We start from the raw sequence: 48,919 nt of genomic DNA on the forward strand, positions 1-48,919 counted from the left end.
AGCTCCCACTTCGGCCACTCGGTGTTGCCCACCATCACCGCCACCGGACTGCCCATCGTCAGCCCGTGCCGGACACCACCGAGAAACGTGACCTCGTCCTGCTCGAACTTCATCCGGGCACCCCGGCCGTAACCGAGCCGCCGCCGGGCCAGCGCATCCGCCACCATGGCGGTGGTCACCGGCACCCCGGCCGGCAGACCCTCCAGCGTCGCGACCAGTGCGGGACCGTGCGACTCCCCCGCCGTCAGCCAGCGCAACGTACCCAACGGAGCTCCTTCGTCAGCGGCCCGGACCGCAGTTCGCGGCTACGGCCCGGCCAGGCGATCGTGCGGCGGGCCCTCCCTCCGTGCCCGCCCTCGGGCAGAAGGGGCCCATGGGCCCGCGTCCTGACCCGATCCTTTCATGCCGCAGGCCCGTACGGTGGCCACGGTCCGGGTGGCGGACACCGGCGTGGACCGCCGGGACCACCCCGTGGACCTGCCGCTTCGCTCAGCTCTCGGCGAGCGCGGCCTCGCCGGCGGCACGCATCGCGGCCAGCGGGCCGACGGCCTCGCCGGTGAACTGCTCGAACTGGAGCACCGCTTGGTGCACCAGCAGATCCAGCCCGCCCAGCACCGTCGAACCCCGCTCCGCACAGGCCGCGACCAGCTTCGTCGGCCACGGGTGGTACAGCACGTCGAACAGCGCGCCGGGCCGCTCGGGGAGCGCCGAGGCGAAGGAATCGGTCGCCCCGGCGGGGGTCGTGGAGATGGTCAGCGGCGCCGCCAGCGCCTCGGCGCCGCGCTCCCAGTCGGCGGCTCGGACCCTCAGCCCGAGCCGCTCGCCGAGCGCCTGCATCTCCGCGGCCCGCTCGGCACTTCGGACATACGTTGTCACCTCGCCGGTGCAGATCTGGGCCAGCGCCGCCAGTGCGGAGGACGCGGTGGCGCCCGCGCCGAGCACCGCGGCACTCTCCACCCGCTCGATCCCGCGCTCGCGCAGCGCGTTCACCAGACCCGGCACATCGGTGTTGTCCCCGGTGCGCCGCCCGTCCGGGTGGAACACCACGGTGTTCACCGCGTCCACGGACAGCGCCGTTCCGCTCACCTCGTCCAGCAGCGGGATGATCGCCCGCTTCAGCGGCATGGTCAGCGAGAGCCCGGCCCACTCCGGCCCCAGCTCAGCGACGAAGGCGGCCAGCCCGGCCTCGTCCACCTCGAAGCGGTCGTACCGCCACTGCTCCAGCCCGAGCGCCGCATACCCGGCCCGGTGCAGTACCGGCGAGAGCGAGTGCGCAATCGGCGAGCCGAGCACGGCAGCCCGGTGGTGCGTCGTCACGAGCGTGGTCACCTCTCCTGGGAGTCCCTTGTGATCAAGGCGCGCCCACGATACCGCCCCCGGGCCGACGGCTACTTGCACATACCTCGCACGGAGTCGAAGCCCTGGTTGTGCGCCGTGCAGTACTCCTGGACGTTCTTCTTGTGCTCGTCGAAGGTGGCCGCGAAGCGGGTCTCGGTCGGGGACATCGCGATCCAGTACGCCCAGTTGCCCGGCGTCGGGTTCAGCGCCGCCTTGATCGCGTCGTCGCCCGGGTTGCCGATCGGCCCCGGCGGCAGACCGGGGTTGACGTAGGTGTTGTACTTCAACGACTTGTCGTTGATCTCCTTGTCGACCAGCTTGGTACGGCCGAGCTGGTACTGGAGCGTGGTGTCCATCCCCAGGTTGACGTTGGTCTTCAGACGGTTGGCGATGACCCGGGCCATCTTGCCGAAATCCGCCGGGTTGTTGCCCTCCGCCTGCACGATGCTGGCCTCGATGAGCACCTGGTAGCCGTCCTTCACACCGGCCTGCTGGGCCCCGGCGTCCAGACCGAGCTGCTTGTAGTGGTCGGCGGCCGTCGAGACCATCTGCTTGAGCAGGTCCTCGGGCTTCATCCCGTCGGTGACCGAGTACTTCATCGGGTAGAGGAAGCCCTCGATGTTGCCGCCGGCGTAGTCGGGCAGACCGAGCTCGCCGGCCTTGTCCTTGGCGACGGCAGCCGTGGTGCCCGGCTGGAGCTTCAGCTTGGCGTCGATCTTGGCGTAGATGTCGACGGCCTTCTTGCCCTCCGGGATGGTCAGCGCGTTGCCGCCGTTGGCGTCGACCAGTTCCTTGACCGCGGCCTCGGCCGACATCTGGTGGTGCAGGGTGTAGGTGCCCGGCTGGATCGTGCCGCCCTTGGGGTTCTTGGTGACGGCGTCGACGAAGGCCCCGGCGCTCTTGACCACGTCCGCGTCCTTGAGCGCCTGGCCCATCGCCTCGCCGGAGGCACCGGACTTGATCTCGACGTTCACCGAGCCGCTGCCGTCGCCCGTGTAGTCCGGCGGCGGGCCGAAGTGCGCCTGGTAGAAGCCGTAACCGAACCAGCCGGCCCCGGCGGTGGCACCGAGCAGCGCGATGGCGACGATCAGGCAGGCACCCCGGTTGCGGCGCCCCTCCTTCTTGCCCTTCTCCTTGCGCTTGCGCTCGGACTCCCGGGTGGCCGGCTCCTCCTCGCTGCCGAAGAGGGACGGGCGGTCCTCGTCGAGGGCGTGCTCGGCGTCCTCGGAGTACCCGGTGTGCTGCTCCTCCTCGGCCCACTCCTCGACGGCCGGTTCGGCCGCCGCAGGGGCGTCGAGTGCGGCGGCCTCGGCCTCCCAGTCGAACCCGTCCCCTCCCGGAGACGCAGGCTGCGGGGCCTGCGGCTGCTGCCGGCGGACGGGCTGCGGCTGCTGCGGAATCTGCTGGGTCTGCGGCGCCTGCTGTGCCTGCTGCCCCGGCTGCCCCTGCGGCATGAACTGCTGCGGGATCGAGGGCTGTTGGGCCTGCTGCGGCATCTGCTGCCGCGGGTAGCCGTACTGGTCGTACTGGCCGCCGCCCTGCACGAACTGGCCCTGCTGCTGGGCCTGTTGCGGCGTCTGCTGCTGGACGTCGAACTGCTGACCGCCGTACGACTGTCCGTTGTACTGCTGGTCGTTGTACTGCTGGGCCTGCTGCCCCTGGTGGAACTGCTGGCCCTGCTGGCCCTGCGGGTCCGCCGCCCAGCCGGCGGCCGGGGGGGCTTCCTGCTGCCAGCCCTGCTGCTGCGGGAAGCCCTGCTGACCGTACTGGGCCTGGGCGAACTGCTGGTGCTGCTGGCCCTGCTGGTGTTGCTGCGGTACCTGCTGCCAGGCTCCGGTCTGCTGCTGTCCGGCCAGCTGCCGGAGCTGCTCGACCGTCGGCTGCTGCTGTCCCTGACCGCCGTGCCCGGGGTCGCCTGGGTGCCACGGCTGCGCGCCCTGGGGCTGGTAGCCCCCGCCCAGATCAGTCATCGAACCCCTTATACCAACCGACAGGACAGAGCCGACCGCGTCCACTGGCGGTCACCCGGGAGCTGGTCCCGGTGACTCCTCGAACCGGCGTGCTAGCGCGACGCCCGGGGAAGACGTTACCGTACCGCAGCAAAACGTCCGTCCGGGGCAATCCGGCTCAGTGACCACTCACGCTGGGTGAGGAACTTCTGGTGGCCCGGTTGGCGTTGAACTCGGCGACGTTCTTCTGCTGCTGTTCGAGACTGTCGGTGAAGCGGGTGTCCCCGGGCTTCACGGTCACGAAGTAGAGCCAGTCCCCGTCGGCGGGGTGGGCCGCCGCGCGCAGCGCGTCCTGGCCCGGGTTGGCGATCGGGGTGGGCGGCAGACCGGGGTGCAGATAGGTGTTGAACGGGGAGTCCAGCTTGGTGTCGGCACCGGTCGTGGTGAGCGTGGAGCGGCCGAGCGCGTAGTTGATGGTCGAGTCGAGCTGCAGCGGCATGTTCTTCGCCAGCCGGTTGTAGATGACCCGGGCGACCTTCGCCATGTCCTCGGGGTTGTCCGCCTCGCCCTCCAGCAGGCTGGCAACGGTCACCAGCCCGTACGGCGACTGCCGGTTGAGGGTGGCCGCGGCCTCGACGCCCTCCGTCTGGTGCACCCGAGCGGCCTGTTCGACCATCTGCTTGAGCAGGTCGACCGCGGTGGTCCCGTCGGTCACGGCGTAGGTGGAGGGGAAGAGGAAGCCCTCGATCCTCCCGCCCGTGATTCCCGGCAGTTCCAGGTCTCCGGCTTGCTGATCGGCGGTCTTCGCGGTGGTGCCGGGGGCCAGTTTCAGCTTCTGGTCGACCGCCGCGTAGATCTGCGCGGCCCGCCAGCCCTCCGGGATGGTGAGCGCGTTGGCGTTGGCCGGGTCGAGCAGTACACCAAGCGCGGCGGCGGCGGACATCTTCAGCTTCAGCGCGTACGTACCGGGCTGGATCCGGGTTCCGGCCGGGGTGTTGGCCGCCGCGTCTGTGAAGGCTTTGACGCTCGCCACCACATCAGCTTTCACAAGACTCTTACCGATCTGGGTCAGGCTGGCGCCTCTCGGCACCGAGACCTGGACCGTCCCTGTGCCGTTCCCCACATAGTCGGCCGCCTTCGGCTGCCCCTTCGGCCAGAGCAGCAGTCCGCCGAGCGCCACCGCCGCCGCCACCGCCAGCACCGCGAACACGCTCAGACAGCAGGCCGCTCCGGTGCGCAGCCGCCGGGGGTCCGGCGGCTCGTACCCGTACGGCTGCCCCGGTGGCAGCCCCTCCGGCTCGGTCACGGGTGCGCCGAGGTGTTCGGGGGTCAGGCCGGGGGTGGAGTACGGGTCGGTCAAGGCGGCCTCTTGGTCGATGGACGACACATCGAGGGGGCCCGTGCGGACGCGTCCGCACGGGCCCCCTCAGGGAAGCTAGACCAGACCGGTCAGTTCATCGGTTCGACGCACTCGCCGGGCGCACGGCCACTCACCCGTTCGGTCTCCAGGGCGCTCTGCAGGATGACCACCGCCGCCGCCTGGTCGATGACCGAGCGGCCCTTCTTGGCGCTCCGCCCGGAGGCCCGCAGGCCCTGGGCGGCGGTGACCGTGGTCATCCGCTCGTCCACCAGGCGGACCGTCACCGGTGCGACCAGCGCGGCCAGCCGCCCGGCGTACGCCCGGACCTTGGCCGCGGCCGGGCCCTCCTTGCCGCTCAGCGAGCGGGGCAGGCCGACCACGACCTCGATCGCGTCGTACTCCTCGACGATCTCCTTGAGCCGCGCCTGGGAACGGCCCCCGGCGGCAACCGTCTCCACGGGCGTGGCGAGCAGCCCGTCGGGGTCGCAGGACGCCACCCCGATCCGGGCGTCGCCCACGTCCACGGCGATCCGACGGCCCCGGCGGAAGACCTTCTCCTGCTGCTCCTCCATCAGTTGGCGCGCTCCGCCACCAGGGCGCGGACGGCGGCGATCGCCTCGTCCACGGCGGCCGGGTTGGTGCCGCCGCCCTGGGCGACGTCGTCCTTGCCGCCACCGCCGCCGCCGAGCGTCTTGGCGGCGGTGCGGACCAGCTCACCGGCCTTGACGCCGCGCGAGCGGGCGTCCTCGTTGGTGGCGATCACGGTCAGCGGGCGGTCGTTCGCCACGGTGAAGGCGGCGACCACGGCCGGGCGGGAGCCCAGGCGGGCCCGGACGTCCAGAACCAGCTTGCGCAGCTCGTCCGCGCCGGTGCCGTCGGCGATCCGGGCCGCGACCAGGGCGACGCCCCGGACGTCCTCGGCCCCGGCGGCCAGCCCGGCGGCGGCGGCCAGCACCTTCTCGGCGCGGAAGCGCTCGATCTCCTTCTCGGCGTCCTTGAGCTTGGCGAGCATGCCGGAGATCTTCTCCGGCAGCTCCTCCGGGCGGCCCTTGACCAGCTCGGTGAGCTGGGAGACCACGGTGTGCTCACGGGCCAGGAACTTGTACGCGTCCACGCCGACCAGCGCCTCGACGCGGCGCACGCCGGAGCCGATCGAGGACTCACCGAGCAGCTTCACCAGGCCCAGCTGGGCGGTGTTGCCGACGTGCGTGCCGCCGCACAGCTCCTTGGAGAAGTCGCCGATGGTGACCACGCGGACCGAGTCGCCGTACTTCTCGCCGAACATCGCGATGGCGCCGGCCTTGCGGGCCTGGTCCATCGTCATGACCTCGGCGGTGACGTCGAGTTCGCGGGTCAGCACCTCGTTGATCTTCTGCTCGACGTCGGTCAGCACGCTGCCGGGGACGGCGGCGGGCGAGCCGAAGTCGAAGCGGAAGCGGCCCGGGGCGTTCTCCGAACCGGCCTGGGCGGCCGTCGGGCCGAGCGCGTCGCGCAGCGCCTGGTGGGTCAGGTGGGTGGCGGAGTGCGCGCGGGCGATGGCCCGGCGGCGGTCCACGTCGATGCTGGCGTACGCGGAGGCACCGAGCACGACCTCGCCGAAGAGCACCGAACCGCTGTGCACGATCACCCCGGGGACCGGCTGCTGCACGTCGCGGATCTCCACCACCGCGCCGGAGTCGAGCCGGATCCGGCCCTGGTCGGCGAGCTGGCCACCGCCCTCGGCGTAGAACGGGGTCCGGTCGAGCACGATCTCGACCTCGTCGCCCTCGGTCGCGGCCGGCGCCGGAACGCCGTCCACCACCAGGCCGACCACGGTGGCCTCGCCCTCGATCCGGGTGTAGCCGGTGAAGACGCTGGCACCGGACTTGTCGGCCACCTCGCGGTAGGCGGACACGTCGGCGTGGCCCATCTTCTTGGCCTTGGCGTCGGCCTTGGCCCGCTCCCGCTGCTCCTTCATCAGACGGCGGAACCCGGCCTCGTCCACCTGGAGGCCCTGCTCGTCGGCCATCTCCAGGGTGAGGTCGATCGGGAAGCCGAAGGTGTCGTGCAGCTGGAACGCCTTCTCGCCCGAGAGCACGGCGCTGCCGGCCTGCTTGGCCTCGGTGACGGCGGTGTCCAGGATGAGGGTGCCGGTGCGCAGCGTCTGGAGGAAGGAAGCCTCCTCGGCGGCGGCGACCGTCTCGATGCGCTTGCGCTCCTCCAGCAGCTCCGAGTACTGCGGGCCCATCGCCTTGATGGTGATGTCCGTCAGCTCGCGGGCGACCGGGTCGGTGGCACCGAGCAGGCGCATGTTGCGGATGGCGCGGCGCAGGATGCGGCGCAGCACGTAGCCGCGGCCCTCGTTGCCGGGGGTGACGCCGTCGCTGATCAGCATCACGGCGGTGCGGATGTGGTCGGCGACCACGCGCAGCGAGACGTCCGACTTGTGGTCCACGCCGTAGGTGTGGCCGGTGAGCTCGGCGGCCCGGTCCAGGATGGAGCGGGTGGTGTCGATCTCGAAGAGGTTGTCGACGCCCTGCAGGATCGCGGCGAGGCGCTCCAGGCCGAGACCGGTGTCGATGTTCTTGCTCGGCAGGTCGCCGACGACCTCGAAGCCGTCCTTGCCGTCACCGTGACCGCGCTCGTACTGCATGAAGACCAGGTTCCAGATCTCCATGTAGCGCTCGTCGTTGGCGGCCGGGCCGCCCTCCTCGCCGTAGGCGGGGCCGCGGTCGTAGTAGATCTCCGAGCACGGGCCGCACGGGCCGGGGACGCCCATCGACCAGAAGTTGTCCTTCATGCCCAGGCGCTGGATGCGCGTCGACGGGACGCCGACCACCTCGCGCCAGATCTGCTCGGCCTCGTCGTCGTCCTGGTAGACGGTGATCCAGAGCTTCTCCTTCTCCAGGCCGTAGCCGCCGTCCGCGACGGGAGTGGTGAGCAGCTCCCAGGCGAACGTGATGGCTCCTTCCTTGAAGTAGTCACCGAAGGAGAAGTTGCCGCACATCTGGAAGAAGGACCCGTGCCGGGTGGTCTTGCCGACCTCCTCGATGTCCAGCGTGCGGACGCACTTCTGCACGCTGGTGGCACGGGTGTAACTGGGCTTCACCTCGCCCAGGAAGTACGGCTTGAAGGGCACCATGCCTGCGTTGACCAGCAGCAGGGTGGGGTCGTCGGCGACCAGGGACGCCGACGGAACGACAGTGTGCCCGCGCTCCTCGAAGAATCGCAGCCAGCGGCGGCGGATCTCTGCCGACTCCATCAGTGGTCCTTCCGGTTGGGTTTGCCGCCCGGCAGCTCGTCGAGCCGACGGGGCGTTGCAGCTATGGCTTGGGGGGTGGTGCGAAGACTGTGGGACGAGGGCAGGGCGGCGGCCGGGGAGCCCGGCGCCGCCGAGATAGCTCGGTACTGGGGCTCGGCGCGCAGCGCCCGGGTACGGCGGCGCGGCGGCTCGACCACGGCGGTGCCGTCCAGCCCGAGGTCGGCCTTGAGCTGCTCCTCGCGCTCGGTCATGGCGGTCCGGACGTCGCCGGCGAAGCGCTTGGCCAGGTCACCGAGGTGCAGCGCACCGCGGGCCGCGGTGCCCGACAGGCTGTCGGGGGTGAGCCGGTGGACGGCTTCGTCGGCCTTCTTCATGGCCCAGACGGTGGCGCCGGCGCCGACTGCCATCCAGAAGATTCGTCGAACCATGGTCAGCCCCTCACGGCTCGCCGGACGCGGGAGAGCAGACCGCTGCGCGGCGCGGTGGCCGCCCGGACCTCGGCCCGGACCAGCCGGGCCAGCTCCTCGCGCTCGCTCGCCTGCTGCGGGACCGTCGGACCGGCCTGCCGACGGTTGACCGCCTTGCGAACGCCGTAGCTGAACGCGGCGACCTTGACCAGCGGACCGCCGATGGTGGCGGCGACGGTGGAGGAGAGCGCGTTCGCGTTGGCGGCGGCGTCCTGGACGTTGGCGGTGATCTCGTCCACCCGGTCCAGCTGCTCGTTGGCGCTGCGGACGGCCGCGCCCGCGTCCACCAGCAGCGGTACGGCCTGCTCGGTCACCGCGGAGACCAGGACGGTGGCCTCCTTCAGCACCCGGGAGAGCCGGACCAGCACGACCGCGAGCAGAGTGACCAGGACCGCCCAGAACACGGCCACCAGCAGGCCGGCCAGCTCTCCCACGGACACCTTGCGCGCTCCCTCGCCTTGCAACTTCCTCAGAGGGGAACCCTACCGTGACCAGGTGCACTTTCCCGACCGGATTCCCCGTCCGGCAGATCTTGTCCACGGGAACCCCGCCGGGGCGGGGCGCGCGGTGCCCGCCGGGCGCGCGTGAGCGTGTCAGCCGCCGTCGCGCGCGGGTGGGCCGCGCCCCCGGCCATCGACTCCGTGCACGGCCCCCGTGACCTCCCCGTCGGCCGGGTCGTTGTCGCCTTCGATACACGTCCAGAACGGGGGCAGGCCATGGAGAACGAACCGAGGACACCGGACAGACCGACCCCGCACGGGCCGCCCGCCCGCCAGCTCCCGGCCGAGCTGACCAGCTTCATCGGCCGGGACACCGAACTCGCCGCAGTGGAGCGCCTGTTGGAGCTCGCCCGGCTGGTCACCGTCACCGGCCCCGGCGGCGTCGGCAAGAGCAGGCTAGCGCTGCGCGCCGCCACCCTGGCCGAGGCGGCGGGCGGCTTCGCGGACGGCATCCGGCTGGTCGAGGTCTCCGGGGTGCAGGCCCCGGAGCTGCTCGGGCACGCCGTCCTGGAGGCGCTGCGGCTGACCGACTCCACGGCCCGGCCGCCGGTCGACGTACTGACCGAGCAGCTGGCCGATCGCGAGCTGCTGCTGGTGCTGGACGGCTGCGAGCACCTGGTGGCGGCCTGCGCCGAGCTGGTGGACGCGCTGCTGCGGGCGGCCCCCCGGCTCCGGGTGCTGGCCACCAGCCGGGAGTCGCTGCGGAGCCCGGCCGAGCACCTGCTGCCGGTGACCCCGCTGCCGGTGACCGCCGTGCCCGGCGGCACCGCGGACGCCGTACGGCTGTTCGCGGACCGGGCGGCGGCCGTGCTGCCGGAGTTCGTCCTGGACGAGCACAACGCCGAGGAGATCGCGCTGCTCTGCCACCGCCTGGACGGCATCCCGCTGGCCGTCGAGCTGGCGGCCGGGCGGCTGCGGGCGCTCTCGGTGGAGCAGATCGTGCTGCGCCTGGACGACCGCTTCCGTCTGCTCACCGGGGGTGCGCGCGGTGCGCTGCTGCGCCACCAGACGCTCCGTACCACGATCGGCTGGAGTCATCAGCTCTGCAGGAACGTTTACTCTGGGCTCGCCTCTCGGTCTTCGCCGGTAGTTTCGAGCTCGAAGCGGCCGAGTACGTCTGCGCCGGCGACACCATCGAGGCCGACCAGGTCCTCGACCTGCTGGACCAGTTGGTCGCCAAGTCCGTCGTGCTGCGGGTGGCGGCCTCGCCCGGCCCGCCGGCCGGCCGGGAGCCCGGACCGGGGCGGGGCACCGGCGGCGTCCGGTTCCGGATGCTCGACACGCTCTGCGAGTACGGCGGCCAGTGGCTCCGCGCCACCGGGGACGAACCGCGGCTGCGCCGCCGCCACCGGGACTGGCACCTGGGCCTGGCCACCTGGGGCGAGGCCGAGTGGTTCGGCCCCCGGCAGGCCGAGACCGCCGAGCGGACCGGCCTGGCGCACCCCAACCTCCGCGCGGCGCTGGAGTTCTGCCTGACCGAGCCGGGTGAGGAGCAGCTGGCCCTGGTGCTGGCCGGGACGCTCTGGTTCTACTGGGTCGGCTCGGGCCACCTCGGCGAGGGCCGGCACTGGCTGGACCGTTCGCTGGCACTGGCCCCCGAGCCCACCGAGGCCCGCGCCAAGGCGCTCTGGGTGACCGGCTACATGGCCACCCTCCAGGGCGATCTCGCCAGTGCCGGACCGGCGTTGGAGGAGTGCCGCCGCCAGGCGGTGGCGACCGGGGACGACCGGGCACTGGCCTACGCGGTGCACCGGCAGGGCTGCGCGGCGCTGATCGGCGACGAACCCGCCCGCGCCGCCGTGCTGTTCGAGGAGGCGCTCTGGCACTACAACACGATCGGCGAGCTCAACTGCAATGTGCTGATGGCGATGTTCGAGCTCGGTATCGCCCACCTGTTCCAGGGTGAGACGGAGACCGGCAACCTCTGGCTGGACCGGGTCCGCGGGATCTGCGAGGCGCACGGCGAGAAGTGGGCGTACGCGTACGCGCTGTTCGCCCTCGCGTACTCCGACTGGGCCGCCGGGGAGCTGCGGACGGCCCGCGCCCGTGCCCGCGAGTGCGTGCGGCTGAACCATCTCTTCCGCGACCTGCTGGGGATCGTGCTGGCGCTGGACGTGCTGGCGGTGCTGGAGACCGAGGGTCCGGACTCGGACCTGTTCGAGGCACGGGTGCTGCAGGGTGCGGCGCACCGGATGTGGCAGGCGGTCGGTACGCCGTTCTTCGGCTCGCGGATCTTCAACGGGCCCTACCGGGAGTGCGAGGCTCGGGCCAGGGCGGGGCTGACCGAGCAGGAGTTCAGCGAGGCGTTCGAGCTGGGCGCCGCGCTGGACCTGGACGCGGCGGTCCGCCGGGCGCTGGGCGGCGAACTGCCGGGCCCGCCGGGCGAGGGCGGCCTGCCGGGGCCGCGTCCGGCGCAGCCCTCCCCGGTGTCCGCCAACTGAGGGTGGCCGACCGCCGGAAAAGGGCCGAGCCCCCACCGCCCGAAGGCGGTGGGGGCTCGGCGTGGTACCGCTCGCGGGTCAGCGCGAGTAGTACTCGACGACCAGCTGCTCGTCGCAGACCACGGGGACCTCACGACGCTGCGGGGCGCGGTCCAGGCGGAAGGCCAGGGCCTTGAGGTTGACCTCGAGGTACTTCGGGGTCTGACCCTCACCCGCGTTGCCACCCTCACGGGCGATCTCGAACGGGGTCTTCGCCTTGCTGCGCTCACGCACGGTGACGACGTAGCCCGGCTTCATCTGGAACGACGGCTTGTTGACCTTGCCGCCGTTGACCTCGATGTGGCCGTGCACGACCATCTGACGGGCCTGGTAGATGGTGCGGGCGATGCCCGAACGCAGGACCAGGGCGTCGAGACGGGTCTCCAGCTCGGCGATGAGCGCCTCACCGGTCTTGCCCTCGACCTTCTTGGCGCGGTCGAAGGCGCGGGCGAGCTGCTTCTCGCTGAGGTCGTACTGGGCGCGCAGACGCTGCTTCTCGGTCAGACGGACCTTGTAGTCAGAGTTCTGCTTGCGGCCACGGCCGTGCTGGCCGGGCGGGTACGGGCGGGCCTCGAAGTACTTGACGGACTTCGGGGTCAGCGGAATGCCCAGCGCACGGGCAATCTTGACCTTGGGGCGCTTCTGGTTCGCCATGAACCAAACCTCTCTTGCTTTACGAATACGGCTTCACCAGGTGTTGACGGAGGTTGCTCCTCGCGACCCGGAGAAAAACCGTCCGAGGACGGTCAGCCGCTCTCCGAAGCCGGGCACGAATGTGCTTGCACACGCACCGCCCACCGCCACCGGAGTGATGGATGGGCTGCCCGCGACACCGAAACCGGTGCGCAACGCTCCTGAAGCCCCCGAGGGGAGCTTCGGGCCAGTGCCCCGCTGGTGCGGCCGGTCAGACGGACTCGCATCCGCTGCCGTACCCGGGACATGGCACTCCGATCGAGTATACCGTCGATCACTCACCCGGCCGACCACGGCACCCGAGCACAGCGCCCGGCCCCGGCTCACTCCCCCTTGAGCCTGCCCCTGGTCCATTCGACGATGTCCGCGTAGCGGGCCTCCCCGCCGTGCCGGGTCGGGTGGTAGTACGCCCTGCCGTGCACCGAGTCCGGCGCGTACTGCTGGGCGGCGATGCCGCCGGGCAGGTCGTGCGGGTACTGGTAGCCCTGGCCGTGGCCGAGCCTGCCCGCACCGCCGTAGTGCGCGTCCCTCAGGTGCGGCGGGACGGCGCCCGCCAGCCCCTGCCGCACGTCGGCCAGGGCGGCATCGATCGCCAGGTACGCGGCGTTGGACTTGGGCGCCAGCGCCAGCGCGATGGCCGCCTGGGAGAGGATGATCCTCGCCTCGGGGAAGCCGATCAGCGCGACCGCCTGGGCGGCGGCGACGGCGGTGGGCAGCGCGGTCGGGTCGGCCAGGCCGATGTCCTCGCTGGCGGAGATCATCAGGCGGCGGGCGATGAAGCGCGGGTCCTCGCCGGCCTCGATCATCCGGGCCAGGTAGTGCAGGGTGGCGTCCACGTCGCTGCCCCGGATCGACTTGATCAGGGCGCTGGCGACGTCGTAGTGCTGGTCGCCGTCCTTGTCGTAGCGGACGGCGGCCTGGTTGACGGCCGTCTCGGTGGTGGCGAGGGTGAGCGTCTCCTCGTTCTTCTCCAGCGCGGCACCGGCCGCCGCCTCCAGGGTGGTGAGCGCCCGGCGGGCGTCTCCCCCGGCCAGGCGGACCAGGTGGTCCTCGGCCTCGGCGCTCAGCTCGACGCTGCCCGCGAGCCCGCGCTCGTCCGCCACCGCCCGGTGCAGCAGGGCACGGATGTCCTCGTCGGTGAGCGATTCGAGGGTGAGCAGCAGGGAGCGGGAGAGCAGCGGGGAGATCACCGAGAAGTAGGGGTTCTCGGTGGTGGCGGCGATCAGGGTGACCCAGCGGTTCTCCACCGCGGGCAGCAGGGAGTCCTGCTGGGCCTTGGAGAAGCGGTGGATCTCGTCCAGGAACAGCACCGTCTCCCGGCCGCTCATGCCGACGGCCCGGCGGGCGCCGTCGATGACCGCGCGGACCTCCTTGACCCCGGCGGTGATCGCGGAGAGTTCGACGAAGCGGCCCTCGACGGCCTGGCTGATGACGTGGGCCAGGGTGGTCTTGCCGGTGCCGGGCGGGCCCCAGAGGATCACCGAGCTGGTCGCGGCGGGACCCCGGGAGCCGGAGACCAGGCGGCGCAGCGGCGACCCGGGCTTGAGCAGCTGCCGCTGACCCGCCACCTCGTCGAGGGTGCGCGGGCGCATCCGTACCGCGAGCGGGGCCCGCCCCGGCTCCTTGGCCTGGCGTTCCTCGGCGGCGGCGGTGAAGAGGTCCGGTTCGTCCACGCGTGAAGCCTATGCGAGGGCGCCGACAGGACCGGCTGCAATCTTTAGTTCGAATTTGAACCTGATCGGCGTACGCTGGGGCCCGCCAGCCGCACGAACCACCCGGGAGCCCCACCATGCCTGTCCGCCGTCTCAACCACGCGGTGCTCTGGATCCGCGACCTCGACCGCTCGGTCGAGTTCTACACCGCCGTCTTCGGCTTCCGGCTCGACCACCTGGCAGCCGGCCGGGCCGCCTTCCTCAGCGCGCCCGACAGCCTCAACGACCACGACCTGGGCCTGTTCGCGATAGGCGCGGACGCCCCCGGCCCGGAACAGGGCAGAGTCGGGCTCTACCACCTGGCCTGGGAGGTCGGCACGCTCGGCGAACTGGCCGAGATCGGCGCCCGGCTGGACGAGCGCGGCGCCCTGGTCGGCGCGACCAACCACCTGGTGTCCAAGTCGTTCTACGCCAAGGACCCGGACGGCAACGAGTTCGAGCTGATGTGGCGCGTCCCCCGCGAGGACTGGCCGACCGAGAACTCCGGTCTCCGTCCCGGGCCGCTCGACCTGGCGGAGTCCCTGGAGCGCTGGGGCCCCGACCTGGCCACGGGCGCGGCGGCGGGCCAGCCCACCTGACGGCTACCGCCTACCGCGGTCCTTCGTCCGGCCCTTGTCGTCCGGCTGGTCCTTCCGGTCCTTCGCCGAGCCGTTCGCCGGGCCGGAGTGCTCCAGCCTCGCCGCGTGGTCCGGCACGTACTTCTGCAGATCACGCGGCGGCCGCTGGTACCCCTTGGACGGCGGCCTGGCGGGCAGCGCGACCTCCGGCCGGTCGACCTCCCGGTACGGGACGCTGGAGAGCAGGTGAGCGATCATGTTGATCCGGGCCCGCCGCTTGTCGTCGCTCTCCACCACGTTCCAGGGCGACTCGGGGATGTCGGTGTAGACGAACATCTCGTCCTTGGCCCGGGAGTACTCCTCCCACCGGGTGATCGACTCGGTGTCCATCGGCGAGAGCTTCCACTGCCGCATGGGGTCCTCCAGGCGCGAACGGAACCGCCGCTCCTGCTCCTCCAGGCTGACCGAGAACCAGTACTTGCGGAGCAGGACGCCCGCCTCGATCAGCATCCGCTCGAAGGTCGGGCACTGGTGCAGGAACTGCCGGTACTGCTCGTCGGTGCAGAAGCCCATCACCTTCTCCACCCCGGCCCGGTTGTACCAGCTGCGGTCGAAGAGCACGATCTCGCCCGCCGCCGGCAGCTGCTCCACGTACCGCTGGAAGTACCACTGGCCGCGCTGGCGCTCGGTCGGCACGGGGAGGGCCGCGATCCGGGCGACGCGCGGGTTCAGGTACTCCGCCACCCGCTTGATCGCCCCGCCCTTGCCCGCCGCGTCCCGCCCCTCGAAGACCACCACCAGCCGGACGCCCTCGGCCCGCACCCAGCCCTGGAGCTTCACCAACTCGCCCTGCAGCCGCAGGAGTTCCCTCTCGTACGGCTCCCTGGGAAGCCGCCCGGATGCCGCCGCCACTGTGCCCTCCGCTCACCGGATGCCGATAGGCACTCACGCTACGGGCGATCCGCCCCAGCCGCAGGTCATGGCGCCGGGGACCGTCCACGACGGCTGGAGAAGCTCCGGGAGCGATCGGCGACTCGTCCGGGCACGTCCGAGGCACACCGCGGACAGGCGACGGGACCGGCAGCCCCCTGCACTGCCGGTACCGACCCGCCTGGCGGGTGATCAACTCTGCCCTGCCCCGCCGCCGAGGTCCAATAGCCCCCTCCATAACCTTGGGGCATGGATATCGACACCCGGCTGCTGCGCTACTTCGCCACAGTCTGCGAAGAGGGTCAGCTCACCGCCGCGGCGGGCCGGTTGTTCGTCTCCCAACCCACCCTGACCAAGCAGATCCGCAGGCTGGAGAGCCAGCTCGGGGTCACCCTGTTCCGGCGCTCGCGGGACGGTGTGACGCCCACGGCGGCCGGGCACGCGCTGGCCGCCCACACGGCGACGCTGCTGGAGAGCTGGGAGGTGGCGCTGCGGGCCACCCGGCAGGCGGCGGAGGCGGCGGGCGGCACGCTGCGGGTCGGCTTCGAGGGCAGCACCATCAATCTGGTGGGGCTGCCCACCATCGCGGAGTTCGGCCGTCTGATGCCCGGCTGGCAGGTCCGGATGCGGCAGAACAACTGGTTCGACCCCACCTCGGGACTCGCCTCCGGCGAGATCGACCTGGCGCTCTGGCACGCCCCCGCCGGGCTCGCTCAGGAGTTCGCGACCGCCCGGCTGGGCACGGAGGAGCGCTGGGCCGCGCTCTCGGTCGAACACCCGCTGACCGCCCGCGAGACCCTGGACTTCGCCGATCTGCTGGACGAGCCCTTCGTGGCGATCCCGCAGGAGGCCGGAGCCTGGCGGGACTACTGGCTCGGCGCCGAGGAGCGCGGCGGCAGACCGGCCAGGATCGCCACCGTGGCGCACAACGCGGACGAGTGGATGGCGGCGGTGGCCTGCGGGCAGGGCATCGGCTTCGCCCCGAAGTCGATGCGGCGGCTGGCCCCGCGCCCGGACGTGGCGTTCCGCCCGGTCCGCGGACTGAGCCCGAGCCAGGTGGGCCTGTACTGGCTCCGCGACCAGCCGGTGACCCCCGCGATGGTGGCCTTCATCCGCAGCTGCCGGGAGACCGTCGACATCGGGTGAGCCCTGGGCAGGCCCCCGGGAGCCGGGGACCGGCCCGCCGGAGCAGCCCCGGGGGTCAGACCCCGTCGAACGGCGTCGGGTAGCGGCACAGGCCGCGCGGGCGGCCGTCGTAGGCGCTGAGCGGCAGCGCCTGGAAGTAGTCGTCGCGGACCGGGAACGGTCCGATGATCTCGTGCCGGGAGGCCGGGGTGAAGCCGAAGTGCCCGTAGTAGCCGGGGTCGCCGAGGACCACTACCAACTGCTCCCCCGCCGCCTCCGCCGCGTCCAGGGCGGCGCGGACCACGAGCCGGCCGATGCCCTTGCGCTGCCACTCCGGCGCGACCGCGACCGGGGCGAGCGCCAGGCCCTCGCCGTGGCCGATCCGCAGGCGCGTCAACAGGGCGTGCGCGACGACCAGTTCGCGGTTCTCCAGGTCCGTGACGGCGACCACGGAGAGCTCGTTCAGCCAGGACGGGTCGCGGCGCAGCGCGTCCACCAGGTCGGCTTCGTCCGGCCCCGGGAAGGCGGCCATGTGCACCCGTCTGGTCGCCGGGGCATCCGATGGCTGCTCAACTCTGGTACGTACGGTCATGGTTCGTCCTTCGCGAGTCGCACGCCGTTGTGGGCCACTGTGGACCGGCCCCGGCCCGGTGTCGTCACACCGGGCCGGGGCCGTGGAGGGTCATGCTACTGACGCCGGGTCAGCCTTGGCTGGGGGCCTCGTTCTTGGCCTCCTCGCGGACCTTCGCCTCGCCCGCAGCCTTGGGCTGAGCGTCCACGCCCGCCTCGCGGCGCTGGGCCGGGGTGATCGGGGTCGGGGCGCCGGTCAGCGGGTCGCCGCCGGTGGAGGTCTTCGGGAAGGCGATCACGTCACGGATGGTGTCGTACCCGCCGAGCAGGGTGACGATCCGGTCCAGGCCGAAGGCGACGCCACCGTGCGGCGGCGGGCCGTAGTTGAAGGCGTCCAGCAGGAAGCCGAACTGCGAGCTCGCCTCCTCCTCGGAGAGCCCGATCGCGTCGAAGGCGCGCTTCTGCACGTCCCGCTGGTGGATACGGATCGAACCGCCGCCCAGCTCCGAACCGTTGAGCACCAGGTCGTACGCGTTGGAGAGCGCGGCGCCCGGGTCGGTGTCGAAGGTGGCGAGCGACTCGGCGGTCGGCGCGGTGAACGGGTGGTGCACCGCGTGCCAGCCCTGGAACTCGCCCTTGTCGTCCTCGATCGGCTCGAACATCGGGAAGTCGACCACCCAGAGGAAGGCCCACTTCGACTCGTCGATCAGGTTGCAGCGGCGGCCGATCTCCAGACGGGCGGCACCGAGCAGCTCCTGCGACGGCACCTTCTTGCCGGCCGCGAAGAAGACCGCGTCGCCCGGCTTGGCACCCGCGGCGGCGGCGAGGCCGGCCAGGTGCTCCTCGGAGAGGTTCTTGGCGACCGGGCCGCGCAGCTCGCCGGTCTCGGCGTCCACCAGCACGTACGCCAGGCCGCGGGCGCCGCGCGCCTTGGCCCAGTCCTGCCAGGCGTCCAGCTGCTTGCGCGGCTGCGAGGCACCGCCGGGCATGACCACCGCACCGACGTACGGCGCCTGGAACACCCGGAACGCGGTGCCCTTGAAGTACTCGGTGAGGTCGGTCAGCTCCTGGCCGAAGCGGACGTCCGGCTTGTCGGAGCCGTAGCGGGACATGGCGTCCGCGTAGGTCATCCGGGGCAGCGGGTTGGGGACCTCGTAGCCGTGCACCTCGCGCCAGATGGCACCGATGATCTTCTCACCGAGGGCCAGGATGTCCTCCTGGTCCACGAAGGACGCCTCGATGTCCAGCTGGGTGAACTCCGGCTGCCGGTCGGCACGGAAGTCCTCGTCGCGGAAGCAGCGGGCGATCTGGTAGTAGCGCTCCATGCCGGCCACCATCAGCAGCTGCTTGAACAGCTGGGGCGACTGCGGCAGCGCGTACCAGTGGCCGGGCTGCAGGCGGACCGGGACGAGGAAGTCGCGGGCGCCCTCGGGGGTGGAGCGGGTGAGGTACGGCGTCTCGATGTCGAGGAAGTCGTTCTCCTCCATCACCCGGCGGATGATGTTGTTGACCTTGGAGCGCAGGCGCAGGCCCTTGGCCGGGCCCTCACGGCGGAGGTCCAGGTAGCGGTAGCGCAGGCGCACCTCCTCGTTCACCGTGCCGGGCTCGTACTCGGCGACCGGGAACGGCAGCGGGGCGGCCTCGGAGAGCACCTCGATCTCGCTGACCACGACCTCGACCCGGCCGGTCGGGATCTCCGGGTTCTCGTTGCCCTCGGGGCGGACCCGGACCTCACCGACCACCTTGACGCAGTACTCGGCGCGCAGGCCGTGCACCGAGTCGAGGTCGCGGACCACGATCTGCACGGTGCCGGAGGCGTCGCGCAGGTCGATGAACGCGACACCGCCGTGGTCACGGCGGCGGGCGACCCAGCCGGCCAGGGTGATGGTCGCTCCGGCGTGCTCCGCGCGGAGCGTGCCCGCGTCGTGCGTGCGGATCACAGCTGCTTCTCCTTCAGGGTGGATACGAGTGCTTCGAGGGCGACCGGGGTCTGCTCGCCGGTGGTCATGTCCTTGAGCTGGACGACACCCTCGGCGAGGTCGCGGTCCCCGGCCACCAGCGCGAAGCGGGCGCCGGAACGGTCGGCGGACTTCATGGCGTTCTTGATGCCCTTGACGCCGAAGGCGAGGTCGGTGGCGACGCCGGCCCGGCGCAGCTCGACCACCTTGGCGAAGAGCACGTTCTTGGCCTCCTCGCCGAGCGCCACGGCGTAGACCGAGGTGCTGGCGGGCAGGTCGAGGACGACGCCCTCGGCCTCCATGGCGAGGTAGGTGCGGTCCACTCCGAGCGCCCAGCCGACGGACGGCAGCGCGGGGCCGCCGATCATCTCGGACAGGCCGTCGTACCGGCCGCCGCCGCCGATCGCGGACTGGGCGCCGAGGCCGTTGTGCGCGAACTCGAAGGTGGTGCGGGTGTAGTAGTCCAGGCCGCGGACCAGCTTGGGGTCGTCCGTGAAGGCCACGCCGTTGGCGGTGAGCAGCGCGCGGACCTGCTCGTCGTACGCCTTGCACTCCTCGCACAGGTAGTCGCGCAGCAGCGGCGCGCCGCCGAGCTGGGCCTGCACGGACTCGCGCTTGTCGTCCAGGACGCGCAGCGGGTTGATCTCGGCGCGGCGGCGGGTGTCCTCGTCCAGGTCGAGACCGGTCAGGAACTCCTGCAGGGCGGCGCGGTAGACCGGGCGGCACTGCTTGTCCCCGAGGCTGTTGAGCAGCAGCGTGTAGTCGCTCAGGCCCAGCGAGCGGAAGGCGTCGTCGGCCAGGATGATCAGCTCGGCGTCCAGCGCCGGGTCCTCGGCACCGATCGCCTCGGCGCCGACCTGGGCGAACTGGCGGTAGCGGCCGGCCTGCGGGCGCTCGTAGCGGTAGTACGAGCCGGAGTACCAGAGCTTGACCGGCAGGTTGCCGAGCTTGTGCAGGTTGGCCTGGAGGGCGGCGCGGAGCACCGAGGCGGTGCCCTCGGGGCGCAGCGCGAGGTCCTCCCGGCCGCGCTTGGTGAGGGAGAACATCTCCTTGGTGACGATGTCGGTGGACTCGCCGACACCGCGCGAGAAGAGCTTGACGTCCTCGAAGACCGGCGTCTCGATGTAGCCGTACCCGGCCCGGCGCAGCGGCGCGGACAGGCGCTCGCGGATCGCCAGGAAGGTCGCGGAGCTGGGCGGCAGCAGGTCGTAGGTGCCCTTGGGGGCGGTGAAGGTGCTCAACTTCTCTTCCGTCACATTCCTCGTCGCGGAGCGACTGTGTTCTCGGCGGAGCCCGCGCTCTCAGCCGCCTGCCTGAGGTAGGGGTTGCTGGCGCGCTCACGGCCGATGGTGGTCTGGGAGCCGTGGCCGGAGAGGACCACGGTGGCGTCGTCGAGGGGCAGGCAGACCCGGGCCAGCGACCGCATGATCGCTGCGCTGTCACCACCGGGGAGGTCCGTGCGCCCGATGGAGCCGGCGAACAGCAGGTCGCCCGAGAACAGCACCGGAGGGATGTCATTCTGCGAGGGCGTCCTGAAGGTCACCGACCCCCCGGTATGGCCGGGCGCATGGTCGACGGTGAGCCGGAGGCCGGCCAGTTCCAGGACACTGCCGTCGGTCAACTCCCGTACGTCGTCCGGCTCGCCGACCGTGATCGAGCCCATCAGCTGCCGGCCGAGCGAGCGCCCGAGGGCGCGCTCCGGGTCGGCCATCATGTAGCGGTCCTCGGGGTGGATCCAGGCCGGTACGTTCTGCGCGCCGCAGACCGGCACCACCGAGGCGACGTGGTCGATGTGCCCGTGGGTGAGCAGCACGGCGACCGGCTTCAGCCGGTGCTCGCGGATCAAGTCCTCGACACCCTGCGCCGCTTCGTGGCCGGGATCGACGATCACGCACTCCTCACCGGCGGCCGGTGCGACCAGGTAGCAGTTGGTGCCCCAGGCTCCGGCTGGAAATCCGGCGACGAACACGCGTGATCCTCTTGTCTTCGGGTGGCGGTGCCTTCGCTGAGTCGTCACCGCTGGTCTCACCGCAGCCTACCGGCGGTACGGCACCGGTTGCGAACCAGATAGCGGTGAGTTGGTCCTCGGGCACCCGGGGAAATCGTGACCGCGGACTTTCCCGGTTGATCTCGTACTTACGGACGGGGTCCCTACACTTGGCCGCCGGTGGGTGCGATGATCCGTACCGGAATTCCCGGGACTCCCGCATCCGACATCAGCAGGAACGACATCAGGAGACACGGCCGGTGGTCAGCAGCGAACAGCGGCGGCGGCAGCTCGCCCGCGACAAGTACGAGCGGCAGATGGAGCGCCGGGTCGAGGCCCAGCGCAGGGCCAAGCGCCGCAACGCCGTCGTCAGCGCCGCCGTCGTGGCCGTCCTGGTGGTGGCCGGCGGCACCGCCTGGGCGGCCGGCGTGTTCGACAAGGACAAGCCCAAGGACGCGACCCCGCAGGCCGCGCCGAGCCCCACGGCCGTCACCCCGGTCAAGGGGTGCACCGACCCGGCGCCCGGCAAGCCGAACGGCAAGCAGTGGAAGACCGAGCCGGCCATGTCGATCGACACCGGCGGCAAGTACACCGCCACGCTGGACACCAGCTGCGGCAAGGTCACCGTCGACCTGGACGCCGCGAAGGCGCCGCACACGGTCAACTCCTTCGCCTTCCTCTCCGGCGAGCACTACTTCGACCATGTCAAGTGCCACCGCCTCACCACCCAGGGCATCTACGTGCTGCAGTGCGGCGACCCGACGGCCAGCGCCACCAACCCCGGCGGATCGGGCGGTCCCGGTTACCAGTTCGCGGACGAGAACCTGACCGGCGCGACCTACCCGGCGGGCACCGTGGCAATGGCCAACGCCGGTCCCGGCACCAACGGCAGCCAGTTCTTCCTGGTCTACAAGGACACCCAGCTGCCCCCCAGCTACACCCCGTTCGGCAAGATCACCGGCGGCCTCGACGTCCTGAACAACATCGCCGCCGGCGGCGTCCAGGGCGGCGGCGGCGACGGCGCCCCGAACGCCAACGTGGTGCTCAACTCGGTGGCCACGGTCAAGGGTTGAGCCCGTCCGGCGCTGCTTCCCGGCCCTGCGTGAGCGGTTCGGGAGGCGGCGCCGCAGGAAATCGCCCGGCCCGGATGCGGACAGCACCGGCGCTGGTCGCCTATGTTGCTGTTGTATAGGGTGCCCTGACCGTCGGCCGTCACCCTCGGCATCGACAACTCGACGGCTCGGACGGCGGACTCCATCGGTCCGCCGCACATCAACTGTGGACGACGTACGCGCACCACACACCCGTGGGTGCGACGTCATGTGGAGGAGGCGCTGTGAGCAGCGACCCGTGGGGCCGTGTCGACGAGCAGGGGACCGTCTACGTCAGGACGGCCGAGGGCGAACGCGTCGTCGGCTCCTGGCAGGCGGGCTCCCCTGAGGAGGCCCTCGCCTACTTCGAGCGCAAGTACCAGGGCCTGGAGGCCGAGATCGGCCTCCTGGAGCACCGCGTCCGCAAGACCGACCTGGCCGCCAAGGACGCCCAGGTCGCGTTGGACCACCTGCGCGAGCAGGTCACCGAGGCGCACGCGGTCGGTGACCTGGCCTCGCTCGCCCAGCGGCTCGAAACCCTGGCCGGCGAGATCGAGTCCCGGCAGGCGGAGCGCAAGGCGGCCCGGGCCAAGGCCCAGGACGACGCCCGTACCGCCAAGGAGAAGCTGGTCGCCGAGGCCGAGGCACTGGCCGAGTCCACCCAGTGGCGGGAGGCCGGCGACCGGCTGCGCGCCCTGGTGGACACCTGGAAGGGCCTGCCGCGCCTGGACCGCAAGAGCGACGACGAGCTGTGGCACCGCTTCTCGCACGCCCGCTCGGTGTTCTCCAAGCACCGCAAGGCGCACTTCGCGACCCTGGACGCGGAGCGCGAGACGGCCCGGGCGGCCAAGGAGAAGCTGGTCGCCGAGGCCGAGGCGCTGGCCGCCTCCACCGAGTGGGGCGACACCGCCGCCGCCTACCGCGACCTGATGGCGCAGTGGAAGGCCGCCGGGCGGGCCCAGCGGGACGCCGAGGAAGAGCTGTGGGCCCGGTTCCGGGGCGCACAGGACGTCTTCTTCCAGGCCCGCGCCGCCGCCTTCAGCGAGCGGGACGCCGAGCAGGGCGAGAACCAGAAGCTGAAGGAGGCCCTGCTGGTCGAGGCCGAGGCGATCCTGCCGATCACCGACCTCAAGACCGCCAAGGCCGCGCTGCGCGAGATCAGCGAGCGCTGGGAGGCGATCGGCCACGTGCCGCGCGACGCCCGGCCGAAGCTGGACGGCCGTCTCAACGCGGTCGAGCGGGCCGTCCGCGAGGCCGAGGACGCCGAGTGGCAGCGCTCCAACCCGGAGGCCAAGGCCCGTGCCGCCGGTATGACCGGCCTCCTCCAGGCCGCCGTGGACAGGCTCCAGGCCGACCTGGACAAGGCCCGCGCCACCGGCAACGCCAACAAGGTCGCCAAGCTGGAGTCCGAGCTGGCGGGCCGGCAGGCACTACTGGACCAGGCCCAGAAGAGCCTGCAGGAGTTCAGCGGCTGACACCGCGCCCGCCAGGGCACCGGTTCGGCTTCAGGGGCGCGGGGAACTGCGCGACCAGCCCTCTGTGGAGGCGCATGGTCGTTCGCGCGGTTCCCCGCGCCCCTGCCGTGCTACCTGCCGGGTGAACCGGGTCAGGTCTTGGCCGCCGGGGACCCGCTCGTCCCGAACACCTGGACGAGCCGGTTGAGATCGATGCTCTGGGAGGCTCCCGGGGTGGCGTTCTTCACCGGCACGGAGAAGTCCTTGAAGTTGAGCGTCTCGCTGCCGATCCCGCCGGTCCGCTGGAAGTGCAGCGGATAGGCCCGGCCCTGGGTGGCCACCCAGAGGGTGCCGTGCTCCTCACCCTTGACGCCCAGGACCGCCACGGCCGGCTTGCCGTTGCTCGTGCCCACGGAGCCGGTGGTCAGCGAGACCCCCGTGGGCGACATCGAGTCCGCCAGGGCGCCCAGGTCGCAGATCGAGGCGAGTTCGAGGAACTGCACGTTGTCACTGGTGGTCCTCAGGTAGCGGTCGCCCACCAGCTGGGCGACGGCCTGCCCGCCGTGGCCCTGCCAGAACGCCTGGTCGGGCTTGACCCAGAGGTCGTTGCCCGCCTTGACCACCTGGAAGTTGCCGAGGAAGCTCTCGCTCACGGAACCGGTGCAGTTGCCGGCCACGTCCATCGACAGGTTGAAGGTCACCAGGTTGACCCCGTCGTCTATCCGCCCGTCGACATGGGCGGAGTTACCGGCCTTGAGCGCCTTGATCGCCGCCAGGACGACGTTGGGGCCGGTCAGTTTCTCCACACCGTTGGGCCCGGAAGCAGTGGACGCCGAGGGCGCGGCGGCCGCCAGGGCCGTACCACCGCCTCCCACCACGCCCGCCGTCAGAGCGGCACAGGCCAGTGCGGCCACGGTCGTCAGCTTGAGGTTCATGGGGCCTCCTACCACTGGGTTCAACTCTTCCCAGCCTGTACCGACAGGAGGCCCCGCGCACATCAGGAGCGGATTCGCGCCCGGATCACTTCCGTCCGGAGGTGACCCGGTACACGTCGTACACACCCTCGACACCGCGGACCGCCTTCAGGACGTGCCCCAGGTGCTTCGGGTCGCCCATCTCGAAGGTGAAGCGGCTCATCGCCACCCGGTCCCGGGAGGTCTGGACCGCCGCCGACAGGATGTTGACGTGCTGGTCCGAGAGCACCCGGGTGACGTCCGAGAGCAGCCGGGACCGGTCCAGCGCCTCGACCTGGATGGCCACCAGGAAGACCGAGGACTGGGTCGCCGCCCACTCGACCTCGATCATCCGCTCCGGCTGCTGGGTCAGCGACTCCACGTTGACGCAGTCCGTACGGTGCACCGAGACGCCGTTGCCGCGGGTGACGAAGCCGACGACCGGGTCGCCCGGCACCGGGGTGCAGCAGCGGGAGAGCTTGACCCAGACGTCCTCGACGCCCTTGACGATCACCCCGGGGTCGCCCTTGGCCCGGCGCCGCACCGCGCGGCCCTGGCGGGTCGGCGTGGTGGTCTCGGCCAGGTCGTCGGTGGCCTCCTCCTCGCCGCCGAGCGCCTGCACCAGCTTCTGCACGATGTTCTGCGCCGCGACATGGCCCTCGCCGATCGCCGCGTAGAGCGAGGAGATGTCGGGGTAGCGCATCTCGTGCGCCAGCGTGACCAGCGAGTCGCCGGTGAGGATGCGCTGGATCGGCAGGCCCTGCTTGCGCATCGCCCGCGCGATGGCGTCCTTGCCCTGCTCGATCGCCTCCTCGCGGCGCTCCTTGGAGAACCACGCCTTGATCTTGTTCCGGGCGCGCGGCGACTTGACGAAGCTCAGCCAGTCCCGGGACGGTCCCGCGTTCTCCGCCTTGGAGGTGAACACCTCGACGGTGTCGCCGTTCTCCAGGGTGGACTCCAGCGGCACCAGCCGGCCGTTGACCCGCGCCCCTATGCAGCGGTAGCCGACCTCGGTGTGCACCGCGAAGGCGAAGTCCACCGGGGTGGCGCCCGCCGGGAGCGCTATGACGTCGCCCTTCGGCGTGAAGACGAAGACCTCGTTGTTGGAGAGGTCGAAGCGCAGCGACTCCAGGAACTCGCTCGGGTCCTCGGTCTCCTTCTGCCAGTCCAGCAGCTGCCGCAGCCAGGCCATCTCGTTGACGGCCCCGGCCTTGTCGTCCTTGCGGACCTGGGTCGGCGTGTCGGTACGGACCTTGGAGGCGCCGGCCACCGCGCGCTGCTTGTACTTCCAGTGCGCGGCGATGCCGTACTCGGCCCGGCGGTGCATGTCGAAGGTGCGGATCTGGAGTTCCACCGGCTTGCCGCCGGGACCGATCACCGTGGTGTGCAGCGACTGGTACATGTTGAACTTCGGCATCGCGATGTAGTCCTTGAACCGCCCCGGCACCGGGTTCCACCGCGCGTGGATGGTGCCCAGCGCCGCGTAGCAGTCGCGGACGGTGTCGACCAGGACCCGGATGCCGACCAGGTCGTAGATCTCGGCGAAGTCGCGGCCTCGCACGATCATCTTCTGGTAGACCGAGTAGTAGTGCTTCGGACGGCCCGTCACCTGCGCGGTGATCCGGGCCCCCTTCAGATCGCCCTGCACCTGGTCGATCACGGTGGCCAGGTACTCGTCCCGCTTGGGCGCGCGCTCCGCCACCAGACGCACGATCTCGTCGTACATCTTGGGGTAGAGGATCGCGAAGGCGAGGTCCTCCAGCTCCCACTTGATGGTGTTCATACCCAGCCGGTGCGCCAGCGGGGCGTAGATCTCCAGGGTCTCGCGGGCCTTCTTCTCCTGCTTCTCCCGCTTGAGGTACCGCATGGTGCGCATGTTGTGCAGGCGGTCGGCGAGCTTGATCACCAGGACCCGCGGGTCCTTGGCCATCGCCACGACCATCTTGCGCACCGTCTCGGCCTGCGCGGCCTCGCCGAACTTGACCCGGTCCAGCTTGGTGACGCCGTCCACCAGCAGCGCGACCGAGTCGCCGAAGTCGCGGCGCAGCGTCTCCAGGCCGTAGTCGGTGTCCTCGACGGTGTCGTGCAGCAGCCCGGCCATCAGCGTCGGGGCGTCCATGCCCAGCTCGGCCAGGATGGTCGCGACGGCGAGCGGGTGGGTGATGTACGGGTCGCCGCTCTTGCGCTTCTGCCCGCGGTGCCACTTCTCCGCCACCACGTACGCGCGCTCGATGTCGCGCAGCAGGTTGGGGTCGGCCTTCGGGTCGTTGGCCCTGATGGTGCGGAACAGCGGCTCCAGCACCGGATTGAGCACGGTGCTGCGCTGGCCGCCGAGGCGGGCCAGGCGGGCGCGCATACCACCGGAGGAGGAGAGCCTTGATGCCGCGGACGGCGCCGGCCGTACCGGGGTGGCCCCCGAAGGCGTGGGCCGGTTCTCGGGGGCGGCGGCCTCGGCCGTGGGCTGGGCCTCGTCGGGCAAGGACACTCCTCGGGGCGCGGTGCCTTCCCCTTCGCGCGACCGGGAAGGGGTGAATCTTCATGGTACCGAGCCCGGGAGCGCGACGTTCGACCACCCGGTCCCGATCGCGCCGCCACCCGGCCCGGGAGGTGCCGGCCACGCGGTGCGGGCGGAGGGGTCCGGTGCGGTGGAGCACCCCGGAAACGGTGTCCCGGCGCTGTCCGTCCGACCGGGTGGAGCGGCCCCGGCGACCCCGCCGGAACACCGCAGGGGCGGTGATCACCGAAGTGATCACCGCCCCTGCGAGGTGTTGCTCAGACCAGGACCAGCGTCTCCAGCGGCGCGCCGCCCAGGTGCTCCAGCAGCCGGTCGCGGCCGGGCAGGAAGCCCAGCTCCATCAGCACGACCACGCCGGCCAGTTCGGCACCGGCCTGCCGGACCAGGTCCAGCGAGGCACCCAGGGTGCCGCCGGTGGCCAGCACGTCGTCCACCACCAGGACCTTCTCGCCCGGGGCGAAGGCGTCGCACTGGACCTCCAGCGTCGCGGAGCCGTACTCCAGCTCGTACGACTGGCCGTACACCGCGCCGGGCAGCTTGCCCTTCTTGCGGATCGGCACGAAGCCGAGCCCGGCCGCGTACGCGGCCGGGGCCGCCAGGACGAACCCCCGCGCCTCCAGACCGACCACCTTGGTCGCACCGAGTGCCTTCGCCCGGCCGGCCAGCGCCTCGGTGAGGGCCGCGAAGGCCTCGGCGTCGGCCAGCAGCGGGGCGATGTCCTTGAACAGCACACCGGGCTTGGGGTAGTCGGGCACGTCCCGGATCCTGCTGTTCAGCAGCTCGGAAAGGACGGGATCGGCAACGGTCACGGGGGTTCCTCTAACAGCGTGGGGTCAGTGCTTGCCGGACGAGCGGCCCTTGGAGCGGGACCGGCCCGTCGGCTGGTTGCGCTGTCCGACCATACCCGCCGTGATCTCGTCCTCGACGGCCTGCCCGGCGGCGTCCGCAGGGGCCTCGGCAGCGGCCTTGGCGTCCGCCTCGCGCCGGGCGGCGACCTTCTTGGCCAGCGCCCGCATCTCCGGCGTCTGCTCCTTGAGCTGCGCGTACAGCGGGGTGGCCACGCAGATGGAGGAGTAGGCACCGGCCGCGAGACCGATGAACAGGGCGAGTGAGATGTCGTTCAGGGTGCCGGCGCCGAGCAGGCCGCCACCGATGAACAGCAGAGCGGCGACCGGCAGCAGGGCGACCACGGTGGTGTTGATGGACCGCACCAGGGTCTGGTTGAGGCCGTGGTTGGCGGCCTCGCTGAAGGTCTGCTTGTTCTGCTTGGCGATGTTCCTGGTGTTCTCCTTCACGGTGTCGAAGACGACGACCGTGTCGTAGAGCGAGTACCCGAGGATGGTCAGGAAGCCGATCACGGTGCCCGGGGTGACCTCGAAGCCGACCAGGGCGTAGACGCCGATGGTGATCAGGAGGTCGTGGATCAGGGCGACCAGCGCGGCGACGGCCATCCGCCACTCGAAGGCGATGGCCAGGTAGACCGTCACCAGCACCATGAAGATCACCAGGCCCAGCAGGGCCTTCTGGGAGATCTCGTGGCCCCAACTCGGGCCGATCACCTGGGCGTTGATGTCCTTGGTCTGAACGCCGAGGTCCTTGGAAAGGCCCTCGATGAAGGTGCTCGCGGGGATCTTCTCCTCGGAGCTGACCTGGATCCTGACCTCACCCTTGGCGGTCTTCTGCACCAGGGCGGTCGAGTCGTGGGTGATCTTGTTGGTGACGTCCTGCGCCTGCGAGACCGTCAGCCCGGGCTTGGTGACGGTGTAGACCGACCCGCCCTTGAACTCGATGCCCAGGTGCAGGCCCATCGCCAGACCGATCGCCGCGACCAGCACGATCACACCGGAGATGCTGTACCAGAGCTTGCGCCGGCCGACGAAGTCGAAGCTGACCTCGCCCTGGTAGAGACGGTGGCCGAGATTGCCGAAGCGCGACATGGCGTCAGGCCTCCTTCGCGGCTGCAGTGGCGGAGCGGCGGCGGCTGCCCCGGATCGGCGGGCGGGCGCCCAGGCGCTTCGGGTCCAGGCCGGACCACGGGTGGCCGTCCGCGAAGAACTTGCGGCGGGCCACCAGGGTGATCAGCGGCTTGGTGAAGAGGAAGATCACCACGATGTCGAGCAGGGTGGTCAGACCCAGGGTGAAGGCGAAGCCCTGCACCTTGCCGACCGACACCACGTACAGCACCGCGGCACAGAGGAAGGACACGAAGTCCGAGACCAGGATGGTGCGACGGGCGCGCGGCCAGGCCCGCTGGACGGCCGGGCGCAGCGGGGCGCCGTCGCGGACCTCGTCACGGATGCGTTCGAAGTACACGATGAACGAGTCCGCGGTGATACCGATGGCGACGATGGCACCGCAGACCGCGGGCAGGTTCAGCGCGAAGCCGATACCGGCGCCGAGCAGCGACATGATCGCGTAGGTCAGTGCCGCCGAGACGACCAGACCGGCGATCGAGATCAGGCCGAGGCCGCGGTAGTAGACCAGCGAGTAGAGGACCACCAGCAGCATGCCGATCGCACCGGCGATCAGGCCGGCCTGCAGCTGGTCGCCGCCGAGCTGGGCGGACACGGTGGTGACGTCGCTCTTGTCGAAGGTCAGCGGCAGGGCGCCGAAGCTCAGCACGTTGGCCAGGCTCTTGGCCTGGTCCTGGGTGAAGCTGCCGGAGATGACCGCGTTGCCGCCGGTGATCGAGGAGCTGACGTACGGGTGGGAGACGACCTTGCCGTCCAGCACGATGGCGAACTGGTTGGCCGGGGCGGGCTGGGTGGCCAGCTTGCCGGTGGTCGAGGCGAAGGCGTTGGAGCCCTTGTCGTTGAAGGACAGCTGGACCTGCCAGCCGGCGCCGCTCTGGGTGTCGAAGGTGGCCTGCGCCTTGGAGACGTCCTGGCCGTTCACCGCCACCGGGCCGAGCGCGAACTTGTTCCAGACGCCCTGCTCCTTGTCGAAGCTGCAGGCGACCGCGGACTTCGCCGGGTCGGTCTGGTAGTCCTTCTGCTGGGCCGGGTCCGAGCAGTCCATCGCGGTGAACTGCTGCTGCAGCTCCGGCGGGACGGTGCCCTGGGTGAGGGCGGCCGTCATGTCGGCCGGGGACGGGGCGCTCGGGGCGGCGGACGGGGTGCTGCCCGCGCCTGCGCTCGCGCTCGCGGGGCCGGAGGGGGTGGCGTTCGCCGAGGCCGACGGGTCGGCCTTCAGGGCGTCGGTGACGGCCCGGCCGGCCTTGCTGGCGCTCGCCGAGGGCGAGGCGGAGCCGCTCGGGGTCGACGACGGCTTGGCGGACGGCGAGGCGCTGCCGGTCGCACTCGGGGTGGCCGAGGGAGCCGGGGCCTTGACACCGGTGGGCGCGTAGGCCAGCACCGGACGGAAGTAGAGCTTGGCCGTGGTGCCTACCTGGTCGATCGCAGCCTGCCGGTCACCGCCATTGGGGATGTTGACGATGATCGTGTCACTGCCCTGGGTCTGCACCTCCGTCTCGGAGACGCCCATGGCGTTGACGCGCTTGTTGATGATCGTGACCGCGGTGTCCATGTTGGACTTGTTGATCGCGGCCTTGTCGTCGGACTTGGCGGTCAGCGTGATGCTGGTGCCACCGGCGAGATCGATCCCCAGACGCGGCGTCTTGTGACCCGTCCAGAACATGACGGCGACCAGTCCGACGGTGACCACCAGGATCAGGGCCAGGGCCCGTCCCGGGTAACCGTCGCGCGGGCGCGACTTTGGTGTTGCCACCTTGCTCGTTTCTCCCTGTCCATGCCACCGCCCCCATCGGCCCGGTCCGGCTTGTGGCGGGACCGGGACGGGGGCGCGGCGGCCCTGAGGTCCTCTGTGGGCTCGCGGCTCGTGCCGCTACGGCCGGGGGTGTCGCCCGGTCGTGTTACTTGCTCGCGGGAGCCTCGCCGTCGGCGCCGCCCTTGCCCGTGGCGCCTTCGGGGGCGTCCTTGTCGAGGCTGAGCGGCTTCGCGTCGCCGGCCTCCTCCTCGACCTGGTCGGCCTCGGCGGGAGCGTCGTCACCGAGCTCGTCCTCCTCGGGGCGACCGTTGATGATCCCGTCGTACTCCTGCGGGTCGAGGACGGCCGCAATGGCGCTCTTGGTGAAGTGGGTGACCACACCGGGAGCGATCTCCAGCTCGACGGTCTCGTCGTTGACCGCCTTCACCAGGGCGTACATACCACCGATGGTGCGGACTCCCGAGCCGGGCTCCATCGCCGAACGCATCTGCGCGGCCTGGTCCTGCCGCTTCTTGTTCGAGCGGAAGAGCATGAACAGCACGGCGATCATGACGATGGGAAGAAGGAGGTTAAACACAGCAGCCAGAGTCCTTTACGGGCCGCCCGCCTGGGCGGCCTGTGGTGGTCGTCGGCCCGTCAGGTGAGAGGGGCGGTCCGGCGGAGTCTAGGCGACCCGCTCTGATCGGACAACGCCAAGCATCGCATCCTGCCGCCAAAAGTGGCGACCCTCCGCCCGGCCGGTCTCATCCCGCGTCGTTCGCACTCCCGAACAGGTCGGGCTGGGCGGGTACGGCACCGCGGAGCGGCGTCGCCGGCGGGGTCAGGCCGAGGTGGGCCCAGGCGGCGGCGGTGGCGATCCGGCCGCGCGGCGTCCTGGCCAGCAGGCCCTCGCGGACCAGGAAGGGCTCGGCGACCTCCTCGACCGTCTCGGCCTCCTCCCCCACCGCGACCGCCAGGGTGGACAGGCCGACCGGGCCGCCGCCGAACAGGCGCAGCAGCGCGTCCAGCACCGCGCGGTCGAGGCGGTCCAGACCACGCGCGTCCACCTCGTAGACCTGCAGTGCCTGGGCGGCGATCTCCCGGGTGACCACGCCGTCGTGCTTGACCTGGGCGTAGTCGCGGACCCGGCGCAGCAGCCGGTTGGCGATCCGGGGCGTGCCCCGGGAGCGGCCGGCGATCTCGGCGGCACCGGCCGGGTCTATCTCCACGTCCAGCAGGGCGGCGGAGCGGTGCACCACGCGCTGGAGCTCGGCCGGGGCGTAGAACTCCATGTGGCCGGTGAAGCCGAAGCGGTCGCGCAGCGGCGGGGGCAGCAGGCCGGCCCTGGTGGTGGCGCCGACCAGGGTGAAGGGGGGCAGCTCCAGCGGGATGGCGGTGGCGCCGGGGCCCTTGCCGACGATGACGTCGACCCGGAAGTCCTCCATCGCCATGTAGAGCATCTCCTCGGCGGGCCGGGACATCCGGTGGATCTCGTCGAGGAAGAGCACCTCGCCCTCGGTGAGCGAGGAGAGGATGGCCGCCAGGTCGCCGGCGTGCTGGATGGCCGGCCCCGAGGTGATCCGGATCGGGGCGTTCAGCTCGGCCGCGATGATCATGGACAGGGTGGTCTTGCCGAGCCCGGGCGGGCCGCTGAGCAGGACGTGGTCCGGTGCGGCGCCGCGCTTGCGGGCGGCCTGGAGGACCAGCGAGAGCTGCTCGCGGACCCGCTCCTGCCCGATGAACTCGTCCAGCTGCTTGGGGCGCAGCGCCGCCTCGACCGCCTGGTCCTCGCCATCGGCGGCCGCCGTGACCAGGCGGTCCGTCGGGTCGAAGTCGTAGGGGCTCATCGCAGCGGGCTCCTGGTGGCTCATCGGGTGCGGTTGAGGGTGCGCAGGGCGGCCTTGAGCAGGGCGCCGACGTCGGCGGCCGACTGCGCCTCGGCCTCGGGGGTGACGGCGGTGACCGCGTCGTCCGCCTTGCGCGGGGCGTAGCCCAGGCCGACCAGGGCGGCGTGCAGCTGCTCGCTCCACGGCGCGGGCCCGGCGGCGATCGGCTTCTGGGCGGGGACGCTGCCGTGCGGGGCGCCCAGCTTGTCCTTGTACTCCAGCAGCAGCTTGGCGGCCTTGGCCTTGCCGATGCCGGGGACGGCGATCAGGGCCTTCTCGTCCCCGCCGGCGATCGCCAGGCGCAGCGCGTCCGGGCTGTGCACCCCGAGCATCGCCTGGGCCAGGCGCGGCCCGACGCCGGGGGCGGCCTGCAGGATCTCGAAGGTGGCGCGCTCGTCGTCGTCCGCGAAGCCGTAGAGGGTGAGCGAGTCCTCCCTGACCACCAGCGAGGTGGCCAGCCTGGCGGGCTCGCCGAGGCGGAGTGCGGCCAGGGTGTTCGGGGTGCACTGGACGGCCATGCCGACGCCGCCGACCTCGACGACGGCGGTGCCGCTCGCGATGGCGGCGACCGGGCCCTGGACGAAGGCGATCATCGGCGGCTCTCCTGGTGGAAGGTCGGGGCCTGGCGGACGGCCGGGGGCCGGCCGGGGGCCGTGCGGGCGAGCGCGGCGGCGATCCGGTCGGCGGCGCCGCCGCGCCAGATGTGGCAGATGGCGAGGGCCAGCGCGTCGGCGGCGTCGGCGGGCTTGGGCGGGGCGTCGAGCCGGAGCAGGCGGGTGACCATGGCGGTGACCTGGGCCTTGTCGGCCCGGCCCGAGCCGGTGACGGCGGCCTTGACCTCGCTGGGGGTGTGCAGGGTGACGGGTATGCCGCGCCGGGTGGCGCAGAGCATCGCGACCGCGCTGGCCTGGGCGGTGCCCATCACGGTGCGGACGTTGTGCTGGGCGAAGACCCGCTCGACGGCGACCAAGTCGGGGCGGTGCTCGTCCAGCCACTGCTCCAGGCCCTGCTCGATCAGCAGCAGCCGCTGCCCGATCTCCGCCTCGGCGGGGGTGCGCACCACACCGACCCCGAGCATCCGCAGCGGGCGGCCCGGCGCACCGTCCACCACGCCGACGCCGCACCTGGTCAGCCCAGGGTCCACACCCAGTACCTTCACCGCCGTGCCCCACCTCTCGTCCGACCTGCGAAGGCTACCGGTCGGCTCCGACAACCCCGACGACGACACCGGCCCGGCGGTCGCGGGGACCACCGGGCCGGACAGAGTCACCGAACTCACTCGGCGTCGAGCTGGGCACCCACCTCGTCGCTGATGTCGAAGTTGGCGAAGACGTTCTGGACGTCGTCGCTGTCCTCGAGGGCGTCGATCAGCTTGAGGATCTTGCGGGCGCCGTCGACGTCCAGCTCGACCTGCATGCTGGGGACGAAGTTGGCGTCGGCCGAGTCGTAGTCGATGCCCGCGTCGACCAGTGCGGTGCGGACCGCGACCATGCTGGACGCCTCGGAGACGATCTCGAAGGAGTCGCCGAGGTCGTTGATCTCCTCGGGGTCCTGGTCCAGGACGACCTCGAAGAGCTTGTCCTCGTCCACGCCGTCGGCCTTGGGCACGATGACGACGCCCTTGCGGGTGAACAGGTACGAGACCGAGCCGGGGTCGGCCATCGAACCGCCGTTGCGGGTCATGGCCACGCGCACGTCGGAGGCGGCGCGGTTGCGGTTGTCGGTGAGGCACTCGATGAGCACCGCGACACCGTTCGGGCCGTAGCCCTCGTACATGATCGTCGAGTAGTCGGCGCCGCCGGCGTCCTCGCCCGAGCCGCGCTTGACGGCGCGGTTGATGTTGTCGATCGGGACCGAGCTCTTCTTCGCCTTCTGGATGGCGTCGTAGAGCGTCGGGTTGCCCGCCGGGTCGCCGCCGCCGGTCCGCGCCGCCACCTCGATGTTCTTGATCATCTTGGCGAAGAGCTTGCCGCGCTTGGCGTCGATCACGGCCTTCTTGTGCTTGGTGGTAGCCCACTTAGAGTGGCCGGACATCGCCAGCTCCTTTACGTCGCCAAAGGGAAATGAACAGAGGAGATCTTACCGGTGTCCGAACCGACACCTGGCACTCGGTCAGCGCCAGTCGCAAGCCGGGGGGTGCATCGGCGCCGAAAGCGGCGGACCGCAGCCGGCGCGGACCTGCGGGCGCCCGCAGGCGGGCGGCGCGGTCAGACGCCCTCGACCATGCGGACGAAGTACTCGTGCACCCGGTGGTCGCCGGTCAGCTCGGGGTGGAAGGAGGTGGCGAGCAGGTTGCCCTGGCGGACCGCCACGATGCGGCTGTCGGGGCCGTCGGCGGCCGGCAGTTCGGCCAGCACCTCGACGCCCGCACCGACCGCCTCGACCCAGGGGGCGCGGATGAACACGCCGTGCACCGGGTCGCCGGCCAGGCCCTGGAAGTCCACCCCGGACTCGAAGGACTCGTTCTGCCGCCCGAAGGCGTTGCGGCGCACGGTCATGTCGATGCCGCCGACGGTCTCCTGGTCGTCCCGGCCGTCCAGGATCTTGTCCGCGAGCATGATCATGCCCGCGCAGGTGCCGTAGACCGGCATCCCGGCGGCCACCCGCTCGCGCAGCGGGCTCATGACGTCGAACAGCAGGGCCAGCTTGGACATGGTGGTGGACTCGCCGCCGGGGATCACCAGCGCGTCCACCTCGGCCAGTTCCTCGGCGCGGCGGACCGGGCGGGCGATCGCATCGGCGGCGGCCAGTGCCACCAGGTGCTCACGGACGTCGCCCTGCAGCGCGAGGACGCCGATGACGGGGTTGCTGCTGGACACGGTTGCTACCTCTTGCTTCGTCTTCGCTGAAGTCTGTACTGCGGGTACGCGCGGCGGCCCGCCGCGCCCCAACTGCTGCGCGGCGGGCCGTCGAGCGCGTACGGAACTACCAGCCGCGGTTGGCGTACCGCTCGCTCTCCGGCAGGGTGTCGCAGTTGATGCCGACCATGGCCTCGCCCAGGTTGCGGGAGGCGTCCGCGATGATCTTCGGGTCGTCGAAGAAGGTGGTGGCCTTGACGATCGCGGCGGCACGCTTGGCCGGGTCGCCCGACTTGAAGATGCCCGAGCCGACGAAGACGCCCTCGGCGCCCAGCTGGCGCATCAGCGCGGCGTCGGCCGGGGTGGCCACACCACCGGCGGAGAACAGCACCACCGGCAGCTTGCCGAGCTCGGCGACCTCCTTGACCAGCTCGTACGGGGCGCGCAGCTCCTTGGCGGCGGCGAACAGCTCGTTGTTGTCGAAGCCGCGCAGCCTGGCGATCTCGTTCTTGATCTGGCGCAGGTGGCGGACGGCCTCGACCACGTTGCCGGTGCCGGCCTCGCCCTTGGAGCGGATCATGGCCGCGCCCTCGGCGATCCGGCGCAGGGCCTCACCGAGGTTGGTGGCGCCGCAGACGAAGGGGGTGGTGAAGGCCCACTTGTCGGAGTGGTTGACCTCGTCGGCCGGGGTCAGCACCTCGGACTCGTCGATGTAGTCGACACCCAGCGACTGGAGGACCTGGGCCTCGACGAAGTGGCCGATCCGGGACTTGGCCATCACCGGGATGGAGACGGCGCCGATGATCTCCTCGATCATGTTCGGGTCGGACATCCGGGCCACGCCGCCGTCCTTGCGGATGTCCGCGGGGACGCGCTCCAGCGCCATGACGGCGACCGCACCGGCGTCCTCGGCGATCTTCGCCTGCTCGGCGTTGACCACGTCCATGATCACACCGCCCTTGAGCTGCTCGGCCATGCCGCGCTTGACGCGGGCGGTGCCGATCTGCGGCTGGTCTGCGGTGATGGGGGTGGTGGACACGTGAGACCTCACTCGAAGATGAACCAGTGCTATCGCCCTATCGTAGGCCCGAACCACCCGGTGCCCATGCGCCACCTAGTCCAGCCCGGTTGCCGGGATACGACAAACAGGCTCTAACGCGGCTATGCCGGTGCGCCCTGAGGCGTGAGCGCCGCGGGAGGTTCGTCGTCCATCTCGAAAGCGAGCGGGAAAGGCGCCCGTCCGGCCAGCCGGAAGTAGCGCACCAGCCGGTGCTCACGCACCGCGCGCGCCGCCCGGACCGCGTCGTTGTGGAACCGCCGCGCCATCGGCACCCGGCGCACCCCCGCTGTGAGGTCCCTCACAGCCTCCTCGCCGCCCGGCACCGCCAGCAGCGCCGCGACCTGCTCCGGATCGGCGAACACCGCGCGCAGCGCCAGGCTCAGCTCGCTCTCCGCCACCTCCCGGTGCTCGTCCTCGGCCTGCCGGGCGGCGTGCGAGGCCTCGTACAGCAGGATCGAGGCGGCCGGGTCGAGCAGCGAGGAGGTGGCGAGCTCCAGCGCGACGGAGGCCCGCCGGACGAGCTGCGCGTCCAGCGAGGCCCGCGCCGCGTCGATCCGGGCGTGCAGACGGTCGAGCCGGCCCGCCGTCCAGCTCAGGTAGACGGCGAACAGCACGACCGCTGCAGCGGCCCAGATCCAGGTAGTCACGGGGCAGAACGCTACAGGGAGGTCTTCCGGTAGAACTCCCGGTCGTGGTCGGCCACGTTGACGGCGACCTGGGCGCGCACGCCGGGCTCCACCTCGACGGAGCGCGCCAGCAGGTTCAGGATCTCCGCGGCCAGCTTCGCCTTGGTGGCGCGGTCCCGGCCCTCGATGATCCTGATCTCCAGATAGACCGTGGCGGCCTGCGGCCCGCCGTGCCCGACGTAGAGCTCCTCCACCCGGCGGAAGACCGTCTTGCAGTTGTCCACCGAGGTGCTGATCAACATGGCGACCTGCGAGTGCAGGTTGCGGACGAACTCCGGCCGGTCGAAGCCGACGCCCGCGGAGTAGTCGATGGAAATCTGCGGCATGCGAGCCCTCCCCAGTAGGTGACCGATCGTCAGGTCAACGCCACGGCGAGGGAGATCGATTCCCGGCCCCGGAGGTCAGTCCCGGGTCAGTTTCAGGCGTCCGCGCCAGCCCACCCGCTCGTCCTCGGCGACCGGCGGCATGCCGTCGGTGACCGTCTCGTACACCGAGAGGATGTCCGCGCCGACGGTCGACCAGTCGAAGCGCCGCACATGGTGCAGGGCCGCCCGGCGCAGCTCGGCGAGCCGGTCGGGGTCGCCGAGCAGGCGCAGCGCGGCGTCGGCCAGGGCCGCCGGGTCCTCAACCGGGAACAGCTCGCCCGCGCCGCCGCCGTCCAGGACCTGCCGGAACGCGTCCAGGTCGCTGGCCAGCACCGGGGCGCCGGCCGACATCGCCTCGACCAGGATGATGCCGAAGCTCTCGCCGCCGGTGTTCGGCGCCACGTACAGGTCGACGCTGCGCAGCAGCCGGGCCTTCTCCCGGTCGCTGACCATGCCGAGGAACTCCACCTGCCGCCGCACCTCGGGCGCGAGGCCGGCCACCGCCTCCTGCTCGTCGCCCTTGCCGGCCACCAGCAGCCGCACGCCCGGGCGCTCGGCGAGGATCTTGGGCAGTGCGGCGAGCAGGCTCGGCAGGCCCTTGCGGGGCTCGTTGATCCGGCCGATGAAGCCGATCGTGCCGGGACCGCCGTCCGCCGCCCCGCCCTGCCAGCGCTGATCGGGCTCGGCCTCGGAGAAGAACCGGACGTCCACGCCGTTGGGGATCACCACGGCGTCGCCGCCGAGGTGCTCGACCAGGGTGCGCCTGGCGTACTCGCTGACCGCGATCCGGGCGCTTATCTTCTCCAGGCCGGGCTGGAGGATCGGCGAGGCCGCGATCATCGCGCGCGAGCGCGGGTTGGAGGTGTGGAAGGTGCCGACCATGGGCCCGGAGGCGGACCAGGCGGCCAGCATCGACAGGCTGGGCGAGGCGGGCTCGTGGACGTGCAGGATGTCGAAGCGGCCCTCGTTCAGCCAGCGCCGCACCCGGGCGGCGGAGAGGATGCCGAAGCTGAGCCGGGCCACCGAGCCGTTGTAGGGCACCGCGACGGCCCGCCCGGCCGAGACCACGTACGGCGGCAGCGCCGACTCGTCCTCGGCCGGGGCCAGCACCGAGACCTGGTGACCGAGGCCGATCAGGTGCTCGGCCAGGTCGCGGATGTGGAACTGCACGCCGCCCGGGACGTCCCAGTCGTACGGGCAGACGATTCCGATTTTCATCCCGGCCCCCTCAGGCATCGTGGCGCCGACCGAGGTCGGACAGCCAGAACTTCTGCAGCATGTGCCAGTCCACCGAGTGCTCGCGGATGCCGTCCGCCCACACGTCGGCCAGTGCCTGGGTCATCGCCAGGGTCCTGGAGCGCTGGTCGCCCTCTTCGGGCACCGGCAGCTCGGGGTGGATCTCCACCCGCATCACCGGGCCGTCATACCAGAGCGTGACCGGCAGCAGCGCGGCGCCGGTCCGCAGGCAGAGCGCGGCCGGACCCGCCGGGACCTTGGTCGGCTCCCCGAAGAAGTCCACCGCGAGCCCGGCGTCCGACAGGTCGCGGTCGCCCACCAGGCAGACCATCCGGCCCGCCCGCAGCCGCCGCGCCAGCGTGCCTGTCACCGAGGCGCCGCCACCGGTCAGCGGCAGCACCTCCATGCCCAGGCCCTCGCGGTAGGCCACGAAACGGTCGAAGAGCGACTCCGGCTTGAGCCGCTCGGCGACCGTGGTGAACGGATACCCCACCGTGGTGATCCAGGCCCCGGCCAGGTCCCAGTTCGCCATGTGCGGCAGCGCCGCCACCACGCCCCGGCCGGCCTCCAGCGGACCGGTGATGTTCTCCAGCCCCTTGAGCTCCACCGACTCCGAGATCCGCGCCTTGCTCCAGGTCGGCAGCCGGAAGGACTCCATCCAGTACCGCAGATAGGAGCGCATCCCGGCCCGGGAGAGCTCGCGCAGCCGCTGCTCACCGGCCCCCGGGTGGACCCGGGCGAGGTTGCGCTCCAGCTGGCGCACGCCCTTGCCGCGCCGGCGCCAGACGAAGTCCGCGATCTGGTTGAACAGCCCGCGGGCGACCGGCTCCGGCAGGTGCTTCAGCGCCGCCCAGCCCAGCGCGTACGCGCCGTCGGCCACCCGCTCCTGGAGCGTCGGGGTACTCCGTACGGCGGTGTTCACTGCGCCTCCCGCGGCTCGGCCGCCTCCAGGGCCTCCCGGCGCACGGTGAGCATCCGCTGCACCACCGTCACCAGGCTCCCCACCGCCACCAGCCAGAGCGCCACCGGCAGCAGCGGCTCCACGTACGGCACCCCGAACGTGTGCATCCCCGCCACACCCGCCGCGACCAGGCTGATCACCAGCCGCTCGGCGCGCTCCACCAGCCCCGACACATTGCAGGGCAGCCCCAGGCTCTCGGCCCGCGCCTTGGTGTACGAGACCACCTGGCCGCTCGCCAGGCAGAACACCGCGACCGCGCAGAGCAGGTCGTTGTTCCCCTTGCCCGCGTACCAGAGCGCCATGCCGCCGAAGATCGCCGCATCGGCGACCCGGTCCAGCGTCGAGTCCAGGAAGGCGCCCCACTTGCTGGAACTGCCCGCCTGGCGGGCCATGTTGCCGTCCACCAGGTCCGAGAAGATGAAGAGGGTGATCGTGATGGTGCCCCAGAAGAACTCGCCCCGGGGGAAGAACACCAGTGCGCCGGCGACCGAGCCGGCCGTACCGATCAGCGTCACCGCGTCCGGGCTCACCCCCCAGCGCAGCAGCAGGGCGGCGAACGGTGTCAGGACACGTGTGAAGAAGGCACGTGCGTACTTGTTGAGCATGGCCTTCCGGACCGCCCCGATCTCACCGATGTCCGCCCTCGGCCCCAGTGGCCGACCGGCGACCGAGCGGAACGACCCGCCCGGCCCGACAATGGTATCCAGGCCGCTCGCACGCTCCGCCGCCCCACGCCCCCGCGAGCCGGTCATCGGCCCAACTGGCCACCACTCAGGGCACTTCCCCGCATACGGGACGTAACTGCCGCCCCCGCGAGTGAGTATCAGGAGGCACGCCATGCCGGACCGAGGTACCCCGCACGCACCCGCTCCCACGGTCGAGCGGTCGGCGCAACTGCGCAACGTGGCACTGATCGGCCCCAGCGGCGCCGGCAAGACCACCCTGGCCGAATCCCTCGCCCTCACCTCGGGCGCCCTCACCAGGGCAGGCACCGTCCCCGACGGCACCACCGCCTCGGACTACGAGGAGATCGAGCACCAGCAGCAGCGCTCCGTGCAGCTCGCACTGCTTCCGCTCACCTGGCGCGACACCAGGATCAACCTGCTGGACACCCCCGGCTACGCCGACTTCAGCGGCGAGCTCGGAGCCGGGCTGCGCGCCGCCGAGGCCGTCGTCCTCGTGCTCTCGGCCGCCGAACCCGTCGGCCCGCCCGCGCTCGCGCTCTGGCGCCAGTGCCGCGCCGCCGGGCTGCCCACCGTGATCGTTCTCACCCATCTGAACGCCGCCCGGGTCGGCTTCGAGGAGATCCTCGCCGCCTGCCAGGACGCCTTCGGCGAGGGCCACCCCGACACCGTCCTCCCGCTCCACCTGCCGATCCTGCGCGACGGCCACCCGCACGGCTCCCTCGAACTCCTCACCGGCCGGCGCTACGGCGAGAGCGGCGAGGCCCCCGGCGCCGACGAGGCCCGGGGCCGGCTCGTCGAAGCCATCGCCGGCGAGGACGACACCCTGCTCGAACGCTACGTCGCCGGCGAGGACCTCGACCCCGCCTCGCTGACCGAGGCACTGCGCCGCGAGGTCCTCCAGGGCACCGTGCACCCCGTCCTGGCCGCCGCTCCCCCGCTCGACCCCGCGGGCCCGGCCGTCGGCGCCGCCGAACTCCTCGACCTGATCACCGAGATCCTCCCCACCCCCGAGGAGCGCCAGGACGACCTCCCGCCGTGCGACCCGGACGCCCCCGTCACCGCCCAGGTCATCCACACCGGCGAGGATCCGTACGTCGGCCGCCTCAGCCTGGTCCGGCTCTTCTCCGGCACCCTGCGCCCCGACACCGTGCTGCACCTGGCCGACCATCCGGACGAGCGCGTCACCGCGCTCACCTCGCCGTTCGGCAAGCAGCAGCGGCCCGTCCCCTACGCGCTCCCCGGCGAGCTGGTCTGCCTTGCCAAGCTCGCCGCCGCCCGGACCGGCGACACCCTCTCCGCCGACGGGCACGTCCTCGACCGCTGGCCGCTGCCCGAGCCGCTGCTCCCCGCCGCCGTCCAGGCCCACAGCAAGGCCGACGAGGACCGGCTCGCCCAGAGCCTGGCCAGACTCGCCGCCCAGGACCCGGCCCTGCGGGTCGAGCAGAACCCCGACACCCACCAGCTCGTCCTCTGGTGCACCGGCGAGGCCCACCAGGCCGTCGTCCTCGACCGGCTGCGCACCCGCTACGGGGTCCACCTCGACACCGTCCCGTACCAGGTCGCCCTCCGCGAGACCGTCGCAACCTCGGCCAGCGGCCACGGGCGGCACGTGAAGCAGTCCGGCGGACACGGCCAGTTCGCGATCTGCGACCTGACGGTCGAACCGCTGCAGCCCGGCGGCGGCTTCGAGTTCGTCGACAAGGTGGTCGGCGGCGCCGTACCGCGCAACTTCATCCCCTCGGTCGAGAAGGGCGTCCGCGCCCAGCTCGCCCATGGCGTCCTGGCCGGTTACCCCATGGTGGACGTCCGGGTCACCCTCACCGACGGCAAGGCGCACTCGGTCGACTCCTCCGACGCCGCCTTCCAGACCGCCGGCGCCCTCGCCCTGCGCGAAGCCGCCGCCAACGCGACCGTCCGACTGCTCGAACCCGTGGACGAGATCCAGGTCCTGCTCCCCGACGAGTACCAGGGCACCATCCTCAACGACCTCTCCGCCCGACGCGGTCACGTCCTCGGCACCGAACCCGGCGGCCCCGGCCTGAGCCTGGTCCGCGCCGAAGTCCCCGAGCTCGAACTCACCCGCTACCCGGTCGAGTTGCGCTCCCTCTCGCACGGCACCGGCCAGTTCTCCCGCAGCTACGTACGCCACGCCCCGATGCCCGCCGCCCTCGCCGCCCAGTACGAGCGCACCTCCTGACCCCGGGCGCGCGGGCCACCCCTGGGGGGGCATGGCTCCCCGCCCTCGGGGGCTACCCGCGGTGCGGGAGTGCGCAGGCCGGAGTCCCGCCCGGCAGCCGGTGCCGGTTCTTCGCGACCAGCCGGTACACCGCGGCCGCCAGCGGGCGGACCGGCGGCAGCGCCAGCAGCCCGCCCAGGTACGCCCAGGCCCCGCCCGAGCGCATCAGCAGCCGGGCCGCCGCCTGCGCCCCGCCGTACACCTGCCCGCCGGGCGTGACCCAGAGGATCTCCCGCTCGGCCCGCTCCCAGGTCACCAGGGACCGGCCACCGGCCCGCCTGTCCAGCGCCGGCAGGTCGGCGAACTGGAACGGCACCGCCTCCCACCCCCCGGAGGCCAGGCTCGCCCGCAGATAGCGCTCGGCCGCGTCCTTGCAGGTCGTGCAGAACGCACAGTCGCCGTCGAAGACGAGCACCGGGTCCACCGTCATCTCCTCAACCTCAGCCATACCCCGATCCTGCCCCACCGGGCCGCCGAACCCCCCACCGGGCTCGCTGCCGAAGCAGGACCGGGAGCAGGCCCAGGAGCAGGCCCGGGAGCAGGCCCGGGACAGCAACCGTGAGCACCACCGGAACCAGTGGGGTCAAAGCGGCCCGGAAGTGGGCACCATAGTGAGAGGTGCCACGCCTGGCGAGATGTGACAGCTGTTCAGACGATCATCCACGCGGCGGGGCGGCAGCACGGTAACCTGCGGCTGACAAGGGGAGGAGGGGGCACCGCCGTGACCAAGCTGGACATGACCCCGGGCGCGCAGATACCCCGCACGGACGTCGGACCGCAGACCGCAGTGACCCAACTGCTCTCCTCGGCGGCCTACCGCGACAGCGACTTCCACGAGCTCGGGGACAAGCTCGGGGTGACGGTCAAGGAGGGCAAGTTCGCCCTTTTCCGGCCAAGTCTCGGCGAGGCGTTCAGCCGCGCCCTGATCGACCGGACGCTGGGCGCCAAGCGCAACCCGCTGGTCCCCTCCTTCGGCACCGACACCCGCATGGTGGTCGAACACTGCCTCGCCGCCGAGGAACTGCGCGCCGTCAGGGACCGCAAGCTCACCCTGGTCACCCTGCTCAGCGGGCTGCTCTTCCTGCCGGGGGCGCTGCTCTGGCTGCTCGCCTTCCAGAGCCGGGCCTGGCTGAAGAAGCAGAATCCGGCCCGGGAGGGCTTCTTCGGCACCGTCGTGCTGCTGGTCGCCGCCGTGCTGGCCGGACTGTTCGTGCTGCGGCCGCCGCTGAGCGGGCTGTGGGCGGTGTACTTCCGGGTGATGATGGTGGCGCCCGTGCTCGGCTGGTTCGTCGCCAAGCGGATCTGCCTGCGCAGCACCGAGGACCTGCGGGCCCGTTGGGGAGCCCTGGTCGAGGGCAGCGCCATAGCCGCGACCGTCCCCAAGGCGGTCCCGCGCGACGACCTGGACAAGAAGGCCAGCACGCTCCGCGCCCAACTGGACCGGCTGACCGCCGAACAGGACACCAACATCCAGCACTACGCCGGTTCCAAGGGCATCCTCGGCGCCGGCATGCGCTGGGGCGTCTGGGAGATGGTCGAGGACCTGCGCCCGGCCGAGGGCCACGTCGACTTCCGCACCTTCCACCCCTGGGACCTCACCCGCCGGATCGCCGACCGGCTCGGCGGCCTCGGCCGCAGCGAGATCTCGGACGGCGCCATGCAGCACGTCGCCATCCGGCAGTGGGTGGTGGTGGACATCCCGGAGGGCGCCGACGAGATCGGCCGCCCGGGCGGCGCCGACATGGACGGCTACCGGATGCGGGACTTCGGCATCCAGACCATCGCCAACCGGCAGACCCTCGGCACCGACACCCGGCACCGGCTGGCCACTCAGATCGTGCTGCACAAGGGCCAGTTGGTGGCCACCACGGTGATCGGCGTCACCGTGCTCAGCAACACCCTGCGGGTCTCGGTGGCCGGCTACGCGCTCGGCCCGCTCAACGGGCTCTTCGGCGCCAAGCCGAAGCCCAAGGAGATGACCATCGCCAAGACGGGCAAGTTCTGGGAGGAGAAGACGGTCGTCCTGCCCGTCGTGGACAACGACGAGGTGGTCCGTCAGGCCGTCCGGGCGCCGTTCATGCGGATGCCCACCCTGCTCACCTGGCTGGGCGGCAAGATCGCCCTGCCGGAGCCGTTCTCGCTCCGCGCCTCCTGGGCCGACCGGACCTGGACCAGCCGTTTCAAGTCCGACGACGTGATCTACGGCGCCACCCCCGTGGTCAACGCCGTCCTGGCCGCCACCATCGAGTTCCTGGAGGAGCACGACATCGCCGTCGACCGCTTCTCCGGCCGCACGGGCATCGTCAAGGCCGAGATGCAGGGCGCCCGCCCGTTCAAGGCCGACGCCTACGACGCCGGCTGACCACCGTACGCAGGGCGAAGGGCCCGGACCGGAACCTCTCCGGTACGAGCCCTTCTCCCTGCCCGAACCGGGCCGGCCGGACTCAGTCCTGCGGCCAGACGTCGGCGAGCATCTTGCGGGTGTCCGCCAGCAGCTGCGGCAGCACCTTGGTGTGCCCCACCACGGGCATGAAGTTGGTGTCCCCGCCCCAGCGCGGCACCACGTGCTGGTGCAGGTGTGCGGCGATGCCCGCGCCCGCCGCCGCGCCCTGGTTCATCCCGATGTTGAAGCCGTGCGCCCCCGAGGCGGCGCGCAGCGCGGTCATCGCCCGCTTGGTGAAGTCGGCGAGTTCGGCCGTCTCCGCCTCGTCCAGGTCGGTGTAGTCGGCCACGTGCCGGTACGGGACGACCATCAAGTGCCCACCGTTGTACGGGTAGAGGTTGAGCACCGCGAACACGGCACGGCCCCGGGCGATGATCAGCCCGTCCTCGTCGCTCAGCGACGGGATCGAGCAGAACGGGCAACCGTCATCGGGAGCCGGTCCGGTGGGCTTGTTCTCGCCCTGGATGTATGCCATCCGATGGGGGGTCCACAGGCGCCGGAAACCGTCCGGTTCGCCGACGCCCTGCTGCAGTTCCGGCTCACTCGTCATGCTGATCAGCATATTCGCCCGGGCAACCCCGCAGAGCAGTACGGGGCAGACTCGTTCGAGTCCGCCCCGTACGATCCCCGCGAACGCGGGGACTACGGCATCTTCTACTTGTGCGCGTTCCGGATCTTCGGATCACCCCCGCTCACGCGGGGACCACGGTCACACCTGGATGCGGCGCTCCACGGCGTCCACGATCTCGGCGACGGCCTCGGCGACCGGGATCCCGTTCTTCTGCTCACCGTTGCGGTAGCGGAAGGAGACGGCACCGGCCTCGACGTCGTCGTTGCCCGCGATCAGCATGAACGGAATCTTGGCGCGCTGAGCGTTGCGGATCTTCTTCTGCATACGGTCGTCGGAGGAGTCCACCTCGACCCGGATCCCGCGCTTCTTCAGCTCGGCGGCGACCTCGCGCAGGTACGGCACGTGCTCGTCGGTGATCGGGATGCCGACCACGGTGACCGGGGCCAGCCACGGCGGCATGGCACCGGCGTAGTGCTCCAGCAGCACCGCGAAGAACCGCTCGATCGAGCCGAACAGCGCACGGTGGATCATGACCGGACGCTGGCGGTTGCCGTCCTGGCCCTGGAACTCCAGCTCGAAGCGCTGCGGCAGCTGGAAGTCGACCTGGATGGTCGACATCTGCCAGGTGCGCCCGATCGCGTCCTTGGCCTGCACCGAGATCTTCGGGCCGTAGAACGCCGCACCGGCCGGGTCGAGCACCAGCTCGAGGCCCTGCTTCTCGGCGGCGGCCCGCAGGGTCTCGGTGGCCTCCTCCCAGTCCTCGTCCGAACCGATGAACTTCTCCGGGTCCTTGGTGGAGAGCTCCAGGTAGAAGTCGTTCAGCCCGTAGTCGCGCAGCAGGTCCAGCACGAAGGTGAGCAGCGAGTCGAGCTCGTCGGCCATCTGCTCGCGGGTGCAGTAGATGTGCGCGTCGTCCTGGGTGAAGCCGCGGGCGCGGGTCAGACCGTGCACCACACCGGACTTCTCGTACCGATACACCGTGCCGAACTCGAAGAGCCGCAGCGGCAGTTCACGGTACGAGCGACCGCGCGAGCGGTAGATCAGGTTGTGCATCGGGCAGTTCATCGGCTTCAGGTAGTAGTCGATGTCGCCGTCGAGCTTCATGGGCGGGTACATGCCGTCGGCGTACCAGTCCAGGTGGCCGGAGAGCTCGAACAGGGTGCCCTTGGTGGCGTGCGGGGAGTAGACGAACTCGTAGTCCGCCTCCTCGTGGCGCTTGCGCGAGTAGTCCTCCATGACCCGGCGCATGATGCCGCCCTTGGGGTGGAAGACCGCGAGGCCGGAGCCGATCTCCTCCGGGATGGAGAAGAGGTCGAGCTCGCTGCCCAGCTTGCGGTGGTCGCGCTTGGCGGCCTCTTCGAGGAAGTCGAGGTGGGCCTTCAGTGCGTCCTTGGTCGGCCAGGCGGTGCCGTAGAGGCGCTGCAGCTGCGGGTTCTTCTCGCTGCCGCGCCAGTACGCGGCGGCCGAGCGCATGATCTTGAACGCCGGGATGTGCCGGGTGCTCGGCAGGTGCGGGCCGCGGCAGAGGTCGCCCCAGCACTGGTCGCCGGTCTTGGCGTCCAGGTTGTCGTAGATGGTCAGCTCGCCGGAGCCGACCTCGACGCTGGCGCCCTCACCGGCGGTGGCGGCGGAGCCCTTGAGACCGATCAGCTCCAGCTTGAACGGCTCGGCGGCCAGCTCCTCGCGGGCGGCCTCGTCGGTGACCACGCGGCGGGAGAACTTCTGGCCCCGCTTGATGATCTCCTGCATCTTCTTCTCGATGACCTTGAGGTCATCGGGGTGGAACGGCTTCTCGACGTCGAAGTCGTAGTAGAAGCCGTCCTTGATCGGCGGGCCGATCCCCAGCTTGGCCTCGGGGAAGAGCTCCTGCACGGCCTGCGCCATCACGTGCGCGGTCGAATGCCGCAGGATGTCCAGGCCGTCCTTGCTGCCGATCGCGACCGGCTCGACCTCCTCGCCGTCCTGGACGACGTACGCGAGGTCCTTGAGCTGGCCCGCGACCCGGGCGGCGATGATCGAGCGGTCGTCGGCGAAGAGATCGGCGGCCGTAGTGCCCGTGGTCACCACGCGCTCTTCCCGATCGGGTTCGCGGTTGATGATTACCCGGACTTCCGTCACCGGTCTCTCCTGACATCCCTGTGCCACAGCACTCTGCTGCGCGTGTCGATGGTACCGAGCCCGGCCACCCAACCGTGTCACCTATCTCCCCGTAACCGATCGCCACGCTCCGTAGCCGTTCGGCCACGTTCGCGAAGGAACCTTCCCGCAGCACGGCCACGGGCGATTGAGGAAGCGTCAACTGCGGTATCACCAGGGCAGAAACGCCGCCTTGCCCGGCGCGCCACTGGTCCTCGGTGGCGCGCCGGGCCGCGCCCAGTGGCACCTGAGGGGCAGTCATGCAGCATTCTCAGCGCTGGTACGAGGGGCCGCTCGCCTCTTTCGACACCGAGACCACCGGCGTGGACGTGGAGACCGATCGCATCGTCTCCGCCGCCCTGGTGCTCCAACCCGCCCCCGGCACCGCCGCGCAGGCCGTGACCTGGCTCACCGACCCCGGCATACCGATCCCCGACGGCGCCCGCGCGATCCACGGGATATCCGACGAGCAGGTCCGCACCCACGGCCGTCCACCGCGTACGGTCGTCGCCGAGATCGCCCGCGCCCTGGGCGAACAGGCCAGAGCCGGCATCCCGCTCGTGGTGATGAACGCCCCCTACGACCTGACCCTGCTCGACCGCGAACTGCGCCGCCACCGCGAGGTCTCGCTGACCGACTCCCTGGGCGACACCGAACTGCTGGTGCTCGACCCCCGGGTCCTGGACCGGTACGTGGACCGCTACCGCAAGGGCCGCCGCACCCTCACCGACCTCTGCGCCCACTACGGCGTCACCCTGCACGGCGCCCACGACGCCACCGCCGACGCCACCGCCGCGCTGGATGTCGTACGCGCCCTCGGTGTTCGGTACGCCAGCCCACTGGGAACGCTCTCCGCCGCCGAACTGCATCTGCGCCAGCGGACCTGGCACGCGGCACAGGCCCGCGGTTTGCAGAACTGGTTCGACCGCGCGGGCAGCACCGAACGCGTGGACTTCCACTGGCCGCTGCGTCCGGCCCGCTGCGGTTGCGGCCGCCGCCTCTCGCCGGACCACCGCTGCGAAGCAGCGGCCTGAGTGCCCGGGAACGACTCAGGCCCTGACCGAACTAACGGTCAGGGCCTGAGTGTTGACCTCGGTGGGCGATACTGGGATCGAACCAGTGACCCCTTCGGTGTGAACGAAGTGCTCTCCCGCTGAGCTAATCGCCCGTGGCAACAAGAAGAACTCTAGCACTACTTGGCTCCGACTGCGCAATCCGGGTCCGCGCAGCCTCCCCCGACGACTCCCCAGTTCGCTCCCGCCACACGGAT

At 71.3% G+C, this 48,919-nt stretch carries 43 protein-coding genes and 1 tRNA gene; 8 read left to right on the forward strand and 36 right to left on the reverse strand.

Features of this window, described 5'->3' with window-relative positions; translation table 11 throughout:
* The 8 genes from UK12_RS16955 to UK12_RS16990 all read right to left on the reverse strand — a co-directional run.
* Nucleotides 1-266: chorismate synthase (locus tag UK12_RS16955; protein WP_156178775.1), on the reverse strand; the 266-nt coding region annotated here is incomplete at its 3' end.
* A 223-nt stretch (nucleotides 267-489) separates the two neighbouring features.
* Nucleotides 490-1,329: a shikimate dehydrogenase gene (locus UK12_RS16960; RefSeq protein WP_231591252.1), complete on the reverse strand. Its 840-nt coding sequence runs from the start codon at nucleotides 1,327-1,329 to the stop codon at nucleotides 490-492.
* Between the two features lie 59 nt (nucleotides 1,330-1,388).
* Nucleotides 1,389-3,308 (reverse strand): endolytic transglycosylase MltG, encoded by a 1,920-nt coding sequence (mltG, locus tag UK12_RS16965; protein ID WP_045303837.1) that lies wholly within the window; start codon nucleotides 3,306-3,308, stop codon nucleotides 1,389-1,391.
* A 157-nt stretch (nucleotides 3,309-3,465) separates the two neighbouring features.
* A complete protein-coding gene (mltG, locus tag UK12_RS16970) occupies nucleotides 3,466-4,647 on the reverse strand; it encodes an endolytic transglycosylase MltG (protein WP_197084928.1) in 1,182 nt (393 codons plus the stop codon).
* Nucleotides 4,648-4,736: 89 nt separating this feature from the next.
* On the reverse strand, nucleotides 4,737-5,219 hold the full coding sequence (ruvX, locus tag UK12_RS16975; protein WP_045303838.1) for a Holliday junction resolvase RuvX: 483 nt from the start codon (nucleotides 5,217-5,219) through the stop codon (nucleotides 4,737-4,739).
* The gene (alaS, locus tag UK12_RS16980; RefSeq protein WP_045303839.1) at nucleotides 5,219-7,888 is read right to left on the reverse strand and encodes an alanine--tRNA ligase; all 2,670 of its coding nucleotides are present in this window, start codon (nucleotides 7,886-7,888) and stop codon (nucleotides 5,219-5,221) included. Before alaS ends, ruvX begins: the two co-directional genes overlap by 1 nt.
* On the reverse strand, nucleotides 7,888-8,316 hold the full coding sequence (locus tag UK12_RS36665; RefSeq protein ID WP_156178776.1) for a DUF6167 family protein: 429 nt from the start codon (nucleotides 8,314-8,316) through the stop codon (nucleotides 7,888-7,890). Before UK12_RS36665 ends, alaS begins: the two co-directional genes overlap by 1 nt.
* A gap of 2 nt (nucleotides 8,317-8,318) precedes the next feature.
* Nucleotides 8,319-8,795 carry a DUF948 domain-containing protein gene (locus UK12_RS16990; RefSeq protein ID WP_045303840.1) on the reverse strand — a complete coding sequence of 159 codons (477 nt, stop codon included), beginning with the start codon at nucleotides 8,793-8,795 and terminating at the stop codon, nucleotides 8,319-8,321.
* 276 nt (nucleotides 8,796-9,071) lie between these two features.
* Between UK12_RS16990 and UK12_RS44765 the strand changes: the two genes are divergently transcribed.
* Nucleotides 9,072-10,331 carry an ATP-binding protein gene (locus UK12_RS44765; RefSeq protein ID WP_331386654.1) on the forward strand — a complete coding sequence of 420 codons (1,260 nt, stop codon included), beginning with the start codon at nucleotides 9,072-9,074 and terminating at the stop codon, nucleotides 10,329-10,331.
* 1,043 nt (nucleotides 10,332-11,374) lie between these two features.
* Here the strand turns inward: UK12_RS44765 and rpsD are convergent.
* Nucleotides 11,375-11,989: a 30S ribosomal protein S4 gene (gene rpsD, locus UK12_RS17000; protein WP_045303841.1), complete on the reverse strand. Its 615-nt coding sequence runs from the start codon at nucleotides 11,987-11,989 to the stop codon at nucleotides 11,375-11,377.
* Nucleotides 11,990-12,351: 362 nt separating this feature from the next.
* Entirely contained in the window at nucleotides 12,352-13,701 is a 1,350-nt protein-coding gene (locus UK12_RS17005) for a replication-associated recombination protein A (RefSeq protein ID WP_045303842.1), read from the reverse strand.
* A 116-nt stretch (nucleotides 13,702-13,817) separates the two neighbouring features.
* Here UK12_RS17005 and UK12_RS17010 point away from each other — a divergent pair, with 116 nt between their 5' ends.
* Complete coding sequence (locus UK12_RS17010) at nucleotides 13,818-14,318, forward strand: VOC family protein (protein ID WP_045303843.1); 501 nt, start codon at nucleotides 13,818-13,820, stop codon at nucleotides 14,316-14,318.
* Nucleotides 14,319-14,321: 3 nt separating this feature from the next.
* Here UK12_RS17010 and ppk2 read toward each other — a convergent pair whose 3' ends face one another.
* On the reverse strand, nucleotides 14,322-15,209 hold the full coding sequence (ppk2, locus tag UK12_RS17015; protein WP_082119693.1) for a polyphosphate kinase 2: 888 nt from the start codon (nucleotides 15,207-15,209) through the stop codon (nucleotides 14,322-14,324).
* 267 nt (nucleotides 15,210-15,476) lie between these two features.
* Here ppk2 and UK12_RS17020 point away from each other — a divergent pair, with 267 nt between their 5' ends.
* Nucleotides 15,477-16,373, forward strand: coding sequence for a LysR family transcriptional regulator (locus UK12_RS17020; protein ID WP_045303844.1), 897 nt, complete (start codon nucleotides 15,477-15,479; stop codon nucleotides 16,371-16,373).
* A 55-nt stretch (nucleotides 16,374-16,428) separates the two neighbouring features.
* On the opposite strand, the gene UK12_RS17025 is transcribed toward UK12_RS17020, so the two are convergent.
* The 4 genes from UK12_RS17025 to UK12_RS17040 all read right to left on the reverse strand — a co-directional run bounded on the left by UK12_RS17025 (nucleotide 16,429) and on the right by UK12_RS17040 (nucleotide 20,849).
* On the reverse strand, nucleotides 16,429-16,944 hold the full coding sequence (locus tag UK12_RS17025) for a GNAT family N-acetyltransferase (RefSeq protein ID WP_045303845.1): 516 nt from the start codon (nucleotides 16,942-16,944) through the stop codon (nucleotides 16,429-16,431).
* 109 nt (nucleotides 16,945-17,053) lie between these two features.
* Complete coding sequence (gene aspS / locus UK12_RS17030) at nucleotides 17,054-18,862, reverse strand: aspartate--tRNA ligase (protein WP_045303846.1); 1,809 nt, start codon at nucleotides 18,860-18,862, stop codon at nucleotides 17,054-17,056.
* The gene (gene hisS, locus UK12_RS17035; protein ID WP_045303847.1) at nucleotides 18,859-20,121 is read right to left on the reverse strand and encodes a histidine--tRNA ligase; all 1,263 of its coding nucleotides are present in this window, start codon (nucleotides 20,119-20,121) and stop codon (nucleotides 18,859-18,861) included. The genes aspS and hisS overlap by 4 nt, the downstream gene beginning before the upstream one ends.
* 11 nt (nucleotides 20,122-20,132) lie before the next feature.
* Entirely contained in the window at nucleotides 20,133-20,849 is a 717-nt protein-coding gene (locus UK12_RS17040; protein WP_045303848.1) for an MBL fold metallo-hydrolase, read from the reverse strand.
* Nucleotides 20,850-21,127: 278 nt separating this feature from the next.
* Here UK12_RS17040 and UK12_RS17045 point away from each other — a divergent pair, with 278 nt between their 5' ends.
* Both UK12_RS17045 and UK12_RS17050 read left to right on the forward strand, forming a co-directional pair.
* Complete coding sequence (locus UK12_RS17045; protein WP_045303849.1) at nucleotides 21,128-21,940, forward strand: peptidylprolyl isomerase; 813 nt, start codon at nucleotides 21,128-21,130, stop codon at nucleotides 21,938-21,940.
* Nucleotides 21,941-22,203: 263 nt separating this feature from the next.
* Nucleotides 22,204-23,433 (forward strand): DUF349 domain-containing protein, encoded by a 1,230-nt coding sequence (locus UK12_RS17050; protein WP_045303850.1) that lies wholly within the window; start codon nucleotides 22,204-22,206, stop codon nucleotides 23,431-23,433.
* Nucleotides 23,434-23,564: 131 nt separating this feature from the next.
* Here UK12_RS17050 and UK12_RS17055 read toward each other — a convergent pair whose 3' ends face one another.
* The 17 genes from UK12_RS17055 to pgsA all read right to left on the reverse strand — a co-directional run bounded on the left by UK12_RS17055 (nucleotide 23,565) and on the right by pgsA (nucleotide 40,182).
* Nucleotides 23,565-24,347 carry a hypothetical protein gene (locus UK12_RS17055; RefSeq protein ID WP_045303851.1) on the reverse strand — a complete coding sequence of 261 codons (783 nt, stop codon included), beginning with the start codon at nucleotides 24,345-24,347 and terminating at the stop codon, nucleotides 23,565-23,567.
* 85 nt (nucleotides 24,348-24,432) lie between these two features.
* Nucleotides 24,433-26,721 (reverse strand): RelA/SpoT family protein, encoded by a 2,289-nt coding sequence (locus tag UK12_RS17060; RefSeq protein ID WP_045303852.1) that lies wholly within the window; start codon nucleotides 26,719-26,721, stop codon nucleotides 24,433-24,435.
* A gap of 416 nt (nucleotides 26,722-27,137) precedes the next feature.
* A complete protein-coding gene (locus UK12_RS17065) occupies nucleotides 27,138-27,689 on the reverse strand; it encodes an adenine phosphoribosyltransferase (RefSeq protein WP_045303853.1) in 552 nt (183 codons plus the stop codon).
* A gap of 24 nt (nucleotides 27,690-27,713) precedes the next feature.
* Nucleotides 27,714-28,817, reverse strand: coding sequence for a protein translocase subunit SecF (gene secF / locus UK12_RS17070; protein ID WP_045303854.1), 1,104 nt, complete (start codon nucleotides 28,815-28,817; stop codon nucleotides 27,714-27,716).
* 4 nt (nucleotides 28,818-28,821) lie between these two features.
* A complete protein-coding gene (gene secD / locus UK12_RS17075) occupies nucleotides 28,822-30,606 on the reverse strand; it encodes a protein translocase subunit SecD (protein WP_231591253.1) in 1,785 nt (594 codons plus the stop codon).
* Nucleotides 30,607-30,751: 145 nt separating this feature from the next.
* Nucleotides 30,752-31,183, reverse strand: coding sequence for a preprotein translocase subunit YajC (yajC, locus tag UK12_RS17080; RefSeq protein ID WP_197084931.1), 432 nt, complete (start codon nucleotides 31,181-31,183; stop codon nucleotides 30,752-30,754).
* Between the two features lie 166 nt (nucleotides 31,184-31,349).
* Nucleotides 31,350-32,432, reverse strand: a complete 1,083-nt coding sequence (gene ruvB / locus UK12_RS17085; RefSeq protein ID WP_045303856.1) for a Holliday junction branch migration DNA helicase RuvB — start codon at nucleotides 32,430-32,432, stop codon at nucleotides 31,350-31,352.
* Nucleotides 32,433-32,452: 20 nt separating this feature from the next.
* Nucleotides 32,453-33,064 carry a Holliday junction branch migration protein RuvA gene (gene ruvA / locus UK12_RS17090; RefSeq protein ID WP_045303857.1) on the reverse strand — a complete coding sequence of 204 codons (612 nt, stop codon included), beginning with the start codon at nucleotides 33,062-33,064 and terminating at the stop codon, nucleotides 32,453-32,455.
* Nucleotides 33,061-33,630, reverse strand: a complete 570-nt coding sequence (ruvC, locus tag UK12_RS17095) for a crossover junction endodeoxyribonuclease RuvC (protein WP_045303858.1) — start codon at nucleotides 33,628-33,630, stop codon at nucleotides 33,061-33,063. The genes ruvA and ruvC overlap by 4 nt, the downstream gene beginning before the upstream one ends.
* 116 nt (nucleotides 33,631-33,746) lie before the next feature.
* The gene (locus tag UK12_RS17100) at nucleotides 33,747-34,505 is read right to left on the reverse strand and encodes a YebC/PmpR family DNA-binding transcriptional regulator (RefSeq protein ID WP_045303859.1); all 759 of its coding nucleotides are present in this window, start codon (nucleotides 34,503-34,505) and stop codon (nucleotides 33,747-33,749) included.
* A gap of 173 nt (nucleotides 34,506-34,678) precedes the next feature.
* Nucleotides 34,679-35,290: a pyridoxal 5'-phosphate synthase glutaminase subunit PdxT gene (gene pdxT, locus UK12_RS17105; RefSeq protein WP_045303860.1), complete on the reverse strand. Its 612-nt coding sequence runs from the start codon at nucleotides 35,288-35,290 to the stop codon at nucleotides 34,679-34,681.
* A 106-nt stretch (nucleotides 35,291-35,396) separates the two neighbouring features.
* Nucleotides 35,397-36,308: a pyridoxal 5'-phosphate synthase lyase subunit PdxS gene (pdxS, locus tag UK12_RS17110; protein ID WP_045303861.1), complete on the reverse strand. Its 912-nt coding sequence runs from the start codon at nucleotides 36,306-36,308 to the stop codon at nucleotides 35,397-35,399.
* A gap of 122 nt (nucleotides 36,309-36,430) precedes the next feature.
* Nucleotides 36,431-36,976: a hypothetical protein gene (locus tag UK12_RS17115; protein WP_045303862.1), complete on the reverse strand. Its 546-nt coding sequence runs from the start codon at nucleotides 36,974-36,976 to the stop codon at nucleotides 36,431-36,433.
* An 11-nt stretch (nucleotides 36,977-36,987) separates the two neighbouring features.
* A complete protein-coding gene (locus UK12_RS17120) occupies nucleotides 36,988-37,341 on the reverse strand; it encodes a 5-carboxymethyl-2-hydroxymuconate Delta-isomerase (RefSeq protein WP_045303863.1) in 354 nt (117 codons plus the stop codon).
* Between the two features lie 75 nt (nucleotides 37,342-37,416).
* Complete coding sequence (locus UK12_RS17125; RefSeq protein WP_045303864.1) at nucleotides 37,417-38,598, reverse strand: glycosyltransferase family 4 protein; 1,182 nt, start codon at nucleotides 38,596-38,598, stop codon at nucleotides 37,417-37,419.
* 10 nt (nucleotides 38,599-38,608) lie between these two features.
* Complete coding sequence (locus tag UK12_RS17130; RefSeq protein WP_045303865.1) at nucleotides 38,609-39,538, reverse strand: phosphatidylinositol mannoside acyltransferase; 930 nt, start codon at nucleotides 39,536-39,538, stop codon at nucleotides 38,609-38,611.
* Nucleotides 39,535-40,182 carry a phosphatidylinositol phosphate synthase gene (pgsA, locus tag UK12_RS17135; protein ID WP_045303866.1) on the reverse strand — a complete coding sequence of 216 codons (648 nt, stop codon included), beginning with the start codon at nucleotides 40,180-40,182 and terminating at the stop codon, nucleotides 39,535-39,537. The genes UK12_RS17130 and pgsA overlap by 4 nt, the downstream gene beginning before the upstream one ends.
* A gap of 232 nt (nucleotides 40,183-40,414) precedes the next feature.
* Between pgsA and UK12_RS17140 the strand changes: the two genes are divergently transcribed.
* Nucleotides 40,415-42,460 carry an elongation factor G-like protein EF-G2 gene (locus UK12_RS17140; protein ID WP_045303867.1) on the forward strand — a complete coding sequence of 682 codons (2,046 nt, stop codon included), beginning with the start codon at nucleotides 40,415-40,417 and terminating at the stop codon, nucleotides 42,458-42,460.
* A gap of 52 nt (nucleotides 42,461-42,512) precedes the next feature.
* Here the strand turns inward: UK12_RS17140 and UK12_RS17145 are convergent, their stop codons facing one another.
* Nucleotides 42,513-42,947 carry a thiol-disulfide oxidoreductase DCC family protein gene (locus tag UK12_RS17145; RefSeq protein WP_231591254.1) on the reverse strand — a complete coding sequence of 145 codons (435 nt, stop codon included), beginning with the start codon at nucleotides 42,945-42,947 and terminating at the stop codon, nucleotides 42,513-42,515.
* 273 nt (nucleotides 42,948-43,220) lie between these two features.
* Here UK12_RS17145 and UK12_RS17150 point away from each other — a divergent pair, with 273 nt between their 5' ends.
* Nucleotides 43,221-44,861 carry a hypothetical protein gene (locus UK12_RS17150; protein ID WP_197084933.1) on the forward strand — a complete coding sequence of 547 codons (1,641 nt, stop codon included), beginning with the start codon at nucleotides 43,221-43,223 and terminating at the stop codon, nucleotides 44,859-44,861.
* Between the two features lie 82 nt (nucleotides 44,862-44,943).
* Here the strand turns inward: UK12_RS17150 and UK12_RS17155 are convergent, their stop codons facing one another.
* The gene (locus tag UK12_RS17155; protein ID WP_197084934.1) at nucleotides 44,944-45,492 is read right to left on the reverse strand and encodes an HIT family protein; all 549 of its coding nucleotides are present in this window, start codon (nucleotides 45,490-45,492) and stop codon (nucleotides 44,944-44,946) included.
* 159 nt (nucleotides 45,493-45,651) lie between these two features.
* Entirely contained in the window at nucleotides 45,652-47,580 is a 1,929-nt protein-coding gene (thrS, locus tag UK12_RS17160; RefSeq protein ID WP_442973806.1) for a threonine--tRNA ligase, read from the reverse strand.
* A 329-nt stretch (nucleotides 47,581-47,909) separates the two neighbouring features.
* On the opposite strand from thrS, the gene UK12_RS17165 reads away from it, so the two are divergent.
* Nucleotides 47,910-48,683 (forward strand): exonuclease domain-containing protein, encoded by a 774-nt coding sequence (locus tag UK12_RS17165; protein WP_045303870.1) that lies wholly within the window; start codon nucleotides 47,910-47,912, stop codon nucleotides 48,681-48,683.
* 62 nt (nucleotides 48,684-48,745) lie between these two features.
* Here the strand turns inward: UK12_RS17165 and UK12_RS17170 are convergent.
* Nucleotides 48,746-48,817, reverse strand: a tRNA-Val gene (locus UK12_RS17170).
* Nucleotides 48,818-48,919: the final 102 nt, after the last annotated feature.

This window comes from Saccharothrix sp. ST-888, assembly GCF_000955975.1.
Lineage (GTDB): Bacteria > Actinomycetota > Actinomycetes > Streptomycetales > Streptomycetaceae > Kitasatospora.

What these genes read in the sequence shown, in the direction of transcription:
- UK12_RS17155 (WP_197084934.1), bottom strand. Translation starts at nt 45,492, where the DNA reads ATGACGAGTGAGCCGGAACTGCAGCAGGGCGTCGGCGAACCGGACGGT.
- alaS (WP_045303839.1), bottom strand. Translation starts at nt 7,888, where the DNA reads ATGGAGTCGGCAGAGATCCGCCGCCGCTGGCTGCGATTCTTCGAGGAG.
- ruvB (WP_045303856.1), bottom strand. Translation starts at nt 32,432, where the DNA reads ATGAGCCCCTACGACTTCGACCCGACGGACCGCCTGGTCACGGCGGCC.
- UK12_RS17055 (WP_045303851.1), bottom strand. Translation starts at nt 24,347, where the DNA reads ATGAACCTCAAGCTGACGACCGTGGCCGCACTGGCCTGTGCCGCTCTG.
- secF (WP_045303854.1), bottom strand. Translation starts at nt 28,817, where the DNA reads ATGTCGCGCTTCGGCAATCTCGGCCACCGTCTCTACCAGGGCGAGGTC.
- UK12_RS17125 (WP_045303864.1), bottom strand. Translation starts at nt 38,598, where the DNA reads ATGAAAATCGGAATCGTCTGCCCGTACGACTGGGACGTCCCGGGCGGC.
- UK12_RS17100 (WP_045303859.1), bottom strand. Translation starts at nt 34,505, where the DNA reads ATGTCCGGCCACTCTAAGTGGGCTACCACCAAGCACAAGAAGGCCGTG.
- UK12_RS17165 (WP_045303870.1), top strand. Translation starts at nt 47,910, where the DNA reads ATGCAGCATTCTCAGCGCTGGTACGAGGGGCCGCTCGCCTCTTTCGAC.
- pgsA (WP_045303866.1), bottom strand. Translation starts at nt 40,182, where the DNA reads ATGCTCAACAAGTACGCACGTGCCTTCTTCACACGTGTCCTGACACCG.
- UK12_RS36665 (WP_156178776.1), bottom strand. Translation starts at nt 8,316, where the DNA reads ATGGTTCGACGAATCTTCTGGATGGCAGTCGGCGCCGGCGCCACCGTC.
- UK12_RS17025 (WP_045303845.1), bottom strand. Translation starts at nt 16,944, where the DNA reads ATGACCGTACGTACCAGAGTTGAGCAGCCATCGGATGCCCCGGCGACC.
- UK12_RS44765 (WP_331386654.1), top strand. Translation starts at nt 9,072, where the DNA reads ATGGAGAACGAACCGAGGACACCGGACAGACCGACCCCGCACGGGCCG.
- mltG (WP_045303837.1), bottom strand. Translation starts at nt 3,308, where the DNA reads ATGACTGATCTGGGCGGGGGCTACCAGCCCCAGGGCGCGCAGCCGTGG.
- UK12_RS17020 (WP_045303844.1), top strand. Translation starts at nt 15,477, where the DNA reads ATGGATATCGACACCCGGCTGCTGCGCTACTTCGCCACAGTCTGCGAA.
- UK12_RS17060 (WP_045303852.1), bottom strand. Translation starts at nt 26,721, where the DNA reads ATGCGCGCCCGCCTGGCCCGCCTCGGCGGCCAGCGCAGCACCGTGCTC.
- rpsD (WP_045303841.1), bottom strand. Translation starts at nt 11,989, where the DNA reads ATGGCGAACCAGAAGCGCCCCAAGGTCAAGATTGCCCGTGCGCTGGGC.
- UK12_RS17120 (WP_045303863.1), bottom strand. Translation starts at nt 37,341, where the DNA reads ATGCCGCAGATTTCCATCGACTACTCCGCGGGCGTCGGCTTCGACCGG.
- ruvA (WP_045303857.1), bottom strand. Translation starts at nt 33,064, where the DNA reads ATGATCGCCTTCGTCCAGGGCCCGGTCGCCGCCATCGCGAGCGGCACC.
- ruvX (WP_045303838.1), bottom strand. Translation starts at nt 5,219, where the DNA reads ATGGAGGAGCAGCAGGAGAAGGTCTTCCGCCGGGGCCGTCGGATCGCC.
- UK12_RS17145 (WP_231591254.1), bottom strand. Translation starts at nt 42,947, where the DNA reads ATGGCTGAGGTTGAGGAGATGACGGTGGACCCGGTGCTCGTCTTCGAC.
- UK12_RS17140 (WP_045303867.1), top strand. Translation starts at nt 40,415, where the DNA reads ATGCCGGACCGAGGTACCCCGCACGCACCCGCTCCCACGGTCGAGCGG.
- UK12_RS17010 (WP_045303843.1), top strand. Translation starts at nt 13,818, where the DNA reads ATGCCTGTCCGCCGTCTCAACCACGCGGTGCTCTGGATCCGCGACCTC.